Annotated in this window: 57 protein-coding genes and 1 pseudogene (2 of these 58 only partly in view); 30 read left to right on the forward strand and 28 right to left on the reverse strand. The window is 58.7% G+C overall.

Annotation, left to right across the window (positions count from 1 at the left end; translation table 11 throughout):
- Both QE432_RS12275 and tsaD read right to left on the reverse strand, forming a co-directional pair.
- Positions 1-102 carry the 5' portion of an NAD(P)H-dependent glycerol-3-phosphate dehydrogenase gene (locus QE432_RS12275; RefSeq protein ID WP_111795620.1) on the reverse strand. Its footprint begins 882 nt before the window's first position, so 102 of the gene's 984 nt are visible here — the first part of the coding sequence; its start codon is at positions 100-102; its stop codon lies off the left edge, out of view.
- Complete coding sequence (gene tsaD, locus QE432_RS12280) at positions 102-1,199, reverse strand: tRNA (adenosine(37)-N6)-threonylcarbamoyltransferase complex transferase subunit TsaD (protein WP_013636893.1); 1,098 nt, start codon at positions 1,197-1,199, stop codon at positions 102-104. Before tsaD ends, QE432_RS12275 begins: the two co-directional genes overlap by 1 nt.
- Positions 1,200-1,272: 73 nt before the next feature.
- Here tsaD and hemC point away from each other — a divergent pair, with 73 nt between their 5' ends.
- The 6 genes from hemC (at position 1,273) to QE432_RS12310 (ending at position 7,294) form a co-directional block, all read left to right on the forward strand.
- The gene (gene hemC / locus QE432_RS12285) at positions 1,273-2,202 is read left to right on the forward strand and encodes a hydroxymethylbilane synthase (RefSeq protein WP_111795618.1); all 930 of its coding nucleotides are present in this window, start codon (positions 1,273-1,275) and stop codon (positions 2,200-2,202) included.
- 4 nt (positions 2,203-2,206) lie between these two features.
- Positions 2,207-2,947, forward strand: coding sequence for a uroporphyrinogen-III synthase (locus tag QE432_RS12290; protein ID WP_306624444.1), 741 nt, complete (start codon positions 2,207-2,209; stop codon positions 2,945-2,947).
- A 73-nt stretch (positions 2,948-3,020) separates the two neighbouring features.
- Positions 3,021-4,463 carry a COG4223 family protein gene (locus QE432_RS12295; RefSeq protein WP_112153895.1) on the forward strand — a complete coding sequence of 481 codons (1,443 nt, stop codon included), beginning with the start codon at positions 3,021-3,023 and terminating at the stop codon, positions 4,461-4,463.
- Positions 4,464-4,466: 3 nt separating this feature from the next.
- Positions 4,467-6,074 carry a heme biosynthesis protein HemY gene (locus tag QE432_RS12300; protein ID WP_141193414.1) on the forward strand — a complete coding sequence of 536 codons (1,608 nt, stop codon included), beginning with the start codon at positions 4,467-4,469 and terminating at the stop codon, positions 6,072-6,074.
- Between the two features lie 10 nt (positions 6,075-6,084).
- Complete coding sequence (locus QE432_RS12305; RefSeq protein WP_003516699.1) at positions 6,085-6,573, forward strand: TerB family tellurite resistance protein; 489 nt, start codon at positions 6,085-6,087, stop codon at positions 6,571-6,573.
- Positions 6,563-7,294, forward strand: coding sequence for a glutamine amidotransferase (locus tag QE432_RS12310; RefSeq protein WP_003516697.1), 732 nt, complete (start codon positions 6,563-6,565; stop codon positions 7,292-7,294). The genes QE432_RS12305 and QE432_RS12310 overlap by 11 nt, the downstream gene beginning before the upstream one ends.
- 12 nt (positions 7,295-7,306) lie before the next feature.
- On the opposite strand, the gene QE432_RS12315 is transcribed toward QE432_RS12310, so the two are convergent.
- The gene (locus QE432_RS12315) at positions 7,307-8,539 is read right to left on the reverse strand and encodes an MFS transporter (protein ID WP_003516689.1); all 1,233 of its coding nucleotides are present in this window, start codon (positions 8,537-8,539) and stop codon (positions 7,307-7,309) included.
- A gap of 137 nt (positions 8,540-8,676) precedes the next feature.
- On the opposite strand from QE432_RS12315, the gene QE432_RS12320 reads away from it, so the two are divergent.
- Together QE432_RS12320 and QE432_RS12325 are read left to right on the forward strand one after the other, a co-directional pair.
- Complete coding sequence (locus tag QE432_RS12320; protein WP_003516688.1) at positions 8,677-8,967, forward strand: YggT family protein; 291 nt, start codon at positions 8,677-8,679, stop codon at positions 8,965-8,967.
- Positions 8,964-9,275, forward strand: coding sequence for a DUF167 domain-containing protein (locus tag QE432_RS12325; protein WP_306624449.1), 312 nt, complete (start codon positions 8,964-8,966; stop codon positions 9,273-9,275). Before QE432_RS12320 ends, QE432_RS12325 begins: the two co-directional genes overlap by 4 nt.
- 14 nt (positions 9,276-9,289) lie before the next feature.
- On the opposite strand, the gene ppa is transcribed toward QE432_RS12325, so the two are convergent.
- The 4 genes from ppa to QE432_RS12345 form a co-directional block, all read right to left on the reverse strand.
- Positions 9,290-9,823 (reverse strand): inorganic diphosphatase, encoded by a 534-nt coding sequence (gene ppa, locus QE432_RS12330; RefSeq protein WP_003516686.1) that lies wholly within the window; start codon positions 9,821-9,823, stop codon positions 9,290-9,292.
- Between the two features lie 169 nt (positions 9,824-9,992).
- The gene (locus tag QE432_RS12335) at positions 9,993-10,499 is read right to left on the reverse strand and encodes a GNAT family N-acetyltransferase (RefSeq protein WP_003516685.1); all 507 of its coding nucleotides are present in this window, start codon (positions 10,497-10,499) and stop codon (positions 9,993-9,995) included.
- A gap of 215 nt (positions 10,500-10,714) precedes the next feature.
- Entirely contained in the window at positions 10,715-12,535 is a 1,821-nt protein-coding gene (typA, locus tag QE432_RS12340) for a translational GTPase TypA (RefSeq protein ID WP_003516684.1), read from the reverse strand.
- A 149-nt stretch (positions 12,536-12,684) separates the two neighbouring features.
- The gene (locus QE432_RS12345; RefSeq protein WP_306624451.1) at positions 12,685-14,745 is read right to left on the reverse strand and encodes a M3 family metallopeptidase; all 2,061 of its coding nucleotides are present in this window, start codon (positions 14,743-14,745) and stop codon (positions 12,685-12,687) included.
- A gap of 176 nt (positions 14,746-14,921) precedes the next feature.
- On the opposite strand from QE432_RS12345, the gene QE432_RS12350 reads away from it, so the two are divergent.
- The 3 genes from QE432_RS12350 (at position 14,922) to QE432_RS12360 (ending at position 17,135) form a co-directional block, all read left to right on the forward strand.
- Complete coding sequence (locus QE432_RS12350) at positions 14,922-15,347, forward strand: hypothetical protein (RefSeq protein WP_306624453.1); 426 nt, start codon at positions 14,922-14,924, stop codon at positions 15,345-15,347.
- A gap of 133 nt (positions 15,348-15,480) precedes the next feature.
- Positions 15,481-15,936 carry a MarR family winged helix-turn-helix transcriptional regulator gene (locus tag QE432_RS12355; protein ID WP_003516681.1) on the forward strand — a complete coding sequence of 152 codons (456 nt, stop codon included), beginning with the start codon at positions 15,481-15,483 and terminating at the stop codon, positions 15,934-15,936.
- Between the two features lie 20 nt (positions 15,937-15,956).
- A complete protein-coding gene (locus tag QE432_RS12360) occupies positions 15,957-17,135 on the forward strand; it encodes a multidrug effflux MFS transporter (RefSeq protein WP_080800730.1) in 1,179 nt (392 codons plus the stop codon).
- A gap of 55 nt (positions 17,136-17,190) precedes the next feature.
- On the opposite strand, the gene QE432_RS12365 is transcribed toward QE432_RS12360, so the two are convergent.
- A complete protein-coding gene (locus tag QE432_RS12365; protein WP_003516677.1) occupies positions 17,191-18,414 on the reverse strand; it encodes an argininosuccinate synthase in 1,224 nt (407 codons plus the stop codon).
- Between the two features lie 339 nt (positions 18,415-18,753).
- On the opposite strand from QE432_RS12365, the gene QE432_RS12370 reads away from it, so the two are divergent.
- Both QE432_RS12370 and QE432_RS12375 read left to right on the forward strand, forming a co-directional pair.
- Positions 18,754-19,608, forward strand: a complete 855-nt coding sequence (locus tag QE432_RS12370) for an SDR family NAD(P)-dependent oxidoreductase (protein WP_003516675.1) — start codon at positions 18,754-18,756, stop codon at positions 19,606-19,608.
- Between the two features lie 151 nt (positions 19,609-19,759).
- Positions 19,760-20,407 carry a LysE family translocator gene (locus QE432_RS12375; protein ID WP_003516674.1) on the forward strand — a complete coding sequence of 216 codons (648 nt, stop codon included), beginning with the start codon at positions 19,760-19,762 and terminating at the stop codon, positions 20,405-20,407.
- 45 nt (positions 20,408-20,452) lie between these two features.
- On the opposite strand, the gene QE432_RS12380 is transcribed toward QE432_RS12375, so the two are convergent.
- From QE432_RS12380 to QE432_RS12410, 7 genes are all read right to left on the reverse strand, one after another.
- Complete coding sequence (locus QE432_RS12380; RefSeq protein ID WP_019566037.1) at positions 20,453-21,247, reverse strand: ABC transporter ATP-binding protein; 795 nt, start codon at positions 21,245-21,247, stop codon at positions 20,453-20,455.
- Complete coding sequence (locus QE432_RS12385; protein WP_003516669.1) at positions 21,244-22,125, reverse strand: ABC transporter permease; 882 nt, start codon at positions 22,123-22,125, stop codon at positions 21,244-21,246. The genes QE432_RS12380 and QE432_RS12385 overlap by 4 nt, the downstream gene beginning before the upstream one ends.
- 96 nt (positions 22,126-22,221) lie before the next feature.
- Positions 22,222-23,175: an ABC transporter substrate-binding protein gene (locus tag QE432_RS12390; RefSeq protein ID WP_003516666.1), complete on the reverse strand. Its 954-nt coding sequence runs from the start codon at positions 23,173-23,175 to the stop codon at positions 22,222-22,224.
- A gap of 108 nt (positions 23,176-23,283) precedes the next feature.
- A complete protein-coding gene (rlmN, locus tag QE432_RS12395) occupies positions 23,284-24,456 on the reverse strand; it encodes a 23S rRNA (adenine(2503)-C(2))-methyltransferase RlmN (RefSeq protein ID WP_075807724.1) in 1,173 nt (390 codons plus the stop codon).
- A gap of 266 nt (positions 24,457-24,722) precedes the next feature.
- The gene (locus QE432_RS12400; RefSeq protein WP_003516662.1) at positions 24,723-25,226 is read right to left on the reverse strand and encodes an invasion associated locus B family protein; all 504 of its coding nucleotides are present in this window, start codon (positions 25,224-25,226) and stop codon (positions 24,723-24,725) included.
- Positions 25,227-25,524: 298 nt separating this feature from the next.
- Positions 25,525-25,905 (reverse strand): YkvA family protein, encoded by a 381-nt coding sequence (locus QE432_RS12405; RefSeq protein ID WP_003516660.1) that lies wholly within the window; start codon positions 25,903-25,905, stop codon positions 25,525-25,527.
- 51 nt (positions 25,906-25,956) lie between these two features.
- A complete protein-coding gene (locus QE432_RS12410; RefSeq protein WP_025594571.1) occupies positions 25,957-26,262 on the reverse strand; it encodes a 4a-hydroxytetrahydrobiopterin dehydratase in 306 nt (101 codons plus the stop codon).
- Between the two features lie 80 nt (positions 26,263-26,342).
- Here QE432_RS12410 and QE432_RS12415 point away from each other — a divergent pair, with 80 nt between their 5' ends.
- Entirely contained in the window at positions 26,343-26,822 is a 480-nt protein-coding gene (locus QE432_RS12415) for a low molecular weight protein-tyrosine-phosphatase (protein ID WP_111790489.1), read from the forward strand.
- On the opposite strand, the gene thpR is transcribed toward QE432_RS12415, so the two are convergent.
- Positions 26,756-27,349, reverse strand: a complete 594-nt coding sequence (gene thpR, locus QE432_RS12420) for an RNA 2',3'-cyclic phosphodiesterase (protein WP_026330901.1) — start codon at positions 27,347-27,349, stop codon at positions 26,756-26,758. The genes QE432_RS12415 and thpR overlap by 67 nt on opposite strands.
- A 68-nt stretch (positions 27,350-27,417) precedes the next feature.
- Positions 27,418-28,068, reverse strand: a complete 651-nt coding sequence (locus QE432_RS12425; protein ID WP_003516653.1) for an arylesterase — start codon at positions 28,066-28,068, stop codon at positions 27,418-27,420.
- Positions 28,069-28,158: 90 nt separating this feature from the next.
- On the opposite strand from QE432_RS12425, the gene QE432_RS12430 reads away from it, so the two are divergent.
- From QE432_RS12430 to QE432_RS12440, 3 genes are all read left to right on the forward strand, one after another.
- Positions 28,159-28,869 carry an ABC transporter ATP-binding protein gene (locus QE432_RS12430; protein WP_038492408.1) on the forward strand — a complete coding sequence of 237 codons (711 nt, stop codon included), beginning with the start codon at positions 28,159-28,161 and terminating at the stop codon, positions 28,867-28,869.
- On the forward strand, positions 28,866-31,427 hold the full coding sequence (locus QE432_RS12435; RefSeq protein WP_306624457.1) for an ABC transporter permease: 2,562 nt from the start codon (positions 28,866-28,868) through the stop codon (positions 31,425-31,427). Before QE432_RS12430 ends, QE432_RS12435 begins: the two co-directional genes overlap by 4 nt.
- A gap of 218 nt (positions 31,428-31,645) precedes the next feature.
- On the forward strand, positions 31,646-32,383 hold the full coding sequence (locus tag QE432_RS12440; RefSeq protein WP_013636912.1) for a Bax inhibitor-1/YccA family protein: 738 nt from the start codon (positions 31,646-31,648) through the stop codon (positions 32,381-32,383).
- Between the two features lie 137 nt (positions 32,384-32,520).
- Here QE432_RS12440 and QE432_RS12445 read toward each other — a convergent pair whose 3' ends face one another.
- The 3 genes from QE432_RS12445 to acnA form a co-directional block, all read right to left on the reverse strand.
- Entirely contained in the window at positions 32,521-32,913 is a 393-nt protein-coding gene (locus QE432_RS12445; RefSeq protein WP_003516645.1) for a DUF2794 domain-containing protein, read from the reverse strand.
- 397 nt (positions 32,914-33,310) lie between these two features.
- The gene (locus tag QE432_RS12450) at positions 33,311-34,051 is read right to left on the reverse strand and encodes a DUF1223 domain-containing protein (protein WP_003516643.1); all 741 of its coding nucleotides are present in this window, start codon (positions 34,049-34,051) and stop codon (positions 33,311-33,313) included.
- Between the two features lie 195 nt (positions 34,052-34,246).
- A complete protein-coding gene (gene acnA, locus QE432_RS12455) occupies positions 34,247-36,940 on the reverse strand; it encodes an aconitate hydratase AcnA (protein ID WP_097100952.1) in 2,694 nt (897 codons plus the stop codon).
- 272 nt (positions 36,941-37,212) lie between these two features.
- Between acnA and ccmA the strand changes: the two genes are divergently transcribed.
- The 5 genes from ccmA to QE432_RS12480 all read left to right on the forward strand — a co-directional run bounded on the left by ccmA (position 37,213) and on the right by QE432_RS12480 (position 40,173).
- Complete coding sequence (gene ccmA / locus QE432_RS12460) at positions 37,213-37,854, forward strand: heme ABC exporter ATP-binding protein CcmA (RefSeq protein ID WP_112153903.1); 642 nt, start codon at positions 37,213-37,215, stop codon at positions 37,852-37,854.
- A 43-nt stretch (positions 37,855-37,897) separates the two neighbouring features.
- Positions 37,898-38,557, forward strand: coding sequence for a heme exporter protein CcmB (ccmB, locus tag QE432_RS12465; RefSeq protein WP_003516632.1), 660 nt, complete (start codon positions 37,898-37,900; stop codon positions 38,555-38,557).
- A gap of 74 nt (positions 38,558-38,631) precedes the next feature.
- Positions 38,632-39,393 (forward strand): heme ABC transporter permease, encoded by a 762-nt coding sequence (locus QE432_RS12470; protein ID WP_111803888.1) that lies wholly within the window; start codon positions 38,632-38,634, stop codon positions 39,391-39,393.
- A 4-nt stretch (positions 39,394-39,397) separates the two neighbouring features.
- Complete coding sequence (ccmD, locus tag QE432_RS12475) at positions 39,398-39,571, forward strand: heme exporter protein CcmD (protein ID WP_013636916.1); 174 nt, start codon at positions 39,398-39,400, stop codon at positions 39,569-39,571.
- Entirely contained in the window at positions 39,568-40,173 is a 606-nt protein-coding gene (locus QE432_RS12480; protein WP_013636917.1) for a DsbE family thiol:disulfide interchange protein, read from the forward strand. Before ccmD ends, QE432_RS12480 begins: the two co-directional genes overlap by 4 nt.
- An 18-nt stretch (positions 40,174-40,191) precedes the next feature.
- Here QE432_RS12480 and QE432_RS12485 read toward each other — a convergent pair whose 3' ends face one another.
- From QE432_RS12485 to QE432_RS12515, 7 genes are all read right to left on the reverse strand, one after another.
- Positions 40,192-41,379 (reverse strand): GGDEF domain-containing protein, encoded by a 1,188-nt coding sequence (locus tag QE432_RS12485; protein WP_306624459.1) that lies wholly within the window; start codon positions 41,377-41,379, stop codon positions 40,192-40,194.
- A gap of 121 nt (positions 41,380-41,500) precedes the next feature.
- Positions 41,501-42,097 carry a DUF2585 domain-containing protein gene (locus QE432_RS12490; protein ID WP_003516627.1) on the reverse strand — a complete coding sequence of 199 codons (597 nt, stop codon included), beginning with the start codon at positions 42,095-42,097 and terminating at the stop codon, positions 41,501-41,503.
- Positions 42,094-42,744 (reverse strand): septation protein A, encoded by a 651-nt coding sequence (locus QE432_RS12495; protein ID WP_003516625.1) that lies wholly within the window; start codon positions 42,742-42,744, stop codon positions 42,094-42,096. Before QE432_RS12495 ends, QE432_RS12490 begins: the two co-directional genes overlap by 4 nt.
- A 2-nt stretch (positions 42,745-42,746) precedes the next feature.
- Positions 42,747-44,177, reverse strand: coding sequence for a signal recognition particle-docking protein FtsY (ftsY, locus tag QE432_RS12500; protein WP_306624461.1), 1,431 nt, complete (start codon positions 44,175-44,177; stop codon positions 42,747-42,749).
- A gap of 30 nt (positions 44,178-44,207) precedes the next feature.
- Positions 44,208-45,482: a tRNA (N(6)-L-threonylcarbamoyladenosine(37)-C(2))-methylthiotransferase MtaB gene (gene mtaB, locus QE432_RS12505; protein WP_019566026.1), complete on the reverse strand. Its 1,275-nt coding sequence runs from the start codon at positions 45,480-45,482 to the stop codon at positions 44,208-44,210.
- Positions 45,479-46,381 (reverse strand): diaminopimelate epimerase, encoded by a 903-nt coding sequence (dapF, locus tag QE432_RS12510; RefSeq protein ID WP_025594586.1) that lies wholly within the window; start codon positions 46,379-46,381, stop codon positions 45,479-45,481. Before dapF ends, mtaB begins: the two co-directional genes overlap by 4 nt.
- A gap of 121 nt (positions 46,382-46,502) precedes the next feature.
- Positions 46,503-47,618 (reverse strand): MBL fold metallo-hydrolase, encoded by a 1,116-nt coding sequence (locus QE432_RS12515; protein ID WP_013636923.1) that lies wholly within the window; start codon positions 47,616-47,618, stop codon positions 46,503-46,505.
- Between the two features lie 282 nt (positions 47,619-47,900).
- Between QE432_RS12515 and ffh the strand changes: the two genes are divergently transcribed.
- From ffh to trmD, 5 genes and pseudogenes are all read left to right on the forward strand, one after another.
- Positions 47,901-49,472: a signal recognition particle protein gene (gene ffh / locus QE432_RS12520; RefSeq protein WP_003516616.1), complete on the forward strand. Its 1,572-nt coding sequence runs from the start codon at positions 47,901-47,903 to the stop codon at positions 49,470-49,472.
- Positions 49,473-49,483: 11 nt separating this feature from the next.
- Positions 49,484-49,801, forward strand: coding sequence for a chorismate mutase (locus QE432_RS12525; RefSeq protein WP_013636924.1), 318 nt, complete (start codon positions 49,484-49,486; stop codon positions 49,799-49,801).
- Positions 49,802-49,834: 33 nt separating this feature from the next.
- A pseudogene (rpsP, locus tag QE432_RS12530) lies at positions 49,835-50,213 on the forward strand (30S ribosomal protein S16).
- Between the two features lie 204 nt (positions 50,214-50,417).
- Positions 50,418-50,984: a ribosome maturation factor RimM gene (gene rimM / locus QE432_RS12535; protein ID WP_003516610.1), complete on the forward strand. Its 567-nt coding sequence runs from the start codon at positions 50,418-50,420 to the stop codon at positions 50,982-50,984.
- A 4-nt stretch (positions 50,985-50,988) separates the two neighbouring features.
- Positions 50,989-51,678: a tRNA (guanosine(37)-N1)-methyltransferase TrmD gene (trmD, locus tag QE432_RS12540; protein ID WP_038492438.1), complete on the forward strand. Its 690-nt coding sequence runs from the start codon at positions 50,989-50,991 to the stop codon at positions 51,676-51,678.
- Here trmD and QE432_RS12545 read toward each other — a convergent pair.
- Complete coding sequence (locus QE432_RS12545) at positions 51,675-52,421, reverse strand: sulfite exporter TauE/SafE family protein (RefSeq protein ID WP_306624465.1); 747 nt, start codon at positions 52,419-52,421, stop codon at positions 51,675-51,677. The genes trmD and QE432_RS12545 overlap by 4 nt on opposite strands.
- A gap of 267 nt (positions 52,422-52,688) precedes the next feature.
- On the opposite strand from QE432_RS12545, the gene rplS reads away from it, so the two are divergent.
- From rplS to QE432_RS12560, 3 genes are all read left to right on the forward strand, one after another.
- On the forward strand, positions 52,689-53,228 hold the full coding sequence (gene rplS / locus QE432_RS12550; protein ID WP_003492508.1) for a 50S ribosomal protein L19: 540 nt from the start codon (positions 52,689-52,691) through the stop codon (positions 53,226-53,228).
- 249 nt (positions 53,229-53,477) lie between these two features.
- Positions 53,478-55,214, forward strand: a complete 1,737-nt coding sequence (locus tag QE432_RS12555; RefSeq protein WP_306624468.1) for a type I secretion system permease/ATPase — start codon at positions 53,478-53,480, stop codon at positions 55,212-55,214.
- On the forward strand, positions 55,207-55,770 hold the start of the coding sequence (locus tag QE432_RS12560) for an HlyD family type I secretion periplasmic adaptor subunit (RefSeq protein ID WP_025594591.1). It continues 750 nt past the right edge of the window; 564 of the gene's 1,314 nt are visible here — the first part of the coding sequence; its start codon is at positions 55,207-55,209; its stop codon lies beyond the right edge, outside the window. Before QE432_RS12555 ends, QE432_RS12560 begins: the two co-directional genes overlap by 8 nt.

Genomic DNA, 55,770 nt, shown 5'->3' on the forward strand with positions numbered 1-55,770 from the left:
GCCGAGCAGGGTCACGTCATGCCGGTTCTCCAGCGCGATGACGACGGCGAGCGCGGTTCCGAAGGCGCCAGCGCCGATGACGACGATTTTCTCCCGCTGCATCAGGCCTTGGCTCCCCTTTTGCCGAAACCGATCAATGTCTCCGCGCTGCCATCAAGCGGCCAGCGCGAGCGCGGCGCGATCTCCAGCGCATCGGGTTCCCGGCCGCATGCCATCCGCTCCAGCCCGGCCCAGGCAATCATCGCGGCATTGTCGGTGCAGAGCCGGTGCGGCGGTGCGACAAAGCGGAACCCGTGGGCATCACAAAGCGCCTGGAGGGTCTGGCGGATTTCCGTATTGGCGGCAACGCCGCCGGCCACGACCAAAGCGGGCTCCGTCTCTAGATGCGGAAACTCTTCCTTAAAGCGGGCAAGCCCACGGCCGATACGGTCCTTGAGCGTGCGTGACACCGCCTTCTGGAAGGAGGCGCAGATATCGGCAATATCCTGATCCGAAAGCGGAGCGATCGCGGTTGCCGCCTGCCGCACCGCTGTCTTCAGACCGGAGAAGGAAAAATCGAGTCTCGTCTCGCCGACCATCGGGCGCGGCAGTGCAAAACGGTCAGGGTTGCCTTTCGCTGCTGCCTTTTCAACCGCAGGCCCGCCGGGATAGGGCAACCCCAGAAGCTTCGCAGTCTTGTCGAAGGCTTCCCCAAGCGCGTCATCAATGGTCGTACCCCAGCGCTCGTATTCACCCACACCGCGAACCAGCACGAGCTGGGTGTGGCCGCCGGAGACCAGCAGCATCAGATAGGGGAAGGAAAGACCGTCGGTCAGACGCGCCGTCAGCGCATGGCCTTCGAGATGGTTGATGGCGTAAAGCGGCTTGTCTGCAGCCTTCGCAATCGCCTTGCCGGTCATCAGGCCCACCAGCAGACCGCCAATGAGGCCGGGCCCGGATGTGGCCGCGATGGCATCGACGTCGGCAAGGGTGACACCCGCCTGTTCCAGCGCTTCTTCCACCAGCGTGTCCAGCGCCTCGACATGGGCGCGGGCAGCAATTTCGGGCACCACGCCGCCATAGGCGCTGTGTTCCTCAAGCTGCGACAAAACGACGTCGGACACGATCTCGCCACGTCCATCCGCATGCCGAACCACAATGGATGCAGCGGTTTCGTCACAGCTTGTCTCTATGCCGAGGATACGAAGAAAGGGGGTCATCAATTCTGTTCGTTCATTGCGATCATGCGCTGAGTTGGTCTAAGACAACTCCGGTAACAATGGATAGACGCGGATGCAAACAAAACCTTTCCGAATCGGCACGCGCGGCAGCCCTCTGGCGCTCGCACAGGCTTACGAGACCCGTAACCGGCTGATGTCGGCACACGGTCTGCCGGAAGATATGTTCGAAATCGTCGTGCTTTCCACCAAGGGTGACCGGATAACCGACCGCGCTTTGTCGGAGATCGGCGGCAAGGGTCTGTTCACGGAAGAACTGGAGAGCCAGCTTCTTTCCGGCGAGCTCGATATTGCCGTGCATTCCTCCAAGGACATGCCGACCGTTTTGCCGAAGGGCCTTTATCTTTCCGCTTTCCTACCGCGCGAGGATATGCGCGACGCCTTTATTGGTCGCACCGCACCAAAGCTTCTGGAACTACCGCAGGGCGCCGTTGTCGGCTCCGCATCCTTGCGCCGCCAAGCGCTGATCCGCCGCCTGCGTCCGGACCTGAGCGTCATCATCTTTCGCGGCCAGGTCGAAACCCGCCTGCGCAAACTGGAGGAAGGCCAGGCGGATGCCACGCTTCTCGCCTTTGCCGGCCTGAAACGGCTGGGCATGGAGAACGTCCCGACGGACATTCTCGACCCGAAGGAATTTCCACCAGCCCCCGCGCAGGGCGCGATCTGCGTCGAGAGTCGTATTGGCGACACACGCATGGACGAGTTGCTTTCACCTATCAACGACATACCCACCTACGATGCCGTTACCTGCGAGCGCGCCTTTCTGGCCGCCCTTGATGGTTCCTGTCGCACCCCGATTGCAGGCTTTGCTACCTGCCACGGCGAGGAACTTCATTTCTCCGGCCTGATCCTCACACCGGACGGACAGACGAGCCACAGCGTCGAGATTTCCGGTGCTCGCAAGGATGCCAAGGACTTGGGTCGCAAGGCCGGTGAAGACGTGCGCGCCAGGGCAGGCAGCAACTTCTTTGACGGCTGGAGCTGAGCCGATGCGGATCGTCGTCACCCGGCCGCTTCGTTCGGGCGAAAAGACGGCCGCAAAGCTTGAAGCCCTCGGTCACGAGCCGGTGCTTCTTCCGCTGTTTCATCCCGTCCACCACGGCGAGCGCGCAATATCAGCGCTATCGGAGCCGCTGTCGGCCATCGCCGTGACCAGCGCCGAGGCCTTGCGGGCGCTTAGAGATTTCCGCCACCGACTTGCGCCCCATCTTTCGAAACCGCTTTTCGCCGTCGGCGAGGCGACGGCGGAAGCGGCGAGGGAAGTTGGCTTCCAAAACGTCCTCACCGGATCTGGCGATGCGGTGGCTCTCGCGGGGCTTGTCTCGGAGCATCGCCCCCTAACGGAGAGCACAGATCCATTGCTCTATCTTGCCGGCACGCCGCGAGGCGCCGTGTTCGAGGACGGCATTGCCGCTGCGGGAATTTCCTTCCGAACCGTCGATTGTTACGAAATGCAGCCGTCAGATCTTTCAGACGATATGCTCGAGACAGCGCTTGTGAAGACAGCTGCCGATGTGGTCCTGCTCTATTCGTCGGAAGCCGCACGGGCCTTTTTCCGCCACGCATCGTCGGAAAAATATGTGGCGGCGCTGACCACCACACAATTCGTCTGCATCAGCCGCAATGTGCTTTCACTGGTTCCGGAAATCTTCCGCGCGAACGCCGCAGCCGCCGAAGGGGCAAACGAGGCAGCCATGTTTGAACTTCTCCACCGAAAGTCTGGAACCTAATTCAGGCTCGCCTCTTTCCTTTGCCGCCGTCACTGACTAGGTTTAGACTATTGCAGGCAGAAATGAGGTTGTCATGGTATCGGGAAAGCCGCCACGCCACTCCAAGTCAAACGCCGAACCGGTCACCATCGACCTGGACGCAAAAGACGTGAAAGCAATTTCCGCCGACGTGGATGCTGCGAAGACTGATGACAAGACCGGCGAGACGACACCGGCAGCAGCTCAGCCAAACGTTCCTCCCAAGCCAGAAGCAGCCGAAACGTCCAGCCCGGCTCCCGTCTGGGAACAGACGCATAAAACACCCATGGAGCCTGCACCGAACGTTCACAAGGCAGAACCGGCAACCGGCAAGCCCCAGGTGGAAAAACCTGCCGACAAACAGCCCGAGACAACTTCGCCAAAAGCCGAAGCGAAACCGGTGACCAGCGCGACTGACGCAAACGCTGCTTCCGCTTCCGCGGCGGGCGCAAAGCCTGCGACTTTTGCTTCCACATCGTCGTCCGCAGCATCCGGAAGCGCGACTACTGGTGCAAAGCCATCGACAGGCGCGTCATCCTCCGGACCGGCCAAGCCATCCACGCCACAGCACCCCGAGCGCAAACAGGCGGCAACCTCCGGTGTGATCGCAGCGGGTATCGTGGGTGGCCTTGTGGCGCTCGCAGCTGCCGGCAGCATGCAATATGCCGGCATTCTGCCCTCGTTTAATGTGAGCAAGACCGGAAGCGATGAGATTGCCGCATTGAGAACCGAGCTAGGGAGCCTGCGTCAGCAGCTCGCCAATGTTCCCGCGGCAGGAGGGGATACCTCGGCGCTGGAACAGCGCATCGCCGCTCTTGAGGGCGCAAAGGGCGAAGCCCCGCAGGTGGACGCACTTTCGGAAAAAATAACCGCGCTGGAATCCGCGCTCACGTCAGAGCGTTCCGCGCAGGCCTCAGCAACGGCGGAGCTGACACGCCGCCTGACTGACGCGGAAACCAAGATCAATGAACCGCGCGACGATATAGAAGTCGCCCGCGCCATTGCGTCGGCCGCACTGAAAGCCGCGATCGATCGCGGTGGGCCGTTCCTCACTGAACTCGACACATTGTCCAAGGTAACCCCGGACGATCCGGCAATCGCATCCTTGCAGTCTTTCGCCGCAACCGGCGTGCCGTCGCGCTCGGAGCTGATGCAGAAATTCCCCGACGTTGCGAATGCGATGCTCTCGGCGATCAATCGGCCCGACCCCAATCAGGGCATCATGGAACGTCTGACGGAAAGCGCCTTTTCGCTGGTGAAGGTCCGCCCCGTCGGAAACATCGAAGGAGAGACCCCCGACGCCATGATCGCGCGCATGGAAAACAAGTTGCGCAACGGAGATCTGCAGGGTTCGGCACTTGAATGGAATGGGCTTCCCGAGGCCGCCAAGACAGCATCCGCCGACTATAAAAAATCTCTGGATGCGCGCATCGAGGTCGAAAACCTGGTGGGAGGCACGTTAAACCGCGCCATCACCAGCACCGGCAAGCAGGGGTAAGGCATGACCAGAATTCTGACTTTCGTCCTCATCGTTCTGGCGCTCGGTTTCGGTTTCTCCTGGCTGGCGGACAGGCCCGGTGTCCTCTCAATCGTCTGGCAGGGCCAGCTGATCGAAATGAGCCTGATGGTCGCCGCCTCCATAGTTGCTGCATTGGTTGCGGCCGTCATGCTGGTCTGGTGGGTCGTCAATGCCATATGGACATCGCCGAACGCGGCACGACGCTATTTTCGCGCCCGCAAGCGCGACCGTGGTTATCAGGCGCTCTCCACCGGCCTCATCGCCGCCGGCGCCGGCAACGCCATTCTGGCCCGCAAGATGACGGCCCGCACGCAGGGGCTTCTCAGTGCTGATCAGGAGCCGCTGATCCACCTGCTCGATGCGCAGGCCGACCTCATCGAAGGCAAATATGACGAGGCGCGGCGCAAATTCGAGGCGATGGCCCGCGATCCTGAAACCCGCGAACTTGGCCTTCGCGGCCTTTACATCGAGGCGCGCCGACAGGGAGCCCATGAAGCAGCCCAGCAATATGCCGAGGACGCAGCCGAAAAAGCCCCTTACCTGCCCTGGGCAGCACAGGCGACACTGGAAACCCGCTGCCGCAACGGCGAGTGGGATGACGCGATCCGCCTGCTCGACCAGCAAAAAGCAGCAGGCGTCATCCAACGCGGCGAGGCGGAGCGGCTGAAAGCTGTGCTTCTTACCGCAAAGGCCAGTGAAAAACTGGAGAGCGACCCGGTGGGTGCGCGCGAAGACGCAAAACAAGCCCTCAAGCTTGCAAAAAGCCTTGTGCCCGCAGCATTGATCGCAGCAAAATCCTATCTGCGCGAAGACAATCTGCGCAAGGCCGCAGCGGTTCTGGAACCGGTATGGAAGAACGATCCCCACTCGCAGATCGCCGATCTCTATGTTCGGGCGCGCAGCGGCGATACGGCCATTGATCGCCTTAAACGTGCCGAACGGCTTGAGAGCCTGAAACCCAACAACATCGAATCCCTGTTTGCCGTGGCGCAGGCAGCTCTCGACGCCAAGGAATTTGCCAAGGCGCGTGCCAAAGCGGAAGCCGCCGCCCGGATCGAGCCGCGTGAAAGCATCTTCCTGCTGATGGCCGACATCGAGGAAGCCGAAACCGGCGATCAGGGACGGGTGCGTTACTGGATGGCGCAGGCGCTGCGCGCACCGCGTGATCCCGTCTGGGTGGCAGATGGTGTCACTTCGGAAAAATGGCTTCCGGTTTCGCCCGTGACGGGCCGTCTCGACGCCTTCGAGTGGAAGGCGCCTTTTGGCCAGCTTGAAGGACCTGTCGAAGACCTGACAATCGAAAATGCGATTGCAGCAGCACCGGCAAGGACCGAACAGGCTCCGACTCCGATCGTTGTTGAAGTGGCACCTCAGCCCATTGTTGTGACGAAACCCGCACCCATCGAGGTCAAGCCGGACGTATCTGCCCCGAAGGAGAAAAAGCCGGCAACAAATGAAGTTCCGGTGGAAGCCAGGCCAGCGGATGCGAAGACAGAACCGGTGCCATTTTTCGGTGGTGCACCGGATGATCCCGGCGTCAAGAAACCCGGCGTGGAAGCCGAACCCAAAACCCGGCTAAAACTCTTCTGACAGGCTATCGATGTTCAACCAGATCCAGTCGTTTATTCAAAACCTCGTTGGCCAGCATGCGGATGAATTCAGCCCCGATGATCTGAGGGTCGCGGTGGCCGCCCTCTGTTTTCAGGTGATGGAAGCGGACGGCACGGTCTCCAAAAGCGAGCGTGATCGCCTTCGTGAGATCCTCCACGACTATTATCATCTCGATGCCGGCAAGCTGGACGCGCTTCTTGCCGCCGGCCAGGAGGCCGGCAAGGAAGCCGTAGACTATTATCGCTTCACCACCGATATCCGCCGCCATCTCGATGAAGAGCAGCGCGTGGAGCTTATTGGCATCCTCTGGGATATTGTTTACGCTGACGGCGAACGAAGCGAGATGGAAGATCATGTGATCTGGCGCGTGGCCGATCTACTCGGTGTTTCCGTGCGCGACAGGGTTCTGCAACGTCAGCAGGCCGCCACCAGGTCCGGACCCGCTGAAGAAAGCGAAAACGAAGACGATGCTGTTTGACCCCTCCAGGCAACAGAGAAAACAACCTTCGCTGCTCGTCATCCTGCATCAGGAACGTTCCACGCCCGGCCGCGTCGGCCAGATGCTGGTGGAAAAAGGCTATCGGCTAGATATAAGGCGCCCCGCGCTTGGAGACGATCTGCCGCAAACGCTGGAGAAACATGCGGGCGCCATTATCTTCGGCGGCCCGATGAGCGCCAACGACCCGCATGACTATATCAAAGCCGAAATTGACTGGCTGAAAGTGCCGCTGAAGGAAAACAAACCCTTTCTCGGTATCTGCCTCGGCGCACAAATGCTGTCCAAACATCTGGGTGGTAAGGTAGAGGCCGACCGTGAAGGCAAGGTGGAAATCGGCTGGTATCCGCTTCATGCGACCGAACACGGGCGATTGCTGATGCCGCATTGGCCGAAGATGGTCTATCATTTCCACCGCGAAGGGTTCGATTTGCCGCGGGGAGCGGAGCTTCTGGCATCGGGCGAAACCTATCCCAACCAGGCTTACCGATACGGAAAAAACGCCTGGGGCCTGCAGTTTCACGCAGAACTGACCCGCGCGATGATGCACAGCTGGGTGGTGCGTGGCGCACAGCGTTTCGGCATGCCCAATGCGCAGGTCGGCAGCCAGCATCTGGAGGGGCGCATGTTGTTCGACACACCGCTCCGGTCCTGGCTTGGCAATTTCCTTGATCTGGTTTTCGAAGGCAAACCGCAGCGCTGAGGCGCGTCAGCGTCAGCGTGGTGCGTCGAGATTATCGATCCTGCGCAGCTTCGAAAAGCCGAGTGCCCAGATGACCGCAACCGCAAGCGTGCCCGCCCCGCCGATGACGACTGCTGGCACGGCCCCGACGACATGGGCCATGGTGCCGGCGCGGAACTCACCCAGCTCGTTGGACGCCCCGACAAACACCATGTTCACCGCATTCACGCGTCCGCGCACCTCATCCGGCGTCCAGAGCGCAATCAACGTTTCCCGCACATAAACCGACACCATGTCCGATGCGCCCATGACCACCAAAGCGGCAATGGACACCCATGCGGTTTGAGAAAGTCCGAACACCACGGTGGAAATGCCGAAAAACCCGACACCGACGAACATCAGCAGGCCGGCATGGTGGCGGATGGGCCTGAAGGCCAGAATGACCGCGACGGTTATGGCGCCGATACCGGGTGCCGCGCGCAGAAGCCCAAGCCCCCAAGGCCCGAGTGTCAGCACTTCCTTGGCGAAAATCGGCATCAGGGCGACAGCGCCGCCGAGCAACACGGCAAAAAGATCGAGCGAGATGGCGCCGAGAACCACTTTTTCCTGCGAGATGAATTTGAACCCGGCCAGCATGGTCTCGAGGCTGATCGCTTTTGCAGGACCCCGTTGCTCCGGTTTGCGGATCGTCACCGCCAGCATAGCGGACACGATGAACAGCACGAGCGCCACGCTATAGGCCACGGAAGCGCCGAGACCATAAAGCAGGCCACCGGCGACAGGGCCAAGAATGGACGCCATCTGCCATGAAGAGGAGTTCCAGGCGATGGCGTTCGGCAAATCCTCGACAGGCACAAGATTGGGAGCCAGCGATTGCACCGCCGGCCCCATGAAAGCCCGCTCTATGCCGAACACGACGAGAATGGCAAAGACCGGCCAGGGAGAAAAGCTGTGTGCCAGCGTCAGGCCAAGCAGAGCCGCCGCGCAACCGGCCGCGATCAGAAGGCATACGGCCATAATGCGCCGGCGATTGTGCCTGTCCGCCACCGTTCCAGTGACGAGGATCAAAAGCAGCGATGGCAGAAACTGGAAAAGACCGATCAAGCCGAGATAAAAGGCATTGCCGGTGACCTCATACATCTGCCAGCCCACGGAAACGCTGACGATCTGGATTGCGAAGGCCGAAAAAAACCGGGCGCTGAAAAAACGGCGATAGGAACTATGCCGGAATGCACCGAAGCGGTTTTCGGCAGAAGGCAGGGACATCGGCTGGGTGCTCTCGAGACAATATGAGAAGTCTGCAATAGAGCGATACGACAAGAATCGCCAGCCCTATAGGCGCAACACTTGCCGGTTCACGAGCGAATGTCTAAATGTCTTGCAATCAAGATACGGAGATATTGATGCTTGCCCTGTTTCAGACTATCGATCTGGCTTTGAACCTCTATACGTGGGTGCTGATCGCCAGCGCCATTTTTTCCTGGCTTTACGCCTTCAACGTCATCAACTCCCGCAACCAGTTCGTGAATGCCATCGGCAGCTTTCTGGTCAACGTCACCGAGCCGGTCCTGCGCCCAATCCGTAGCATTCTGCCTAATCTCGGCGGCATCGATATTTCGCCGATCATCCTGCTGCTGATCATCTTCTTCATCCGCTCCTTCATGTGGAATACGCTCTATCCCATGGTCGCTTGAGCGACCTCTGGCAAAGACACGGCGATCACATACGCCTGTCCGTTCGCCTCACCCCGAACGGGGGACGCGATGCCATTGACGGCGTGGAGCAGGACGCTGACGGAAATGCCCATCTGAAGGCCCGCGTCAGCGCAGTGCCTGAAGGCGGCAAGGCGAACAAGGCCCTGGTCATTTTGCTGGCGAAAAAATTCGGCCTGCCCAAATCGTCCATCACCTTCATTTCAGGTGAAACAGCGCGTAAAAAAATCCTCCGGATCGATACCGACCCGGAGGATTTCGAAAAGCTTTTTAGAAAGCTGGGTGTCTAAAGCAACGGCTGAAATCAGCCCTGCGTCTTGTAACGCTCGATGGCTTCGACGATAAGCTTCTTGGCAACGTCGACATCCTGCCAACCGCCCATCTTCACCCACTTGCCGGGCTCCAGATCCTTGTAATGCTCGAAGAAGTGCTCGATCTGCTTCAGCGTGATTTCCGGCAGGTCGGTGTAGTTATGGACCTTGTCGTAACGGCGCGTCAGCTTCGGAACCGGGACGGCGAGGATCTTCTCGTCCTTGCCGCCGTCGTCTTCCATGATCATGACGCCGATGGGGCGCACATTGATCACGCAGCCGGGAACCAGCGGGCGGGTATTGCAGATAAGAACGTCGATCGGGTCGCCATCGTCGGAAAGCGTATGCGGCACGAAGCCATAGTTACCCGGATAGGTCATCGGCGTGTAGAGGAAACGATCGACGATCAGCGCACCGGCGTCCTTGTCCATCTCGTACTTGATCGGCTGGCCGCCAACCGGCACCTCGACAATAACATTCACGTCTTCCGGCGGATTCTTGCCAATGGAAATTGCATCGATACGCATTCGCTTCCCTCATTCGACGGGGTTGGATTTGGTTTTCGATACTGGGAAAGTCGCCGTATTGCAACATGGCTTTAGGCGGATAAGGCAGAATGCCGAATTTGAGGGCATCGGGATTGTGAATGGCCGACCGGAAAAAATGAAACCGGCGTGAAATCACCCGGCTGCGTACTTAATTCCAGACGAAACCGATCTTGCGCAGTGACCTGCCGCCGAAATCTTCCATGCCCTCGGCGATGTCCCGGCCGCCATGCGAACGGAAAAACCGATTGGCGACCTCGCTATCTTCGAGGCACCAGACCACAACACCATTGCAGCCGAGCGAGGTCAGCAGCCGGCGAGCTTCCGTGAACAGCAGCGAGCCAAGACCGATGCCCTGATATTCCGGCCGCAGATAAAGCTCGTAGATCTCGCCGTCATGCGGCAGCCCACGCGCACGGCTTAAGCCCAGCGTGGCATATCCGGCAACCACGCCCTTCACTTCCACCACCAGCATGGTTGCGGAACCCCGAGTCGCCTTCTTCCACCAGATTTCGCCGCGGCGCTCCAGCATCTGCGTCAGCGGTCGGTGCGGGATCAGCCCGGCATAGGCCTGTTGCCATGACAGACGGTGCGCTTCGGCTATTGCGCGCGCATCTTGCGGTTCGGCTCGGCGAACATCTATGGATAACGTTTTCATAACGCGATTCTGGCCCCGACCATGAAAACTTGCCAGCCATAAAGGTTAACGACAGCAAGCTTACCCACAGCCTATTCATGTGGACGACCGAAAAAAATTAACGCATCCTTAACCTTTGACACAAGGGTCTTTCGACTCATGCACAAATAAAACATGCGCATAAAAAAACCCGGCTCGCGGCCGGGTTTTTTCAAATTCTTGACGGGAAGCCGCAATCAAACTGCGAGCTTCGCCTTTTCGAAACGCTTGCGATCGTTGGCGTCGAGGAACATCTTGCGCAGACGGATGGACTTCGGCGTCACTTCCATCAGCTCGTCGTCCTGGATCCAGGAAAGCGCGCGGTCGAGCGTCATGCGGATCGGCGGCGTCAGCTTTACGGCTTCATCCTTACCGGCGGCACGGATGTTGGTCAGCTGCTTGCCCTTCAGCACGTTCACTTCGAGATCGTTATCGCGAGAGTGAATGCCGATAATCATGCCGGCATAAACCTTCTCACCCGGCTCGATGATCATCGGGCCACGATCTTCCAGGTTGAACATGGCGTAGGCGACAGCTTCGCCCGAACCGTTCGACAAAAGAACGCCGTTAACGCGACCAGCAATCGCACCCTTGTACGGCTGATAGTCGTGGAACAGACGGTTCATGATCGCCGTGCCGCGCGTGTCGGTCAAAAGTTCCGACTGGTAGCCGATCAGGCCGCGGGTCGGAGCGTAGAACTTCAGACGAACGCGATTACCGCCGGAGGGACGGAGCTCAGCCATTTCAGCCTTGCGCTCGGACATCTTCTGAACGACGACGCCGGAATGCTCTTCATCGACGTCGATCACGACTTCTTCGATCGGCTCCATCATGGCGCCGTTCTCATCCTTGTGCATGACAACGCGCGGACGCGAAACTGCAAGCTCAAAGCCTTCGCGACGCATGGTTTCGATGAGAACTGCCAGCTGCAATTCGCCACGCCCGGAAACGAAGAACGAGTCCTTGCCTTCAGCCTCTTCAATCTTCAGCGCGACGTTGCCTTCGGCTTCCTTGAACAGACGGTCGCGGATGACGCGGCTCGTGACCTTGTCGCCTTCGGTGCCGGCAAGCGGGCTGTCGTTGACGATGAAGGACATGGTAACGGTCGGCGGATCGATCGGCTGTGCGGTCATCGCCTCGGTGACGGAAGGGTCACAGAAGGTATCGGCAACAGTGCCCTTGGAAAGACCAGCGATGGCGACGATGTCACCCGCATGGGCTTCATCGATGGATGTGCGCTCAATGCCGCGGAATGCGAGGATCTTGGAAATACGACCGGTTTCGATCGTCTTGCCGTCCTGGCCAAGTACCTTCACGGCCTGGTTTGGCTTGATCGAACCGGAAGCAATACGGCCGGTGATGATACGGCCGAGGAAGGGGTTGGCTTCGAGGATCGTACCGATCAGACGGAACGGACCTTCTTCAACCGTAGGCTCCGGAACATGCTCCAGAACCAGATCGAGCAACGGTGCAAGACCCTGATCCTTCGGACCTTCTGGGTTGACGTTCATCCAGCCGTCACGGCCGGAACCGTAAAGGATCGGGAAGTCGAGCTGCTCGTCGGTAGCATCGAGATTTGCGAAAAGGTCGAAAACTTCGTTGATGACCTCTTCATGGCGGCCATCCGGACGGTCGATCTTGTTGATCGCGACGATCGGGCGAAGACCAACCTTCAGCGCCTTGCTGACGACGAACTTCGTCTGCGGCATCGGGCCTTCGGAACTATCGACCAGAACGATCGCGCCATCCACCATCGACAGGATACGCTCAACTTCGCCGCCGAAATCGGCGTGGCCGGGGGTGTCGACGATGTTGATGCGAACACCCTTCCACTCCACCGAAGTCGCCTTGGCAAGAATGGTGATGCCGCGTTCCTTTTCGAGATCGTTGCTATCCATCACGCGTTCCGCAACGCGCTGGTTGTCGCGGAACGAGCCGGACTGCTTCAGAAGCTCGTCAACGAGCGTCGTTTTTCCATGGTCAACGTGCGCGATAATCGCGATGTTGCGAATTGCCATTGTTCAAAATCTCTGAGGTTGGGCGCTACCGTCGTGAGATGCGCCAATTTAGTTTGGCGCGCTCATAACCTTTTTTTTGCAAATGCGAAAGGGGGGCATTGTCATATGCCCCCTGCGCTCAGGTTCTAGCTCAAGAATATGACAGTCTTTTATACGAGGCCGCGCTTCAAAAGCATGGCATCGGGACTTGGCATCTTTCCGCGAAAAGCAAGATAGGCCTCCTCCGGATCGATCGAGCCACCGACTGAATAGATATTCTCTTTCAGCTTGCGCGCCATTTCACCATCGAAGGCGTTGCCGGTTTCCTCGAAGGCAGAAAACGCGTCGGCGTCCAGCACCTCCGACCACATGTAGGAATAATAACCGGCCGAATAACCATCACCGGAAAACACATGCTGGAAATGTGGCGTCGCATGCCGCATGACAATGGACTTCGGCATGTTCAGGGCGGAAAGCACCTCACCTTGCACGACCATGGGATCGCCGACGCTGTCACGGGTATGGAACGCCATATCGACGATGGCCGAAGAAGTGAATTCCACCGTGCTGAAACCGGCATTGAAGGTCTGTGCTGCCAGAACCTTGTCCAGCAGCGCCTTTGGCATCGGTGCCCCGGTTTCATAATGCAGGGCATATTTCTCCAGAATTTCCGGCACGGTCAACCAGTGTTCGTAAAGCTGCGACGGCAACTCGACGAAATCGCGCGACACACCCGTTCCGGAAACTGAAGGATAGGTGACATCAGATAACATGCCGTGCAGGGCGTGGCCGAATTCGTGAAACAGCGTGCGCGCATCATCGAGCGAAAGCAGCGCAGGCTTTCCCTCTGCCGGTTTTGCAAAATTGCAGACATTGTAGATGATCGGTATTTCACCGACAGTGCCGTTCTTCAAAGGCAGCTTGTGCTGCGACTGGAACGAACTCATCCACGCGCCGGAACGCTTGGACGGGCGGGCGAAATAATCGCCGAGGAACATTGCCTTCAGGTCGCCCTTGTCGTCGCGGATTTCAAAAACCCGCACATCGGGATGATAGGCGGCGACACCCTTGATCTCGACGGCACGAATTGCAAAGAGCCGGTTGGCCACATCGAAACACGCATCGATGATCTTTTCCAATTGCAGATACGGCTTCAATTCAGTCTCGGAGAAGCTGAATTTCTGTGCCCGCAGCTTTTCGGCGTAATGGCGCCAGTCCCAGGGCATCACCTCGTGGTTCTTGCCCTCCGCGGCGATGATGGCGGCAAGTTCAGCCTCCTCCTCACCTGCGCGCAGCACGGCCTTTTCCCAGACCTGGCCCAAAAGACCGTTCACGGCATCCGGCGTTTTTGCCATCGTGTCGTCCAGCTTGTAGGCAGCAAAATTCTTGTAGCCGAGAAGCTGTGCCTTTTCCTCACGCAGTTCCAGCGTACGGCGGACGGTTGCGCGGTTGTCGGTATCGCCACCATTTTCGCCGCGAGCCGCCCAGGCCTTGAAGGCTTGCTCGCGCAAGTCGCGGCGTTCGGAGAAGGTCAGGAATGGCTCGATGATGGAGCGGGAAAGGGTAACGGCAAATTTGCCGTCTTCGCCATGTTCGCGCGCGGCGCCTGCCATGGCATCACGCAGAAAACCGGGAATGCCGGAAAGCTCGTCATCGGTGGAGAGCAAAAGTTTCCAGCTCTTTTCATCCGCCAGAACATTCTGCCCGAATTTGGCACCGAGACCGGCAAGCTCTTCATTGATGGCCGCCAGACGCTCCTGACGGTCCTTCTGCAACTTTGCGCCGGAGCGCACGAAACCCTTCCAGTGCCGTTCGAGAACGCGTTTTTCCTCGCCGGTCAGGGAAAGCGAATCGCGCGTTTCCCATAGCGTGTCGATGCGTCTGAACAGCGCCTCGTTCATGCCGATCTTGGAATAGTGCCGTGACATTTTCGGCGCGATTTCCCGCTCCAGTGCCTGAATGACGCTGTTGGTGTGGGCACCCGCCTTGTTCCAGAACAGCGCCGAAATGCGCGAGAGTTCGTCGCCTGCGATTTCAAGCGCGGTCACGGTGTTTTCGAAGGTCGGCGCCTGCGGATTGCCGGCAATCGCATCGATTTCCTGTTCATGGGACAAAAGGGCGGCTTCAAAGGCCGGAGCAAAATCCTCATCCTTGACTGCATCGAATTTCGGCAGACCGTTCTGACCGTTCCAGGTAACGAGTGCGGGATAGGGCGCGGTCGTGGATGGCATTTCATCTTCCTTGTACAATTCCGGTTTACGCCCATATGGGCATGCCTTCACCGCCAATTCAATATGCCGGAATTTGGTGTGGAAGACATGATCGTCAACACCTCCAAGTATTGACCGGCATGGCGACGGCATGTTTTGATTTCTCGTAATAATATCCCATGATGGAGATATGTATTATGGAGATTTATTCTTTAAGGTCTGCCAATAGTTTCCTTTTCAGGGACAATTCCAAAAACATCAGACCCGTGGGAAGCCCCGATTTCGGCAAGGCAGCCCCATCCGACGCGGCCACCGGCTTTGAAGAAACGATAGACCGCATCGATTTCACCCGTGTCAGCCCCCGGCAATTGCGGGAAATCGCGCAGGAATATTACGATACCGGAAAAATCAGCCACAATACCTGGCTTGAGCTTTCGTCCGAACTTCCGGCACAGACGCTGAATGCCAATGGCGAGGTGATTGACATTGCCGACGTGACCGACGACACGGATTTCGACTTCGTGACGTATTTTTCTGACCGGATCGAGATTGCCCGTTCCATTGGCACGACGGATGAAGTGGAAAAAATGCAGGACGTATTGTCTTTTTTTGCTTCGACGTGACGATGACAGGCAATGTTGTTGGACGTCCCGCAATCAAACTGACGAATACTTTACGCAATTTTCGATAATATGATTTACGCGCCATTGCTTATCGTCCGAAACTTAGTAAGGCTGACTTACCAAAAGGCGAAGCATGGGCACACGCGAAAAAGATTCATTGGCATTTTTGCTGAACAGCGGCGCACGCCTGCTGAACAGTGCATTTGAGCGCCGTATCTCGGAAGCCGGACTGGGCCTTACCCCCGGCGAAGCAAGAGCATTGCTGACAGTTGCGGTTATCGATGGCAGCAAACAGGCTGACATCGCCGCCCGTCTCGGCATCGAACCCATGACGATCTGCGCCTATCTCGACAAGTTGCAGTCACTCAATCTGATAGAACGCCAGCAGGACCCGCAGGACAGGCGTTCCAAACGTATCGTCCTGACGAAAACCTCCGCCGACATGCTGGAAGCTGTCGGTCATGAAATCGACCAGCTCGTTCTTCAGGCCACACAGGGACTGAACGAAGAGGAAGTCGCGCTTTTCCGTAGCTTCCTGCAGACGCTTCGCAACAATCTGCAACCGGAACAGCAGGGCCAGAACGGCTGATCGCAATGTCGAAAACGATCATGTCCAGAAAACGCACGGCTTTGCTCGGAGCATTGCTGACAGCGCTGGCGCCCATTTCCATGTCGATTTACACGCCGGCCATGCCGGAGCTGACACGGGTTTTCGCAACCAGCGACTCCGCCATAAAACTCAGCCTGTCGCTCTATTTTGCCGGTTTTGCCTTAGCCCAATTGCTTGCCGGGCCGGCATCCGATGCCTTCGGGCGGCGCAAGGCGAGCCTCGTCTTCCTGTCGATCTTTCTGGGCGGTGGTGTGCTGGCCCTCTTGGCCCCAACCATCGAAGTGCTGCTGTTCGCGCGCCTCGTTCAGGGCATCGGCGCTTCCGTTGGCATGACTGTTGCGCGCGCCGTGGTGCGCGATCAGTTCACCGGCCCGGAAGCCTCCAGCATCATGAACCTCATCGGCATCATGCTGGCGATCGGCCCTGCGATGGGGCCGACGATCGGTGGTCTGTCGCTTGCGGCTTTTGGCTGGCAATCGGTATTTTTCCTCATGGCCGGTCTCGGAGCTATCGCCATCCTTTCGGTGGTGCTTTTTCTGCGTGAAACGACGGTGCCTGACAAAACCAGGATCCGACCCCGACACCTTCTGTCGGCCTATGGCACATTGCTGAAGCAGCCGCGTTTTCTTCTGGCCGCCCTTGTGCTCGGCGGCTCCATCGGCGCACTTTATGCGCAAGCCACCATGCTGACCTTCATCCTCATCAACGAAGTCGGCATGTCCCCCACGGCCTTCGGTGTCGGCATGCTGATGCAAACAGGCGCCTATTTCTTCGGTTCGATTGCGTTGCGTTACATCGCGCCTAGACTGGGCGACCGGCGTTCCGTCGTGCTTGGCCTTTGTTTTTCCGGCACGGGCGGTCTTCTCATCATGCTGTCGGTTTTCCTCGTGCCGCCGTCCTTCCTCTCCATCATGGGACCCGTCGCGGTGGCGACGGTCGGGATCGCGCTGTTGACGCCTTCAATGGTCACGGCGGCCCTCGCCCCCTTCCCGCATATCGCCGGCTCGGCATCGGCCATGATGGGTTTCATCCAGATGGGATCTGGCTTTGCGGGTGGGGCAATGGCCTCGCTCATCGGTTCCCCGCTGACCAGCTTCGGCATCATCATTCCGGTTATGGAATTCGTGGCCGTTGCCAGCTACATCGGCTTTCGCGCCGTTTCCAGAAGAGAGACATGAAAAAACCCGCAGGCGTTGCCACCTGCGGGTTTTTCCAATTCATACTTCAGCAGATTTACTTGCCGAGATTACGCTTCGCAAGGGTGCGCAGGCGCAGGGCATTGAGCTTGATGAAGCCAGCTGCGTCCTTCTGGTCATAAGCACCGTGGTCGTCCTCGAACGTCACCAGCGCGTCGGAATAGAGCGACTTCGCGCTCTCGCGGCCGGTCACCATGACATTGCCCTTGTAGAGCTTCAGCGTCACTTCACCTTCCACATGCTCCTGGCTCTTGTCGATCAGGGCCTGCAGCATCTCGCGCTCGGGCGAGAACCAGAAGCCGTAATAGATGAGTTCGGCGTAACGCGGCATCAGATCGTCCTTCAGATGCGCGGCACCCCGGTCGAGCGTGATGGATTCGATCGCGCGATGCGCAGCCAGCAGGATGGTGCCGCCGGGCGTTTCGTAGACGCCACGCGACTTCATGCCGACGAAGCGGTTCTCGACCAGATCGAGACGGCCGATGCCGTTTTCGCGACCATAATTGTTGAGCGTCGCCAGAAGCGTGGCAGGCGACATTTCCACACCGTTGATGGAGCAGGCATCACCCTTGCGGAAACCGACCTTGATAACGGTTGCCTTGTCAGGCGCCGCTTCCGGGGAAATGGTGCGCATGTGCACATATTCCGGAGCTTCCTTAGCCGGGTCTTCCAGAACCTTGCCCTCGGACGAGGAGTGCAGCAGGTTGGCATCGACGGAGAACGGCGCTTCGCCCTTCTTGTCCTTGGCCACGGGAATCTGGTTCTTTTCGGCAAATTCCAGAAGGTCGGTCCGGCTCTTGAAAGTCCAATCGCGCCATGGGGCGATGATCTTGATATCCGGGTTCAGCGCATAGGCCGAAAGCTCGAAACGGACCTGGTCGTTGCCCTTGCCGGTGGCGCCATGCGCAATGGCATCGGCACCGGTCTTCTTGGCGATCTCGATCAGGTGCTTGGAAATCAGCGGGCGGGCGATGGAGGTACCGAGCAGATAGACACCTTCATAAACGGCGTTGGCACGGAACATCGGAAAAACGAAATCACGCACGAACTCTTCGCGGACGTCCTCGACGAAGATTTCCTTGATGCCCAGCAACTCGGCCTTCTTGCGCGCCGGCTCAAGCTCTTCGCCCTGGCCGAGATCGGCGGTGAAGGTCACGACCTCAGCGCCGAGTTCCGTCTGAAGCCACTTCAGGATGATCGAGGTGTCGAGGCCGCCGGAATAGGCGAGAACGACTTTCTTAACGTCTTTCGGGAGTGCCATTATGATGTCCATCTGCATGATGACGGCATCGGGGTACCGCCATTTCCTTGGGATTTCGGCACTTTTACAGTGCAACCCGAAAACTGTGAAGCGATTTTCGGAAAAGATGCCCGACAAAACAACGAATAGGACGAAAGGGCAATAGGCATTTGCGAAAGGTCAGATCCCCGCAACAGCGCGTCATGACTGGAACGAACGAATTGTCACATGCATTATGCGATTTCGCGCTTTAACATGAAGCGGCGCGATCATCTTGAAGACCGTGAATGAAGCCACTCAGGGTTCAGGCAACGTTGCAAACGGCTGGAAACAGCACAAAACGACGCGAAAGGAAAACCTATGACGACCATCCACCCCGCATTCAAGGAAGATAATGTCGCTGTCATCACCGGCGCGGCCTCCGGTATCGGACTTGCCGCGGCCCGGAAATTTGCCGGTTTCGGCATGAGCGTCGTCCTCGTCGATCTCGACGGTGACAGGCTTGCCGCAGCGCATGCTGATATTCTGACCATCGCAAAGGACGGCGAAGCACAGATCGTCGCAATACCGACCGACGTGTCGAAACTCGATGAGCTTGAGGCGCTGGAACGCGCTGTCATCCAGCGTTTCGGGCGGGTTCATGTGTTGATGAACAATGCCGGCATCCAGCCGGGCAGCGCCATCTTCGGGGCTCAGGCCAACTGGGAAAAAGTCATCAACGTCAACCTGATGGGTGTCGTGAACGGCAGCCGGGTGTTTGGGCAGGGCATGGTCGCCCATGGCGAGGCCGCGCTCATCATCAATACCGGTTCGAAACAGGGCATCACCACCCCGCCGGGCGATCCGGCCTATAATGTCTCGAAGGCCGGCGTCAAAGCCTTCACGGAAGCGCTACAGCACGAGCTGCGCAATATTCCGAACAGCGCGGTTTCCGCCCATCTCCTGATCCCCGGTTTTGTCTTCACCGGCCTCACGGCAAATGGCAGGACGGAAAAACCAGCAGGAGCCTGGACCGGCGAGCAGACCGTTGATTTCATGATCGAGAGCATCGCCAGGGGCGATTTCTACATTCTCTGCCCGGATGGCGAAGTGGATCGCCCGACGGATGAGAAACGCATTCTGTGGGCAGCTCAAGACATCGTCCAAAATCGTCCGCCACTGTCGCGCTGGCACACCGAATATTCCGCCGCCTTCACCAGCTTCCTCAAAAACTGATCGCCCGACGCCGCCGCACTTTGAAAGTTGCGGCGGCTATCCACTTTTGATCATCCCCGGTTTTCGTATCAATGTCCCGGCGCGCAAAAACATTGGCAGAAACGCGAATTCGCGTTAAGCAACGGCAGTCTCCAGCTTTACGGGTGCCGCGATGGATTTCGTTCCGAGCCTGCCAACACTTGCCGCCTTCACCGTCGCCATCCTGCTTCTGGCGGTAACGCCCGGTCCTGACATGACGCTATGGATCAGCCGGTCAATACGCGAGGGCCGGGCAGCGGGTTTCATGACCCTTGTGGGCACCAATCTCGGTATTACCGTGCATACGATGCTGGTTGCCTTCGGCGTCGCGGCCCTCATCGTCGCATCGCCGACAGCCTTCCTCATCCTGAAGACCGGCGGGGCCGCCTATCTTGTCTGGCTCGCCATTCAGGCGATCCGCAAGGGATCGGATTTCGTGATGGTCAAGACCACGGGCGAAAAACAGCAATCTTCACTGAAATCCGCCTTGCTGAACGGTATTTGGGTCAATCTGCTCAATCCAAAGGTCATCATCTTTTTCATGACCTTCCTGCCGCAATTCGTCAGCGCATCCGATCCGCATGTCACCGGCAAGCTTATTTTCCTTGGGCTCTGGTCAATCATCGTGGCGCTGCCGATCGGCATCGGCATCGTCGTTGCCGCCGATGTGCTGTCGGCCTGGCTCCAGCGCAACAAGAAGGTTCTGCGCGGGCTGGATTATACGATCGCCGGTGTATTTTCGCTTTTCGCCGTCAAGATTTTCCTCACCCAGACGCGATGACGCACAAATAAAAAAGGCGCCCGCAGGCGCCTTTCGGATAACTCATCAGCCGATCAATAGCTCATCGTCATCAAGCGTCTGGCCGCGTATCTTGCGGAACATGTCGATAAGATCTTCGACCTGAAGACCCTTGCGGCTTTCGCCGGACACATCGAGCACGATTTCACCGGCGTGCAGCATGATCGTGCGGTCGCCATAGTCCAGCGCCTGACGCATGGAATGGGTAACCATCAGCGTCGTCAGCTTGCGCTCGGAAACCACCTTGCGGGTCAGCTCCATCACGAACTCCGCCATGCCGGGATCGAGTGCTGCCGTATGTTCGTCAAGCAGCAACACGTCCGAACCGGAAAGCGTTGCCATGACAAGCGAGACCGCCTGCCTTTGCCCGCCGGACAACAGATCCATGCGGTCCTTCAAACGATTTTCCAGACCGAGATTGAGCGAAGCGATACGCTCCCTGAAGAAATCCCGCCTGCCGCGCCCAAGCGCCGGCAACAAGCCGCGACGCTCTCCGCGAGACGCCGCAAGCGCAAGGTTCTCCTCAATTGTGAGCGCGCCACAGCTGCCAGCCAATGGGTCCTGAAACACGCGCGCCACCCGCCCAGCCCGGCTAGCGGTTGTTTTGCGTGTGACATCGGCGCCACCAACCATCACCTTTCCGGCCGTCGGCAGGACATCGCCCGCGAGAACGCCGAGAAGCGTGGATTTGCCGGCACCGTTGGAGCCGATCACGGTAACGAAGGAACCATCCTCGATGGTAAGATCGATCTTGGCCAGCGCCTGCTTTTGCAGCGGTGTGCCACGCCCGAAGATGACCTGAATGTCGGAAAGGGAAATCACGATGTTGCTCCCCCGCGGCGCAGTCGAGGCAGGATCAATGCAATGGCTACCAGTACCGCCGTAACGAAATTGAGATCGGAGGCCTTGAGACCCAGCACATCGCTCGACAAAGCGAGCTGGATGGCAAGGCGGTAGGCGATGGAGCCGAAAACACAGCCGATGAGCGCAATCAGAATGCCCCGCGAGCCGAACAGCGTTTCGCCGATGATGACGGCCGCAAGCCCGACGACGATGGTGCCGACACCGGCAGTCACATCGGCAAAGCCATTGGTCTGCGCAAAAAGCGCGCCGCCGAGCGCGACCAGTGCATTCGAAAGCGCCATGCCAAGATAGATCTGGTTGCCGGTCTTCACCCCTTGGGCGCGCGCCATCCGCGCATTCGCGCCCGTCGCCCGCATGGCAAGGCCCGCGTCGCTCTCAAGGAAACGCCAGACGAGAATGACAGCGAGCAATACCAGAACGCCGATAAAGAGTGGCCGCACGAGATATTCGGAAAGACCGAGACCGTAGAACGGCGAGATCATCGTATCCTGATTGAGCAGCGCCACATTCGGTTTTCCCATCACCCGAAGGTTCACCGAAAACAGCGCGATCATCGTCAGGATTGACGCAAGCAGGTTGAGTATCTTGAACCGAACGTTGAGCGTGGCCGTAACGATGCCAGCACCGGCGCCGGCAACCATCGCAATCGCCGTCGCGACCCAAGCATTGAGGCCGGCGATGATCATCACGGCCGCAACGGCTGCGCCGAGCGGAAAGGAACCGTCAACGGTCAGATCAGGAAAATCAAGTACCCGGAAAGCGAGATAGACGCCGATCGCCACGAAGGCGAAGACCAGTCCCAGTTCCACGGCACCCCAGAAAGCGATTTGGCTCACGGTAATGTCCTTGTTATTGCCGCCGCGTCGGCGGATACGGGCACCGTTGCGTGCCGCGCAAAGCGGGCGGCGAGTGACCGCCGCCCGAAGTCCGGTTTAGTCGATGACCTTGGTGGCGCGCTTCGTCACGCTTTCGGGGAAGGTGACGCCAGCTTTTTCAGCAGCCTTCTTGTTGATCACCAGATCGGTGCCGACGGCAACGGTTGCCGGAATGTCGCCGGGCTTCTCACCCTTGAGAATGCGAACAACGACAGCGCCGGTCTGCTTGCCAACGTCGAAATAGTTGAAGCCGAGAGCCGCAACCGCACCGCGCGCAACGGAATCCGTATCGGCGGCATAAAGCGGAATTTTCGCCTCACTCGCAACGCCAGCTGCCGCCTCGAAAGCGGAAACGATGGTATTGTCGGTCGGCACGTAGATCACGTCGGCCTTACCGACCAGTGCGCGCGTCGCGCCCTGCACTTCGGCGGATTTAGTGGCGACAGATTCAACGACCTTCAGGCCGGCCTTTTCAGCCTCAGCCTTCAGCGCTGCAAGCGTCGAGACGGAGTTGGCTTCGGCGGAGTTGTAGATAAAGCCGATGGACTTGGCGTTGGGCGAAATTTCCTTGATCAGCGCCAGATGCTCAGCAACCGGCAGCATGTCGGAAAGTCCGGTCACGTTGCGGCCGGGCTTTTGCATGTCCTTAACGAGCTGTGCGCCAACCGGATCGGAAACAGCCGTGAAGACAACCGGAATGTCGCGCGTCGCTGCAACGACAGCCTGGGCGGACGGTGTGGAGATCGGTACGATGACATTGGGGGCTTCGCCCACGAACTGACGCGCAATCTGCGCTGCGGTGCCTGGATTACCCTGCGCGGACTCGTAGAGGAACTTGAGGTTCTCGCCTTCCTTGTAACCGGCTTCGGCAAGCGCTGCCTTGACGCCGTCACGTGCGGCGTCAAGCGCCGGATGTTCGACAATGGCGGTGACGGCAACGGTGACGTTTTCAGCCTTGGCCGGCAGAACGAGGGCGCTCGCGGCCGCGAGCGCCAGAATGAATGCACGCATAGGTATCCTCCAGTTGGTTTCTTATTGCCGTCTTATTAGAAACAAGACCGCCCGAAATCAATCAAAGAACCGTAACGAACCAAGCTTTCTGCCGCGATTGGCGTCGATTCAGTCGTCCGCACCGTGGTTGGCAATCATCATCGCCTCGAAAGCCAGCCTTTCGGTTTTGCGCATGCGCTCGGATTCCGATTTCAGCTGGCCGCAGGCAGCGAGAATATCGCGGCCGCGCGGCGTACGGATCGGCGAAGCGTAACCCGCCTGATTGATGAAATCCGCGAACTTCTCGATCTGCGCCCATTCGGAGCACTGGTAATTCGTGCCTGGCCACGGATTGAACGGAATGAGATTGATCTTGGCTGGAACGCCCCTCAGAAGCTGCACCAGCATCTTGGCGTCTTCCAGACTGTCGTTCACATCCTTCAGCATCACATATTCGAAGGTAATGCGGCGGGCGTTGGAGACACCCGGATAATTGCGGCAAGCCTCGATCAGCTCCTTCAGCGGGTATTTCTTGTTGATCGGCACCAGCATGTCGCGCAGATCGTCGCGCACCGCATGCAGTGAAATCGCCAGCATGACGCCGATCTCATCGCCCGTGCGGAAGATTTCCGGCACGACGCCCGAGGTGGACAGGGTCACGCGACGCTTGGAGAGCGACAGGCCGTCACCATCGGTGGCGATCAGAAGTGCGGTCTTCACATGTTCGAAATTGTAGAGCGGTTCGCCCATGCCCATCATCACGATGTTGGAGACCTTGCGGCCTTCGCTCGGCACATAGGCGCCGACCGGCGTCGAACCGTCAGGAAAATCGCCGAGCCGGTCGCGGGCGAGCAGAAGCTGGGAGAGAATTTCCTCAGCCGTCAGGTTCCGCACCAGACGTTGCGTGCCGGTGTGACAGAAGGAACACGTCAGCGAACAGCCCACCTGGCTCGAAATGCAAAGCGTGCCGCGTCCTTCTTCGGGAATATAGACCGTCTCGATCTCGACAGGACGTCCCGCACCGCGCGGCGGAAAACGCATCAGCCATTTGCGGGTGCCGTCGTTGGAAATCTGCTCCTCGACGATTTCCGGGCGGGCAATGGTGAAGGCTGCTTTCAGCTTTTCCCTGAGTTCCTTGGCAACATTGGTCATGTTGTCGAAATCCGAGACGCCGCGCACATATAGCCAGTTCCACAACTGGCTGACACGCATCTTCACCTGCTTCTGCGGCACGCCGATCTCGGCCAGCGCCTCGCCCATTTCCTCCCGCGTCATGCCGATCAGCGACGGCTTGCCGGACATGAGATCGCTATTGGCGATCAGGGGAGTTTTGACTGCCAGACCGGCAGGGGCATGCAATACGGACATCACGCTATCCCATCATCCAATGCATCGCACGACCGGCCTTTAGGAAAGGCGGAAAATCGTCTGCATGTCGAGAAAATCAAAGGCGGAGCACTTTTCGCGCATCCGCCTGTCAATGTTGCCGCGCCTTTAGCATCAAACAAGCAAAAACGCAAATGGCCGGTCAATGACCGGCCAATCACAAAGCTGACGAAGCGTCAGAATTACTTGCAGCTTTCGATCTGCTTGAAAGCAGCCGAAATGCCCGAAAGCGAATAGGAATAGGAAGTCGCGGTGCCGCGGCCGGAGACCGCCTTCACCGTCATCGACTTGCCGCCCTTCATCGCGGCCACGAGAGCGGGTTCTTCGGCAGCATTTTCAACCCAGGCAGCCTTGTCCTTGGTAAACATCACGAAGTTCTTGTTGTCGATCGTGACATTGACCTTGGAGCCCTGCTTCAGCGGGTAACCCACCATGGCCTGCGGCTCGTAGGAAATATTCTGGCCCGGACGCTGCGACACGATGAAGAAGATATCGCCGTGATCGACGCTCGCCGGTTCCTTGGAAGTGGGGATGGAAAGAACGTAGCAGACGGTGCTGTTGCCCGATTTGTACGAATAGGCGCCCCATGCATTGAACTGCTGGATGCGCGTGGGCGACTGTGCAGATGCTACGCCGACGCTGGTCAGCAAAATGGCCACTGCGGTTGCTACACTTCTTACAAACATAGAATTTCCTGCCGGGTTATTGTCTTCCATTGGCCCGAAGCAGCGGCGGGCTCCATGTTTATGGATCGGCCACGTTCAGGTGCGGATCGTCTTTTCTCATTGTGGTCAGGAAGCGGTTACCAAACCGTCAACAACACGTATAAAATGCCGAAAACGTCTTGAAGTGTTACAGATCGGCTACGCCCGCACCCTGAGAAGAAAGGCGTGGCACGCCCTCCCCGTCATGTCTATGACACACAAATTCAGGCAACAATTTGTCACCTGCCCGGCTCCGAGGAGCCTCGTCATCACAGACGTGTTATTCGGCCTCCTGCTGCCGTTTCAGCATGGCATCCGCCGCATCGTAATGCTCCATCTTGATGTGGGCGCGGATCATCGCAAGCGCGGCCGTAATGACCGCGATGTCGTCGGTAAATCCAACGACCGCCAGCATGTCCGGTATGGCATCAAACGGCATGATGAAATAGGCGAGCGCGGCCAGAATGATGCCCTTGGCACGCAGCGGCGTATCCCGGTCGATCGCGCAATAATAGGCTGCTGCCGCATCGCGCGCGAAGGGCACTTTGGTCATCACACGCTTCAGCTTCGGCCAGAATTTGGCGCGCACGACGCGTTCGCGTTCGCCCTGGCTGCCCGTTTCCCCGGGCAAAAGAATTTCACCGATTTTCACATCATCCATGATCGACGGTCCTCCGGTCACGGTTATTATATGGGAGTTAAAGCCCGCCGTTCAATTCCCACGGCCCGTTGCCGCCTTCTGCATGGCCTCCGCGAGCAGGAAATCCCGCTCGGTCACGCCTTGCGAATCGTGGGTGGTGAGGCAGACCCTGACGCGCGAATAGACGTTGGACCATTCTGGATGATGATTGAGCTTTTCTGCCACGAGTGCGGACTCGGCCATGAAACCGAAAGCCTCCGCAAAACTCGCAAACTTGAACGACCGGACGATTGCCGCCCCGTCCTCGCGCAAGGACCAGCCTTCGAGTTTTAAAAGCGCCTGCCGGACGGCTTCCGGCTCAAGTCTGGGATATTTCATGCATCTTGCCTCCGCTTGACATGCGATCCGCTGTTTCGGAGAAACATTAACGCCTCAACGACCGGATCGACGCATATTCAATGAAACATACAGCCGTTCTTTTTGTCTGCATGGGCAATATCTGCCGCTCTCCGCTTGCCGAAGGCATTTTGACAAAACTTGCCGAAACCGAAGGCGTATCTCGCCAACTCACTGTCGATTCCGCCGGCACCGGCGGCTGGCACACCGGTACCGCCCCGGATCGCAGATCCATCGCAATCGCCCGCAAGCATGGGATCGATATTTCCCTGCAGCGTGCACGGCAGGTCAGCCAGGCCGATTTCGAGACCTTCGATCTCATCCTTGCCATGGACGGAGGAAATCTCGCGAAACTGCTCCGAAAGGCGCCCGAAAACCGGAAGCACAAAATCCACCTGTTCCTGGACTACGCTTCGGGACGCCACGAAAACGTGCCCGATCCCTACTTCGGTGGCGACGACGGATTTCTGGCCGTCTACAACATGCTTTTTGCGGGATGCAGCTCGTTGCTCGAGAAGATGGCGCTGGACCGCGCTTCGTGAAGCGGGAACACCTCTTCCACGATGTAGGGTCCGCCACCCACCGATTCCTTGGACGACATCAGCACGAAACGACCAACCGTGAAGGCCGATGTGCGGAAATTGCCGCGCCCGGAAAGATACTGCACCACATCGTCCAGCCGTGAAGAGCGCAACCGCGCCAGCGTCACATGCGGCATGAACTTGCGCGGATCCGGCGGCAGGCCGATCCTCTGACAGATTCTTTCGACCTCCGACTGAAGCGCATTCATTTCCGGCGAGGGGGAAACCCCCGCCCAGATCGAATGCGGTTTCTTGGAGCCGAAGGAACCCATCCCGTTGAGACTGAGCTGGAATTCCGGCCTGTCGATCCGGTCCAGCCTGTCAACGACCTCATCGGCGGTTCTCCCGTCGATATCGCCGATAAAACGCAGGGTTATGTGATAATTCTCCACATCGATCCACCGGGCTCCCGGCAGACCACCGCGCAACAATGACAGGCTCATAGCCGCATTGCGCGGAATTTCGAGGGCGATAAACAGTCTCGGCATGGCGAGCTCCCCGAATCTCTTGGCAGAACAAGCATAGCGAATCATGCAATGCAGGCGGGCGCAAGTGCTTATTTTTTTTGCGCACCGATTGTCTTGATGAAGCTTTCAACAGCCGGCAAAGATTTCTCCACCATCATCGCCACACCCTGCGTATTGGGATGCATCTTGTCCTCCAGCTTCAACTTATCATCCGTCACCACGCCATCCAGAAAAAACGGATAAAGCGGCAGGTTGTATTTTTCTGCAAGCTTCGGATAGATCGGGTTGAAGCGCTTGGCGTAATCGTCACCCATGTTCGGCGGAGCCATAATGCCGACTAGCAGCACCGCTATGTTGCGTTTCTGAAAGCCGGAAATGATGGCGTCGAGGTTCTTTTCCGTCTGTTCCGGCGCAATACCGCGCAACGCATCATTGGCGCCGAGTTCCAGAATGACCCCGTCCGTGCCATCGGGAACCGACCACTCCGCCCGAGCCAGACCGCCTGAGGACGTATCGCCGGACACACCGGCATTGGTGACGGTAACATTGATGCCCTTGGCCTTTAATGCAGCTTCAAGCTGTGCCGTATAGCCATCGGTGGGGGGTAACTGGTAACCCGCCATGAGACTGTCGCCCAGGCCAACCAGTTGCAATGTCCGCTCCTGCGCCATGGCCGCCGAGGCGGAAAAGGCGGCGGCGAAAATGACGATGAAGTGAAACAGGGCAGCTTTAAATCTCATCACGGCTTTCCTAACTTGGTTTGCATTGTCTGAAATACCGTGCGCATCGACACCGCCAGACTGTTTTCATCATATATAGGAACGAGAATTGTGACGAAAAGCATCATAGAGCTTAAGAAGGCCGACCTCACGCTCGGCAACGCCGCCGCCTCCGTTCACGTTCTCAAGAGCATCGATCTTGCCATTGGCGAAAGCGAGGCGGTGGGCATCGTCGGCCCTTCCGGTTCGGGAAAATCGACACTTCTCATGGTGCTTGCCGGTCTCGAAAGGCTGGATAGCGGCGAGATCGTCATAGCGGGCACGGAATTGCATAAGCTCGGCGAGGATGCTCTCGCGGATTTCCGCGGCAAGAATATCGGCATCGTTTTCCAGTCTTTCCACCTCATCGCCAATATGACGGCGCTGGAAAACGTAGCCGTTCCGCTGGAACTGGCCAACGTGCCGAACCCCTTCGAGATCGCCAAACGGGAACTCGTTGCTGTCGGTCTCGGCGAACGCCTCAACCATTATCCCGGCCAGCTCTCCGGTGGCGAACAGCAGCGTGTTGCGATCGCCCGCGCGCTTGCACCCTCCCCCGCCGTGTTGATTGCAGACGAACCGACCGGTAATCTGGATGCGGATACGGGCCAGCAGATCGCCGATCTTCTTTTCTCAAAACAGGCCGAACGCGGCATGACGATGATCCTTGTCACCCATGATCCGTCACTGGCCGCCCGTTGCTCAAGACAGATCAAAGTGCGCTCCGGCGAGATAGAGGGTGACAGCGCCGCTGCCCATATGGCCAGGGCGGTATCGGCATGATCGGCTCCATTCTCCCGTCTGTTGCCAACATCAAAAACGCATTGAGGCTCGCGCGGCGCGAAATTCGCGGCGGCCTTCGTGGCTTCTATATTTTCCTCGCCTGCATCGCGCTCGGAACCGGCGCCATTGCCGCCGTAAACTCCGTGTCACGCGCCGTCACCAGCGCGATTGCGACGGAAGGCCAATCGATACTGGCTGGCGATGTGCGCTTCGAGCTGCGCAACAGGGAGGCAACCGCAGAGGAACGGGCCTACCTCGATGGCCTCGGCAAAATTGCGGTTTCCACCGGGCTGCGCTCCATGGCGCGCCTTGCCGATGGTTCCGAACAGACGCTGACGGAAGTGAAGGCCGTAGACGGCGCCTATCCGCTCTACGGTGCCTTCGTAGCAGACCCAAACCGGCCTCTGAGCGAGCTTCTGGCTGCGAACGGCGATACCTATGGCGCCGTGGCCGCGCCGCTTCTCCTGGAGCGGCTGGGCATCAAGGTCGGCGACGACATCCTTCTCGGTAATGTGAAGCTGAAACTGACCGGCACGGTTGTCGACGAGCCGGATGCCCTGTCCGACGGCTTCGGTTTTGCCCCAAGGCTGATGGTCAGCCGCGATGCGCTTTTCGCCTCAGGCCTCGTTCAGAACGGAAGTCTGGTCGAACACGCCTACAAGATCATGCTGAACGATCCTGCAGCGCGGGCAACGATGACCGATGCGGCCAACAAGACGTTTCCCGATGCCGGCTGGTCCATCCGCACGAGTGACCGGGCAGCGCCATCGCTTACCGAAAACGTCAACCGCTTCTCGCAATTCCTGACGCTGGTGGGCCTGACCGCCCTCATCGTTGGCGGCGTCGGCGTTGCGAACGCCGTTCGCGCGTTCCTCGATTCCAAGCGCACCACGATCGCCTCGCTGAAATGCCTCGGCGCGCCGGCTTCCGTGGTCACCATGACCTATCTCTTCCAGATCGTGTTCATTGCCGCCGTTGGCATCGTCATAGGCCTCGCTGTGGGCGCCATCGCCCCGCTGATCGCCATGCGGTTTCTGGAGGGTGTGCTTCCGGTGCCGAAAGAGCTTGCCTTTTATCCGGCAGCACTTGGTCTTGCCGCCCTGTTCGGCATCTTGACGACACTTGCCTTCGCCATCGTGCCACTCGGCCAGGCGCGCGAAGTTCCCGCGACCGCCCTTTTTCGAGAGCAGGGGTTCGAGGAGGGCAGCTGGCCGTCCTGGCCTTATCTCGCAGTGACGGGCTTGTTGTTGGCTGCGCTGGCCATACTTGCCATCTTTTCGGCAGAAGAACGTTTCATCGCCTCGGTTTTCCTTGCCGCCATCGCCTTCGCGTTTGTGGTGCTGCGACTGGTGGCGTCAGGCGTCAAGGCCATTGCCAAACGCAGCCCGCGCGTTCATTCCGCCGCCCTTCGCCTGGCGATCGGTAATATTCACCGGCCGGGTGCGCTCACCCCCTCGGTCGTTCTCTCCCTCGGCCTTGGGCTGACGTTGCTGGTGACCCTGACGCTTATCGACGGCAATCTGCGCCGCGAACTGACCGACAGCCTGCCGGAACGAGCGCCGAATTTCTTCTTCGTGGATATTCAGGGCACCGAGTTGCAGGGTTTCCGCGATCTTCTCAGGCAAGAAGCGCCTCAGGGCACGCTGACCGAGGTGCCGATGCTGCGCGGCCGCATTCTGGCTCTTAATGGCGAGGACGTGACGAAGATAGACGTGCCGCCATCCGGGCGCTGGCTGCTGCGCGGTGATCGGGGCATAACCTATTCGCAGGATGCTCCCGAAAACGCCAAGCTGACCGAAGGAACATGGTGGGGACCGGATTATAGCGGCGAGCCGCTGGTCTCTTTTGCGGCGAAAGAGGCGCAGGAACTGGGCCTCAAGATCGGCGACACCGTTACCGTCAACGTGCTCGGCCGCAGCATCACGGCAAAGATCGCCAATCTGCGCAATGTCAAATGGGAATCGCTGTCGATCAATTTCGTCATGGTGTTTTCACCCAATACCTTCCGTGGCGCACCACATGCCTGGCTTGCCACACTCGCCGACCCCTCCGCATCCGCAAGCGAGGAGGGCCAGATATTGCGCGCCGTTACCAACGCCTACCCGACGATAACAAGCGTACGCGTGAAGGACGCCCTCGATGTGGTCAACCGGCTGGTCGGCCAGCTTGCCACCGCAATTCGCGCAGCAGCGGCCGTTGCGCTCATAGCCTCCGTCCTCGTCCTCGCCGGCGCTCTTGCCGCCGGAAACCGTGCCCGCACCCATGATGCGGTCATCCTGAAAACACTGGGCGGTACACGCAGCCTGCTGATCCGCGCCTTCTCCTATGAATATATGATGCTCGGTCTCGCCACCGCCGTTTTTGCGCTTTTTGCCGGCGGCGTCTCCGCCTGGTTCGTCATTTCCCGCATCATGAAGCTGCCCTCCAGCTTCCTGCCGGATGTGGCGATCGGCACGGTCGTCGTCGCCCTCGTCATGACGGTAGGCATCGGCCTCATGGGCACATGGCGAATTCTCGGGCAGAAGGCCGCTCCGGTTTTGCGGCAGGCGGGTGAATAATCTTCGGTTGTGCGCTGCTTAACTTTAACGATTAATTCTTTGTAATGATCGCTGAAACGTGAGCGCTTTTCGCGCATATGGTGTCTTTTCGACTGCGAAAGGCCTTGTATCGGACACGTTCTGCCATCATATTCTTGGGCAGGCTTGCTGAAGCTCCGCAGCGGCGCCCGGGAGGTATCCCGACACCGTAGCAATTACGGAGCTCAAAAGAGGAAACAATGGCTGACTTCAATAACTACCAGAACCGCATGGCCCAGACCCGTGCACAGACTGGTGCGATGATCGATGAAGGTCTTCGCGCCTACATGCTCAAGGTTTACAACCTTATGGCACTGGCTCTGGTCATCACCGGTGTTGCGGCGTTCGCTACCTTCACGCTCGCGACCACCAATCCGGCTTTCGCCCAGTTGCTCTATGCATCGCCGTTGCGCTGGGTTGTGATGCTCGCACCGCTCGGACTGGTGTTTTTTCTTAGCTTCCGTATCCAGAACATGAGCGTTTCTGCCGCCCAGATGACCTTCTGGGTCTATGCGGCGCTGATGGGCGTGTCCCTGTCTTCGATCTTCCTGGTCTATACCGGCCAGAGCGTCGTACAGACGTTCTTCGTGACCGCTGCCTCGTTCGGCGCGCTCTCGCTTTACGGTTACACCACGAAGAAAGACCTTTCGGGCATGGGTTCGTTCCTGATCATGGGTCTGTTCGGCCTGATCATCGCGTCCATCGTCAACATCTTCCTCGCCTCTTCCGCGCTTCAGTTCGCGATCTCCGCGATTGGCGTGCTGATCTTCGCTGGCCTCACCGCCTATGACACGCAGAAGATCAAGGAAATGTATTTCGATGGCGACGAAGTTGCCGTGGCTGGCCGCAAGGCGATCATGGGTGCGCTGACGCTCTATCTCGACTTCATCAATCTGTTCATGTTCCTCCTGCAGTTCATGGGCAACCGTGACAAGTAAGGGCAGCAACCCAACTGGCAAACATGCAAAAGGCGGCCATTCGGCCGCCTTTTTATTTACCGAAATTCGAGACTTGATCGCCTCTCCACCCGCGTGTCCGCACGAAGCTGCGGCAGGGTAGCTCGTCCCGTCTCATCTCACTCGATGAGCTTCAGGACCTTGTCGAAAACCTTGAGAACCTGCGGCAGCTCGTGGCCACGTTTGAGAATGCGGCCATCCGTATTCACCACGCAATAGGCCCCCTGTTTCGCCGCCAGCTTGGGGTTCTTCTCGATCCTGTAGAGCGGCATTTCACCCGAGCGTTTAAAGACTGAAAATACCGCCTTTTCCCTCAAGTGGTCGATGGCATAGTCGCGCCACTCGCCCTCTCCCACCATGCGGCCATAGATGCGCAGGATCGCATCCAGCTCACGCCGGTGGAATGTAATTGGCAGAGGGTCTTTATCTTTTTTGTACTCGCGGAGATCGACAACGGTGGAACTGTCGCGTGAAGCGGTCTGAACCTGCTGCACATCCGGTTGATCGGTCATCCAATACCTCCGATTCCACCCAAGTCGTCCGATTAATGTGAGCCGGAGAAGACAAAATTGCAAGTCTCGAACAGCCATTGAACATGAGATCGCAACTTTGGAGGCGGGTTTTACGGTCTTAGGACGGCAGCGAAACCCGGCGTCTGCGACGCAGAAAGACGCCCTCCGATGCCCATAAGGACGCTGCCTTAGAAAAAAGCAGGGGTAAAAAAGGTAACCATTTAGGCAGCCATTTTAGCACGGCCTGCCGTATTTCGGTCAAACCATGGCCCGAATTGAATGGAATAGTCCTATTGTCAATTGATGCCTAGGCACCAAGATGACCCGATCCGGTGCATTGACCCTTTACCCCCAGCCCCCAATGCCCGGATCGGATCTTCCATCGCCAGACAGGCGATCAGGGTGTTTCATTCCCCAGTAAAATACTTGCGCCGACGATTGCCGCCGGATCGCCGCTGGCATTTGCCGTTTGCAACAGCACGGCGCAGCCGCCCTTTTTCACCTTTGCCACCACGCTCGCCGGGAGCTTCACCGTCATCGGTGAACCATCCCACATTCCAACCGTTTGCACGTCATAGACGCTGTGCCAGTAGGACATTTTCTTCCCCTGGTTTTCGCCTTTCTGCACATCCACCGTCTGTTCGCGCGTGAAATAGGCGACCACGACATCGGCCTTGCCGCTACCGGCGCCAATATCGATCTCCACCTCGTCACCGGCAAATTTGGACGCGACCGGCACGTTCAGCCCCTGGCCCTCCCGCTTGAAAGCATCCAGCCTGTCGTAAATCCCGCGGACATCCGCACCCTTGACGTGGTCGCGACCGTTCAGGATGGCCTGCGGCGTATAGACACCGTTGCGGCCGAGGGCGCGCATGTAGCCATATTGCCGCTCTGTATTTTCCTTCGATGCCAGGGAATCTGTCCAGCCAAGATAATTCCAGTAGTCGACATGGTAGGAGAGGCCGACCACATCACCCTTCTGGATCATCTTGCGCAACGCTTCGTCCGCCGGCGGGCAGGACGCGCATCCCTGCGATGTAAACAACTCGACAACGCCCTTCACAGCTTCCTGCGCATGCGCGGATGTGACGAGGAACGTGCCGAGAAGACATATCGACAGGGGCAATTTCAGCGGCATTACAAGAACCTTTGTCCGGAGCAGATATCCAGACGAATTGATGCGATCAACCCAACCGGATTCAAACCGGAAAATAACGTCTATTCCACTTCAATAGAAAGTCACGAAGGGGTGAGTGGCAATCACAAAAAAAGAGATGATGAAACGCAAAGACGCCGGGAAAAATCCCGGCGTCCTTTGCTGGTCTGAGCTTTGTCAGGCAACCAGATCGCGAAGAACCGTCTGCAGAATGCCGCCATTGTTCATGTAGATCACTTCATCCAGCGTATCGATGCGGCAAAGAAGCGGAACTTCCTTCACCGAACCGTCGCTGTAGGTGATCTTGGCGATCTTCTTTTCACGCGGCTTGATTTCACCTTCGAGACCATCGATCTCGACGACTTCATCACCCTTGAGATCAAGGCTTGCCCAGGTCGTGCCTTCCTCGAAGACGAAGGGAACGACGCCCATGCCGACGAGGTTGGAGCGGTGGATACGCTCGAAGGACTGTGCGATGACTGCCTTGACGCCGAGCAGGTTGGTGCCTTTCGCCGCCCAGTCGCGGGAAGAACCGTTGCCATATTCGACACCGGCGAAGATGACGAGCGGAACGCCCTCCGCCTTGTACTTCATGGCAGCGTCGTAGATCGACATCTCTTCCTTCGACGGATAGTGGATGGTGTAGCCACCTTCCTTGCCGTTCGGGCCGAGCATGTGGTTGCGGATGCGGATATTGGCGAAGGTGCCGCGCATCATGACTTCATGGTTGCCGCGACGCGTACCGTACTGGTTGAAGTCGGCAACGCCCACGCCGTGCTCCGTCAGATAGGCGCCGGCGGGCGAAGCAGCCTTGATCGAACCGGCCGGGGAAATGTGGTCGGTTGTGATCTTGTCGCCGAAGAGACCGAGAACGCGGGCGCCCTTGATGTTCGTAAGGCCCGTACCAGTCTTGCCCATGCCCACGAAGTAAGGCGGGTTCTGAACATAGGTCGACTTGTCGTCCCAGGCATAGGTCTGGCCCGGGGGAACCTGAACGGCCTGCCAGTTCGCGTCACCCTTGAAGACATCAGCGTACTTCGATTCGTAAAGTTCGCGTGTGACGTATTTCAGGATGAATTCCTGGATTTCCTGCGAAGTCGGCCAGATATCCTTGAGATAGACCGGATTGCCGTTCTGGTCGTCGCCGATCGGCTCCTTCGTCAGGTCCTTCTGGACCGTGCCGGCAAGCGCGTAGGCCACGACGAGCGGCGGCGAGGCCAGATAGTTCGCCTGAACATCGGGCGAGATACGGCCTTCGAAGTTGCGGTTGCCGGAAAGAACGCCGGCCGTGATCAGGCCCTTGTCGTTGATCGTCTTGGAAATCGGTGCGGGCAGCGGGCCGGAGTTGCCGATGCAGGTGGTGCAGCCGAAACCGACGAGGTTGAAGCCAATCGCATCGAGATCCTTCTGCAGACCCGACTTGTCGAGATATTCGGCAACGACCTGCGACCCCGGCGCCAGCGAGGTCTTCACCCACGGCTGGGACTTCAGACCCTTGGCAACCGCATTGCGGGCGAGAAGGCCGGCAGCGATGAGAACGGAAGGGTTGGACGTGTTGGTGCAGGAGGTGATGGCGGCAATCGCCACATCGCCATGGCCGAGATCGAAGTCCTCGCCCTCAACCGCATAGCGGCTGTGGAGCTGACCGGGCTTCTTGTAGTCGTTCTCGAGAGCCGTTGCGAAATTCGGCGCAATGGTTTCGAGCGGCAGGCGGCCTTCCGGACGCTTCGGACCGGCCATGGATGGCACGACGTCGCCGAGGTCGAGTTCAAGGGTGTCGGTGAAGACGAGGTCGGAACCGTCGCCGGTCCGCCACATGTCCTGTGCCTTCGAATAGGCTTCGACAAGCGCGATACGGTCCTTGGTGCGACCGGACATGGTCAGATAGTTGATGGTCTCGCCATCAACCGGGAAGAAGCCGCAGGTAGCGCCATATTCCGGACCCATATTGCCGATGGTGGCACGGTCGGCCAGCGTCATCGAATCGAGGCCGGGGCCGAAGAATTCGACGAATTTGGAAACCACGCCCTTCTTGCGCAGCATCTGCACGACGGTCAGCACGAGGTCGGTCGCAGTCACGCCTTCCTTCACCTTGCCGGTCAGCTTGAAGCCGATGACCTCAGGCAGGAGCATGGAGACAGGCTGGCCGAGCATCGCTGCTTCAGCCTCGATACCGCCAACGCCCCAGCCGAGAACGCCGAGACCGTTGATCATGGTGGTGTGGCTGTCGGTGCCGACGCAGGTATCCGGGTAAGCGATCGTTTCGCCGTCCTCTTCCTTGGTCCAGACGGTCTGGCCGAGATATTCGAGGTTGACCTGGTGACAGATGCCGGTACCGGGCGGAACCACGCGGAAGTTCTTGAATGCCTGCTGGCCCCACTTCAGGAAGCGGTAACGCTCGCCATTGCGCTCATATTCAAGCTCGACGTTTCGGGCAAACGCCGTCGGCGTGCCGAATTCGTCAACGATAACAGAGTGGTCGATCACGAGGTCGACGGGAACGAGCGGATTGATCTTTTCCGGGTCGCCACCGAGCGACACCATGGCATCGCGCATAGCGGCGAGATCGACCACAGCCGGAACGCCGGTGAAGTCCTGCATGAGAACGCGGGCGGGACGATAAGCGATTTCGTTTTCGGTCAGGCCCTTATTGTTCAGCCACTCTGCAACGGCCAGAATATGCTCCTTGGTGACGGACTGGCCGTCCTCGAAACGAAGCAGGTTTTCCAGAAGAACTTTCATGGAATAGGGGAGCTTGGAAACGCCCTTCAGGCCGTTTGCCTCAGCCTTGGGAAGGCTGAAATAGACGTAGTCCTTACCATCAACGGTAAGGACGGAACGACAATGAAAACTGTCGAGTGATTTGGGCATGGATAAAAAACCCCGCTTACTCTGATAGCCAACACGTGCGTGCGGACACCTATGCACTCATGCACATCAGGATGCGGGTACGACCATTTCCGCTGTCCGCACGTGAAAATTGCTCCTCGCAATCGTCAAGTCCGGCGCAAGATGATGTTCACGCCGGCCGCTGGCGTGGTTGACACCCATATAGATAATTTCTCAGAAACGTGCCAGACCATTCAGGAAATCAAATCGATTTTTTTATGCGAGACGATGAAAATCTTATACGGAAACGCAGCATGGATTTGACGGCGGAAAATCTTGGCGTGCGACGCGGCGAAGATTTCATATTCATGAACATTTCCTTCAAGTTAAGTGACGGCGAAGCGCTGGTGCTGACCGGCCGCAACGGCTCGGGAAAATCCACTCTTCTGCGCACTGTAGCCGGCCTGCTGCGCCCCGAGCAGGGCTGGGTAAAGATAGCCGGCAAAGAAATAGAAACGGACATGCGTCCATCGGAGGCCTGCCATTATCTCGGCCATCGCAACGCAATGAAAACGGAACTGACGGTTTCGGAGAATCTGCGGTTCTGGAAAGACTTTCTCGGTGACTTCGCCGGCGGCGCCGGTGTCGATATCGATGAGGCGGCAGACATCGTCGGCCTTGCGGGCATCACCCACCTGCCCTTCGGTTACCTGTCCGCAGGCCAGCAGCGACGTTTTGCCATGGCAAAGCTTCTGATCGCGTGGCGGCCAGTGTGGATTCTCGACGAGCCGACAGCGGCGCTCGACAAAGCAGCGGACGGCATGTTTACGGATCTGGTCAAGAGCCACCTGAGGAGAGGCGGCATCGTCATGGCTGCCACCCATCAGCCGCTTGGGCTCGATAATGCGCGGGAATTGCAGATGACGGGCTTTGCAGGTGTGGAGGCTTGGGCGTGATGGGTGCGTGTGCGGGGTATGCCCGCCTACCGAGGCGCCTCCAATGACCGCCCTCTTCCTCCGCGACCTGAAACTCTCCATCCGCGCCGGCGGTGGCGCGCTGATCGGCGTCTTGTTCTTCATGACCGTTGTCGCCGTCATCCCCTTCGGTGTCGGGCCTGATCTCAATCTGCTTGCACGCATTGGCCCGGCCATCGTCTGGATCGGCGCGCTGCTCTCCACCCTCCTCGGCCTCGACAGGCTGTTTCAGGCAGAGCGGGATGACGGCTCGCTAGACCTCATACTCATGCAGGAAAACCCGCTTGTGCTGACCGTGCTCGTCAAATGCCTGGCACATTGGGTGGGAACGGGTCTGCCACTGGTCATCGCCTCGCCGCTCATCGGCCTGTTCATGAACATGGACGAAGTGGCGATCGGCGCGGTGATGCTCACACTCCTTGTCGGATCGCCCGCCATTACCTTCATCGGCGCGGTGGGTGCCGCTGTCGCCGTTGCCTTGCCGCGCGGCGGCCTTCTGGTCTCCATCCTTGTGCTGCCATTGGCCATTCCGGTCCTGATCTTCGGCGTCAGCGCGTCCTATGCGGCGGTGCAGGATCCGGCACCCTTTCTGCCGCCCTTCCTCATTCTCTGCGCGATCACGTTATTTTCAGCCGTGACCGGTCCTTTCTTTGCCGCTTTGGCATTGCGCAATGTTATGGATTGATGAAACCGCAATTGCCGATCTACGATTGACGGCGATCAATTGCGGGGCAGCCATTCTCGGGTTACACAAACGGCATGAACCAGCAGACTTTCACCATCACCAAATTCAGTGATCTCGCCAATCCCTCGCGGTTTCTGGCGCTCTCGGCACGCATTCTTCCCTGGCTTGCGGTCCTGACGGCACTGGTGCTGGCCGCCGGTCTCTATCTGTCTTTCACGACAGATGGCGACTACCAGCAGGGTTATACCGTGCGCATCATGTATGTGCATGTCCCGTCCGCCTGGCTTTCGATGATGTGTTATACCGTCATGGCGGTCTCAGCGATCGGCACGCTCGTCTGGCGTCATCCGGTTGCGGATGTCAGCCACAAGGCGGCCGCACCCATAGGCGCTGCCTTCACGCTGATTGCGCTTGTTACCGGCTCGCTCTGGGGTAAACCCATGTGGGGAACCTGGTGGGTATGGGACGCGCGGCTGACGTCCGTCTTCGTGCTTTTTCTGATGTATCTTGGCCTGATAGCGCTCAACCGCGCCATGGACGACCCTTCCAGAGCCGCCCGTGTCAGCGCCGTGCTCATCCTCGTTGGTTTTGTAAATATTCCCATCATCAAGTTTTCAGTTGAATGGTGGAACACGCTTCACCAGCCGGCAAGCGTCATCCGCATGGGCGGCTCGGCAATCGATGCGGAGTTTCTCTGGCCGCTTCTGACCATGGCGATCGGCTTTACGCTACTGTTCTTCACGTTGCACATCGCCGCAATGCGTAACGAAATCTGGCGCCGGCGCGTGGCAGCCCAACGGCGGCTTGCCGCCCGCATGGCAAACCGGGAGGCATGAGAACATGACACACGCCTTTTATATCGGCATGTCCTATGCGGCGACAGGCCTTGTTGTCCTCTGTCTCATCGCCTGGGTCATCCTCGATGGTCAGGCGCGCAAACGGGAACTGAAGGAATTGGAAGCATCCGGCGTGCGCCGCAGGGCAAAAGCCGGTTCCGCGGGTGAAACCCGATGACGCAGGCCAGCCAGGACCAGAACACCAAAGCCAAAAGCACGGGGCGCACGCGATATGCCCTGGCGCTTCTGCCGCTTCTGCTTTTCGGCGGTTTTGCCATTATCGCCGGCAAGATGCTCTACGATCAGGACGTCAACGGGCTGGATATCAGCGCCATTCCATCGGCGCTTATCGGAACCAAGGCGCCCGCACTGTCGCTGCCGCCGCTGGAAGGCTCAAACCTGCCGGCCCTCAACGATGCCGCCGTCAAGGGTAAGCTGACGCTGGTCAACGTCTTCGCCTCCTGGTGCATTCCCTGCCGTCAGGAGCATCCCATCCTTCAGGAATTGGCGAAAGACAAACGCATCACCGTCGTCGGCATCAACTATAAGGACAAACCGGACAACGCGCTTCGTTTTCTCGGCGAACTCGGCAATCCCTTTGCCGCGATAGGCGTCGACCCGAACGGCAAGGCCGCGATCGACTGGGGTGTCTATGGTATCCCTGAAAGCTATCTGGTCGGCGCCGACGGCACGATCCTCTACAAAAAGGTCGGCCCCTTCGATGCCCGCAGCGTCGAGCGGGATTTATTGCCGGCGATCACCGCTGCGGCCGGAAAGTAGCCCGCGCGCCGAACGGTATTATACCTTGGAAATCACCCTTAGCGACGGCCCTTCGGCTGTCGCCTGCAAACCCATCCCTTCAAGCACGACCTGATTGCGGCCACCACGCTTTGCCGCATACAGGCTGTCGTCAGCGCGTTTGATCGCATCGTGAATTGAATGATCTCCCCTCGCGACAGCTGAAACGCCGAAGCTCGCCGTGACCTTGGTGGCCACGCCACGGCTACGCCAATCCAGCGACAGAAGGTTCAAACGCATGGCATTGGCAAGGTGACCGGCCGCGGCGGCGGTGTGGCCGGGCAGGAAAACCACGAATTCCTCGCCACCGAAACGCGCCACCAGAGCGTCGCCACGCGCGCTTTTCCTGAGAAGGTCTGAAAGGCCGATGAGAACGATATCGCCGGCGGCGTGTCCATAGTCATCGTTGATACGCTTAAAATGGTCTATGTCGCACGCAATTACTGCGCCTATTGGTGTCCCGCTGCGAAAATCGGGAACGCGCCGGTCGAACCCACGGCGGTTCAGCACATCCGTCAGCGGATCGTGCTCAGCCGCTTGCAGGTGCCGGTCGACAGTCACGGAAATCTGGCTCGCGAGTACGGATAGCGCAAGCAGAAAGCCGAATATGCTCGCGGCAAGCTGCATGTAAAATGCATAATCCGACTCGAAGAACTCGCTGAGTTCGATCATCGAACCGTTCGGCGTCATCACCGCCAACATGCCGATGCGCACCAGCGTTTCGAGCACCACGAGTGACGCAATCGCCACCATCAGCCTGTCTGCAAGCGCCAGGGGCCGCTTCCGCACGATCCAGACCGGGATGGCGAGCAGCAGGGCGCAGACAAGATCACCGATGACCAGCTCACGTTTCAGATCCGGTGTGATGAAGACATGGAACGAGACCAGCAAAACCGCCGCAGCCACGATCGACAGTCGCGCCGTCGTATAAAGCGGCCGTCCGAAATGGGTAAGCAGCGCATGGCCGTAGAGAAAAAAGGCAGAGAAAAACAACAGGTTCGAGACGATCGCCTGTACTTCGAAGGGCAAGCCGCCAAGCACCAGAGGTGCGGCAAAACCAAACGCCGCCGAAAGATATCCGAAACCCCAGTATCGCGCCGAAGCGTGGCCGGTCCTCTGCAGGAACAGGAATACCACACCGAATGTCAGCATGATGAAGGGGAGAAGATAGGCGAAATTATCTTGCACAGTGTTCTGCCGGACGGAAAGACGAGCCTTTGAGCCCGGACACTACCGCAATGCCCTTAAGAAAACTTGCATATAACGCAGGGTTTTCGTGCCTTTCCGACGCACGTACGGGCAGATATCTTCACATTGGCGGGAGCGCGTTCTGCCATTGCTTGATCGCTTCGACGGGCCAGACAAGCATCACTACGTTCAGCGTCAGATTATCGCGGATCAGCCAGCCGGTGAAGATTTCAAAGAAGATGGCGATCACAACCGTCAGCCACACCGGCACGCGGGCGGCGAAGAGGAAACCCAGCGCCATGAAAACGGTGTCCATCGCGGAGTTCAGGATGCTGTCGCCGGTGTAACCCAGCGCCATGGTCGCCGTGCGGTAACGATCGATGATGAGCGGCGAGTTTTCGAGAATTTCCCACGCTGCCTCTATCAAAACCGCAAAAGAAAGCCGCATGGAAAGGGGTTTCTTGCGAAACAGCAGCCAGGCGAGCCCGTAAAACAGGAAGCCGTGGATAATGTGTGAGGGCGTGTACCAGTCGGCAAGATGCTGGGAATTGCCCGGCGTGTTCACACCGGGTTCGAACAGCTTCACATAACCGCATTCGCAAATGGGAATGCGGCCCATGGCATAGAGGATGACGATCTGCAGGAGAAGAAGTCCGGCAGCGACACCGAACCATTTGAACGAGCGCGGACGGGAAGCCGGCATCTCTGCAACTGTCATTTTTCGTCCTTGTTCAACGGTTCGAGCGAATGACGCATGACGAGCGGCATTTGCGCCATGGTGAAGATGATCGTGATCGGCATCGTGCCCCAAACCTTGAACGCAACCCATGCGTCGGTTGAGAACATGCGCCAGACCACCTCGTTCAGCACGGCGAGAAACAGGAAGAACACGCCCCAGCGCAGCGTCAGCTTGCGCCAGCCCTCATCGTTCAGCCTGAAGGCCGAATTGAAGACATAGCCAAGCAGCGACTGGCCAAAAAACAGGCCGCCCAGCAGAATGACGCCGAACAGCGCATTGACGATGGTTGGCTTCATCTTGATGAAGGTATCGTTCTGCAGCCACAGCGTCAGCGCACCGAACACGAGAACCACGATTCCTGATATCAGCGGCATGATCGGCAGCTTGCGCGTCAGCATCCATGAGACGGAAAGCGCAATTGCGGTTGCGATCATAAACAGGCCGGTGGCGATGAAGATCGGCCCGCCGAACTCCGTCAGTACCGGAAAAGTGGAGGCCAGCCATTCGCCGCGGGAATTGGCGAAAAAGAACACCATAAGCGGGCCAAGCTCGAGCACGAATTTCAGGAGCGGGCTGATTTCCGCCACCATCTTTTCGCTTTCCTTGGAATTGCTTTCAATATCCATACTCAAACTCCCGCAATGGCCTTGGCGAAATCTTCCGCCTCGAAGGGCTCCAGATCGTCCACGCCTTCACCAACACCGATAAAATACACCGGCAGCTTGTGTTTGGCGGCAATGGCCACGAGGATACCGCCCCGCGCCGTGCCATCCAATTTTGTCATAATCAGGCCCGAAACACCCGCAACATTGCGGAATATCTCCACCTGGTTCAAGGCGTTCTGCCCGGTCGTGGCGTCCAGTGTCTGAAGCACGGTATGCGGCGCATCGGGATCGAGCTTGCCGAGCACGCGCACGATCTTTTCCAGCTCCGCCATCAGCTCCGTCTTGTTCTGCAAACGGCCGGCAGTATCAATGATGAGCACATCGCTTTTTTGCGCACGCGCCTGCTCATAGGCGTCGTAAGCCAGACCCGAGGCATCCGCACCGAGCTTGGTGCCAATGAATTGCGAGCCGGTACGATCCGCCCAGATCTTGAGCTGCTCGATTGCCGCCGCACGGAACGTATCGCCGGCCGCGAGCATAACCTTGAGGCCAGAGCCTGAAAGCTTGGAGGCGAGCTTGCCGATGGTCGTGGTTTTGCCCGTACCGTTCACGCCGACGACGAGAATGACATGTGGCTTGTGTGAAAGATCGAGTTCCAACGGCTTGGCGACTGGTTTCAGGACCTTGGTGATCTCACCTGCCATGATGCGCGCCACGTCCTCGCCGCTGACATCCTTGCCGTAACGTTCCGAAGACAGGGCGCCGGTGATGCGCATGGCGGTCTCGACACCGAGATCCGACTGGATGAGAAGGTCTTCCAGTTCGTCGAGCGTATCCTCATCCAGCTTGCGCTTGGTGAACAGCGCCGAAATCTGGGTGGTAAGTTGCGAGGAGGTGCGCGCAAGCCCGGCCCGCAGGCGCTGGAACCAGCTGAGCTTCGGCTGCGGCGCTTCGGCGACAGGCTCTTCCCGCTCGCTTGCCGCCGCAAAACCTTTCGGCAAGATCGGCGAAACGGCAGAGGGCTCGACGGCACCGGCAGCCTCCGCCTCATCGAGCAGCGCATCCATCGCATCCGCATCGAGCACGGCATCGGCAGCTTCGGGCAAAACCTCGGCCTGTTCTTCGGCGGCGGCTTCGGCCTGCAACAGCGACAGCGGAACAACGCCGATGTCTCCGGCCTGCTGGGCACCGGGCAGAAGTGGCGCGTCCTCTTCCTCCTGGTCATCGGAAAGGGCCGCATCAGCATCCGGAGCAGGCCCACCGGCCGTCTCGATCTCCAGTTCGGAAACCGGGTCTTTCTCGACAATTGGATGTGCTTCGGCTTCGCTCAGTGCCTCATCGAAAGAGACATTTTCTCTGGCGCGTTCAAGCGCGGAATCCTCTTGCGGCTTGCCGTCAGTCCCGGCCTTGTCCTTGCCGAAAGAAAAGACTTTTTTGATGAAGCCGAGGGCCATGGTCGTTCCCGTGTCTTTTCCTGTGCCGCTTCAGGCCGCGTCCGCTGCGAGAAGCTTCATGTTCAGATGTTTGCCGTTGTGGCCGGTAATCTCAACCTGCGCAAGAGTGCGCGGGAGAAGATCGGGCGCCGCCACCAGCGTGAAATTGTCGGTATGCGCAAAACCGGTGTTTTCAACGAGGATCGTTTGCGTCGAACCAACCATATTTTGCAGATGCACGAGCCTGAGTGCCTCGCCACGTTCGCGAAGCCTCGCCGCCCGCTCCTTCACCAGCGCACGGTCGAGCTGCGGCATACGCGCCGCCGGCGTGCCGGCACGCGGGCTGTAGGGAAATACGTGCAGGCTGGAAATGCCGCATTCTTCCGCAAGCGTCGCGGCGTTTTCGAACATCTCTTCGTTCTCGGTCGGAAAACCTGCGATCATATCAGCACCGAATGCGATATCCGGCCGGAGCGACCGCACCTCGTGACAGAAACGGATGGCATCGGCCCGCAAATGACGGCGTTTCATGCGTTTCAGGATCATGTCGTCGCCATGCTGGAGGGACAGGTGAAGATGCGGCATGAAACGCGCCTCACCGGCAATCAGATCCATCAGATGGTGGTCGGCCTCGATGCTGTCGATCGAGGATAGCCGAAGTCTCAAGATTTCCGGCACCTGCTTCAGCAATGTTTTGGCAAGAAGCCCTAGCGAAGGTTCGCCCGGCAGGTCGGCACCGTAGCTGGTAGCATCCACCCCGGTCAGGACGATTTCGCAATAGCCGCTTTCCACCAGCCTGCGCGCCTGCTCGACCACAGCGCCCATCGGCACGGAGCGGGAATTGCCCCGCCCATAGGGAATGATGCAGAAGGTACAGCGATGATCGCAGCCGTTCTGCACCTGAATGAAGGCACGGACATGCCCGTCAATGTGCTTGACCATCTGCGGCGCCGTCGCCTTGATGCTCATGATGTCGTTGACGCGCAGCTTTTCTTCCGCCGAAACGCCGAAATCCGGCAGTGCGCGATAGGAGGCGCTTTTCAGCTTTTCCTCATTGCCCAGCACCGCATCCACTTCGGGCATCTCGGCAAAGGTCTGTTTTTCAGTCTGGGCAGCACAGCCGGTCACGATGATGCGCGCATGCGGATTGTCGCGCCTTGCCCGACGGATGGCCTGGCGCGCCTGGCGCACCGCCTCGCCCGTCACCGCGCAGGTATTGACCAAGACGGCATTGTTGAGCCCGGCCTTTTCGGCCTCCGCCCGCATCACTTCCGATTCATAGGTATTGAGACGGCAGCCGAAGGTTATGACCTCGACGCCGCTCATATGGCCCCCTGCTCAGCCACGGCATCGCGCGAAAAGGCGCCGCTGATGGGATCGACCATGCCGGACCATTCCCATTCGGCCGGCCCCGTCATGATGACGTGGTTGTCCTCGCGCCACTCAATTGTCAGCGGCACACGCACGGGGCTGGAGGCGACATCGATGGTGACTTTCCTGCCCGTGCGGCCGGTGCGCGCAGCGGAAACGGCAGCGGCACATGCGGCAGAACCGCAGGCGAGCGTCAGCCCGGCGCCGCGCTCCCAGGTGCGGGTGCGAAGCGCACTGTCGGAAATAACCTGCGCCAGCGTGATATTGGCCTTTTCAGGGAACATCGGGTGGTTTTCCAGAAGCGGGCCGAAGCGCTCCAGATCGAACTCCATCGGATCGCGATCCACCCAGAAAATGGCGTGCGGGTTTCCCATGGACATGACGGCGGGCGAATGCAGGATTGGCGCGTCGATCGGCCCGATCTGCAACTCGATGCGGCTCGTATCGTGGAACTCTTCAGAAAGCGGAATGTCGCTCCAGCGAAAACGCGGCAGGCCCATATCAACGGAAATCATGCCGTCTTCATGCTCAACGGCGTTCAGGATGCCCGCCACCGTCTGGAAGGTGAAGGTGGTCTTGCCGGTTTCAGAGGACAGCGCCTGCACCACGCAGCGCGTGCCGTTGCCGCAGGCCTGCGCCTTCGTGCCGTCGCAATTGAGGATATCGATGAATGCATCGGTGCCGCCGACACGCGGATCGTGGATTGCCATGATCTGATCGAACTGCGTGGCGGGATCGGCATTGAGCGCAATGGCTGCCGCAGGCGTCACCATATCCCTGCGGCCGCGCATGTCGACAACGAGGATCTTGTTGCCAAGCCCGTTCATCTTCGCAAATTCGACCGTATCCGCCATCGTACTGAACCTGAAAACTACCTGAAACCGGAATAAAGACGGGCTTTGCCCGCACTTTCGCTCTATATGGCGGAAAGGACGGCAAATTACCAGACTGTTGCGGCGCAAACCGCTGAGCCGCTCAGGCGGAAGGTACGTCGAAGACTTCGCCGGGCCGCATGGGCTGGAAGCGGCTCTCGTCTATCCCCTGCTCAGCAAGCGCTGCCTTCAGCGCGACAAGAGGAGCTTCGACCGCTTCATCGGTCAGTTGCACAGTGCCCCAATGGTGGCCGCAGACATGTGCCGCACCGCAGATCTTCATGCCTTCCACGGCTTCCGCAGGGTTCTGGTGCTGGCCCTTCATGAACCAGCGCGGCTCATAGGCGCCGAAAGGCAGGTTGGCGAGACGGAACTCACCGTGTTTCTTGCGCGCGGCGTGATAATTGAGGCCGTCGTGGAAGCCGGTATCGCCGATATGATAAATCTTGCCATAAGGCGTTTCGATGACGAAGGCCGCCCACAGCGCCATGCGCCGGTCGTTCAGCCCACGCGCCGACCAATGGTGGCACGGCTCGAAATGAATTTTGACCGAACCAATCTCAAGGACATCGCCCCAGTCCCCCACCTTGATGCGCGCTGCCTCGACGCCGGTGCGGATGATAGCGTCATTGCCAAGCGGCGTGATGAAAAGCGGCTTGTGCGCGACATGCAGGCGCTTCAGCGTTTCCATATCCAGATGGTCGTAGTGATTATGCGTCACCAGCACCAGATCGATCGGCGGCAAATCCTCAAAACGGATGCCCGGCGGGTTGACGCGTTTGGGACCGGCGAAGCTGAACGGGCTGGTACGCTGCGACCACACCGGATCGATGAGAATATTCAGCCCTGCCGTCTGGATGAGAAAGGAGGCGTGACCGACGAAGGTGACGCGAATGTCCTTGCCGTCGATGCGGGGCTCCGGCTTTGCGAACGGAAACGGGCTGGGATAGTTTTCCGGCCACGTGGCGCGCTCACCGTTGAAGCGCCATTTCAGGAGGCCCATGAAATTGCCGGGCGGCGAACCGCCGGGATTGAAGAAACGCACCCCGTCGAAATGATCGGAGACCGGCCCACTATAATAGGCGCTGGCGTTAGAGCGGCGCGCAAACAGGCCGCCGCCCGCAAGAGCAAGCAGACCAAGTGCGGAAAAACGAAAGAAGTTTCGACGTTTCATGGGAAAGGTATAAGAAGCCAGGCGACGCCGTTCAAGCACCGCCATCGCAGCTTTCGTCTGATCACGTAAAGATGACAAGGCATGCTTTGCCGCATGAAAACCGGCACTGTCTTGACTTTCACGGCACTTTCCTGTTTATCGCGGCCAATCAGCTGGCAGTTTCACGACTCCAAGCCGCCGACCGGGACCCGCAAAGGTATAAAGAGATCCCGGAGGTCAACACCCGACAGCGCGATGCGCCCTCGGGTGCTTTTTGGCTTTGCGTCTTGTTTTTGGCAGCGAAAGCACCGACGTTTCGGAGATCCCGGAACGAAGAAGGAAGAAACGATGTTTGAAAACCTCCAGGACCGCCTTGGTTCCATTCTGAATGGACTGACCGGCCGTGGCGCGCTGACGGAAGCCGATGTTGCCGCCGCCCTGCGCGAGGTTCGCCGTGCGCTTCTGGAAGCGGACGTTGCGCTGGAAGTCGTGCGTTCCTTCACCGACAAGGTGCGTGAAAAGGCTGTCGGCGCAGCCGTTCTGAAATCCATCAAGCCCGGCCAGATGGTCGTCAAGATCGTGCATGACGAACTTGTCGAGATGCTCGGCACCGAAGGCGTCTCGATCGACCTGCATGCGGCCGCCCCCGTCGTCATAATGATGGTGGGTCTGCAGGGTTCGGGCAAGACCACGACCACAGGCAAGATCGCCAAGCGCCTGACCGACCGCGACAAGAAGAAGGTGCTGATGGCATCTCTCGACACGCGCCGTCCGGCCGCACAGGAACAGCTTCGCCAACTGGGCGTGCAGACCGGTGTCGATACGCTGCCGGTCATCGCCGGCCAGTCCCCGACAGATATCGCCGCACGCGCCGTGCAGGCCGCCAAGCTCGGCGGCCATGACGTCGTCATTCTCGACACCGCCGGCCGCACCCATATCGACGAACCCTTGATGCTGGAAATGGCCGACATCAAGAAGAAGTCCAACCCGCATGAAATCCTGCTGGTCGCGGATTCGCTGACCGGTCAGGACGCCGTCAATCTGGCGCGCAATTTCGATGAGCGCGTCGGCATCACCGGTCTCGTGCTCACCCGTATGGATGGCGACGGGCGCGGTGGTGCGGCCCTCTCCATGCGCGCCGTCACCGGCAAGCCGATCAAGCTGATCGGTATCGGCGAGCGCATGAATGAACTCGACGAGTTCCATCCGCGCCGTATCGCCGACCGTATTCTCGGCATGGGCGACATCGTCTCGCTGGTCGAGAAGGCTGCCGAAAACATCGATGCGGAAAAAGCCCGTGCCATGGCCGAGAAGATGGCCAAGGGCAAGTTCGACCTCAACGATCTCTCCGACCAGCTTGCGCAGATGAAGAAGATGGGTGGCATGGGCGGTATCATGGGGCTGATGCCCGGCATGGCCGGCATGAAGGACAAGATGGCTTCCGCAGGCCTCAACGACAAGATGTTCGACCGCCAGATCGCCATCATCTCGTCGATGACCAAGGCCGAACGCGCCAATCCCGATATCCTCAAACACAGCCGCAAAAAGCGCATCGCCGCCGGTTCCGGCACCGATGCCGCCGAAATCAACAAGCTCTTGAAGATGCACCGTGGAATGGCCGACATGATGAAAGCCATGGGCGGCAAGGGCAAGGGCGGCATCATGAAGCAGATGATGGGCGGCCTTGCGGGCAAGATGGGGCTTGGTGGCATGATGGGCGGCGGCATGCCTGATCTGTCGAACATCGACCCGAAGCAGCTCGAAGCGCTTCAAAAACAGGCTGAAGCTGCCGGTCTTGGCAAGCCGGGCGCAATGCCCGGTCTCGGTGGTCTGCCCGGCGGGCTACCCGGTCTGGGCGGGACAAAGCTGCCGGGTCTTGGCGGCATGCCGGGCCTGCCCGGCTTCCCGAAAAAGAAGTGAGGGCGACGCCAGTGAACAACGCAGAAGTGAAAGCCCAGCTTTCCGAATACCGCCAGTCGATCGACAATATCGATGCCGCACTGGTTCACATTCTTGCCGAACGTTTCCGCTGTACCAAGGCGGTGGGCGTGCTGAAGGCAAAATACAATTTGCCGCCGGCGGACCCGGCGCGCGAGGAATACCAGATCGAACGCCTTCGCCGTCTGGCAAAGGATGCCAATCTGGATCCGGATTTCGCCGAGAAGTTTCTAAACTTCGTCATCAAGGAAGTCATCCGGCATCATGAAGCAATAGCCGCCGAACATGGCGGTAATGAAAAGACCGCCTAACCGGCGGACAAGCTATCTCAAGGAGTAAATAACATGGCACTTAAAATTCGTCTCGCACGCGGTGGTTCCAAGAAGCGCCCGTACTACCAGATCGTCGTTGCTGACGCCCGTTCGCCCCGCGACGGCCGTTTCCTCGAGAAGGTCGGTTCCTGGAACCCGATGCTCGCCAAGGACAACCCGCAGCGCATCGAGCTGAAGGCTGACCTCATCAAGGAATGGATCGCCAAGGGCGCACAGCCGACCGACCGCGTTCTGCGCTTCCTCGCAGAGGCAGGCCTTGCCGATCGCGCCGCTCGCAGCAACCCGGAAAAGGCACTGCCGGGCAAGCGCGCTCTGGAACGCGTTGCAGAAAGAGAAGCAGAAGGCTGAAGACGCAGCTGCTGCCGCAGCAGAAGCTTCTGCTGCAGAATAATCTGCAATAGAATTTTAGAGAACGGGTGGCGTGGTTTTCCATGCCGCCCGTTTTTTGTTTATTTTGGTATCAACAAACTTTAGAGCGTCAGGAACTATGCTCTAACGCGTTGGATCTGCGCATCGTGCCCTGTGAAAATCGATTCCGATTTTCACGCTGATGCTGTAAACCAGACGCAACCAACACCAGAAGACGGACGGCCCGATGGCAAAGCTGGAAAACCCGATACTCATGGCAAAGATCGGCGGCGCACAGGGATTGCGCGGCGAAGTCCGCGTCAGCACCTATACGGACGAACCGATGGCGCTCGGCGATTACGGCAATCTGGTGAGCGCCGATGGCCGCGTCTTCGAAATTCTGGAAGTCCGCGAGGGCAAGAATGTGGTTGTCGTCCGCTTCAGGGGTATCAACGACCGCAATGCGGCGGAAAGCCTGAACGGGCTCGAACTTTTCATCGAACGCGACAATCTGCCGGATGACGAGCTGGACGACGACGAATTTTATTATGCCGACCTCGAAGGGCTGGAAGCCGTCGATGCCGAAGGCAAAAGCTATGGCGCCGTCAGCGCCGTTTACGATTTCGGCGCAGGCGACCTCCTGGAGCTGAAAGGTGCGGGCCGCCGTCCCGCCCTCATCCCTTTTTCGGAAGCAGCCGTGCTTGAAATCGATCTGGAGGCGAGACGCATTCTCATCGATCCCATGGCTGCCGGCCTGATCGACAATCCGGACGACAAAGACGAAACCGGCGCATCGCCTTTCGGCAAGAAATAAGGCCATGACGTTCAAGGCTACAGTTCTGACGCTCTACCCGGAAATGTTTCCCGGGCATCTCGGATATTCGCTGGCGGGCAAGGCGCTGGAGCGCGAGCAATGGTCACTTGAGGCCGTGCAGATCCGTGAATTCGCCACCGACAGGCACAGAAGCGTGGACGACACCCCGGCAGGCGGCGGCGCCGGCATGGTGCTGAAACCCGACATTCTGGCCGCAGCCATCGACCATGTTTCAGATGGAGATACGCGACCGCGTCTGCTGATGAGCCCGCGCGGCAAGCCACTGTCGCAGGACCGAGTGCGCGAACTGGCGGCAGGCGACGGCGCGATTATCGTGTGTGGCCGCTTCGAAGGCGTCGACCAGCGGGTCATAGAGGCGCGCGGGTTGGAGGAAGTGTCGATCGGCGATTACATTCTCTCCGGCGGCGAGCCGGCCGCCCTGACGCTTCTGGACGCCATTGTCCGCATTCTGCCGGGCGTCATGGGCAACGATCTCTCAGGCGTGCATGAGAGCTTCGAGGGTGGGCTTCTGGAGCATCCGCACTACACCCGTCCGCAGGTCTGGGAAGGCCGCGACATCCCAGCCGTTCTCACCTCTGGCAATCACGCCGTCATCGACAAATGGCGGCACGAGCAGGCGCTGGCGTTGACGAAGGAAAGACGGCCCGACCTGCTGGAAAAGGCCAAGGTTTAAACCGAGACGAAATAATAGGCCGTCAGCACCAGCCCGACGGCAATGACCAGCCAGCGGATGATCCACTGCGGCACCCGCCTTGCCGTGTGCACCCCCACATATCCGCCAAGCGCGGCCGCCGGGAACATGATGAGGGCGGCCCACCAGGAAACCACGCCGCCGCTGACGAAGATCGTAATGGCGATGATCGCGATCACCACCGAGAGCAGGTTCTTCAGGGCATTCAGATGATGATAGCTGCCACCCGAGGTCATTCCGAGGATGGCCAGCATCATGATGCCCATGCCCGCCCCGAAAAAACCACCATAGATGGAGGCGAGCCCCTGAAAGAAGAGGCTCGGCACATTACCGGGTGAACGCTCGGCACTGGCCTTCGGTCGCAGCCACGGGCCAGCGGCGAAAACAACGGTTGCGGCCAGAAGCAACCACGGCACAAGCTGGCGGAAGGAGGGGTTGTCGAGCGACAGGAGCAAAAGCGACCCCGCCAGCCCGCCGACGATGGAGACGGCCGACAGGAGGATCGCCTCGCGCCAGTGGGCGCGGATTTCAGGCCCGTAGGCGATCACGGAGGTGATGTAACCGGGAAACTGCACGATCGCCGACGTGGCATTGGCGACAATCGGCGGCAGGCCTGCAAGCGTCATCGCCCCGAAGGACAAAAAGGTGCCGCCACCGGCGATCGCATTGACCACGCCAGATAGAAAGCCGGTCGCAAACAGCATCATGATAATAAGTACGGACATGGCCCCTCCCAAGGTTTTCATGCCATAACCGGGGAAACGCACCTTCGCAACAGCCCGTACGTCGCCCACAATTGATAAAATATTGTCATGAAGGGATGACAAATGGCGCTGCCTCGTGTATGTGCCCGCGTGGAATTGGGGTTTTCCCCTTTAACCGCAAGCAAAGAATGGCGAACCCGCTCCTGCCGCACGGCATGGTCTGAAGGCATTGACCGACAGACGAAACGTTGAGCGCTCTGGCTGTTTCAGAAGAAATCAGAGGTTAACATGACCAATATCATTCAGCAGCTGGAAGCCGAACAGGCTGCCAAGATCGAAGCAAAGCGCACCCTGCCTGAGTTTTCTCCGGGCGACACGCTGCGCGTCAACGTGCGCGTTACCGAAGGTAACCGTACCCGCGTTCAGGCTTACGAAGGCGTTTGCATCGCCCGTTCCGGCGGCGGCCTTTCCGAGAGCTTCACCGTTCGCAAGATCTCCTACGGCGAAGGCGTCGAGCGCGTATTCCCGATCTACTCCCCGCTGGTCGAAGGCGTTGAAATCGTTCGCCGCGGTAAGGTTCGCCGCGCGAAGCTCTACTACCTGCGCGATCGTCGCGGCAAGGCTGCCCGTATCGTTGAAAACACCGGTACGCGCGCCCGCAAGCTGAACGAATCCGAGCGCCAGGCAGTCGCCGAAGAAAAGGCACGTCTGGAAGCTGAAAAGGTAGCAGCAGCACAGGCTCTCGCCGCCGAAAAGGCGGCAGCCGAAGCAGCAGAAGCCAAGGCAGCAGAAGAAGCAGCAAAGGCTGCGGAAACTGCAGCGGAATAAGATTTCCATTTTGATGGATTTACGGAGAAGGCGGTCTTTGGACCGCCTTTTTTGTTGCATCGATGCGCCATAACACTCTGGTGGGCGACATAGCGTCACGTCCAGCCTTCGACCCCATCTCCGTATCGACAGATCAAGATCAAAGTCGTATTGCTACTTATCTCTTTGCCTAATTTATTTAGAACATTCTCTAATAGCATTGCCTAGTTTCACTTATTGTGCAATTTTCGCGCAGTTTTAGGTGTTGATATGTTTTTTTTTAATTCTTTTTTAACAAAAAATAAGCGCGCTTTCTTCGCTGTCGGCCTTGCCAGCGCACTCATGAATATTCTCAACCTTTCCGGCTCCCTTTTCATGCTGGAGGTTTATGACCGGATTCTGCCGAGCAAGAGTATTCCTTCTCTGGTCGCTCTCGTTGTTCTGCTGGTTATTCTCTATGCCTTTCTTGTGGGGTTCGATGCTCTGCGCGGCCGGATATTGGCTCGCATCTCGGACAATATGGACGACGATCTCAATCAAAAGCTCTTCAGGGCATCAATCAGCGCACCACTTGCCGCCTACGGCAAGGTAGACGGGCTGCAGATCGTCGGCGATCTCGATCAGATACGTCAATTCTTGTCCGGGCCGGGACCAGCAGCTTTCTTTGATATTCCCTGGCTGCCCATCTATCTGCTGATCTGTTTTGCCTTGCATCCCTGGATCGGTTTTGCCGTGCTTGGCGGCGCCCTGGTCCTTGTCGTGTTGACGCTAATAACCAACTGGCTGACCGAAAGGGCGACCAAACAGGCCTACACCGTGCGCGGACAGAGAAATGCACTCGTCGGCAGCAGCCAGCGCAACATCGAGTCCATAAGAACCATGGGCATGATGAATGCGGTGACGTCGATGTGGGACGATCTGCACTCCAATTACCGCGCCGTCACACTCTCGACGTCGGACACGGCGGGCATGCTCGCCGCGATTTCCCGAACATTCCGCCTTTTGTTACAGTCGGGTGTGATGGCAATCGGCGCCCTGCTGGTTATCGAGGGGCATGCGTCAGCGGGTAGCATCATCGCAGGCTCCATCCTCTCGGCCAAAGCGCTGGGCCCTGTCGAACACGCAATTGCAAACTGGCGCAGCTTCATGACTGCGAGACAGGGCTGGAAACGCATCAACGAGTTTCTTGAACTCGTACCGGAACCCGCACAGCCGCTTTCCCTGCCGCCACCGAAATACACCGTTGCCATCGATCGCGTGACCGGCGGTCCGCCCAATGGTGCGCGAGATACCGTGGCCGATATTTCCTTCACGTTGAACGCGGGCGATGGCCTTGGCATCATTGGGCCGAGCGCTTCCGGTAAATCCACGCTGGCGCGTTTGATAACTGGTATCTGGCCCTATGAGCGCGGCTCCGTGCGCTTCGATGGGGCCGCACTGAACCAGTGGGATTTCGAGGTTCTCGGTAAATCCATCGGATACATGCCCCAGCAGGTGGAGCTGATGCCAGGCACGGTCGCGCAAAATATCGCGCGCTTCGACCGTGACGCAACGGCTGAAGCCATCGTTGCGGCAGCCAAGGCCGCTCAGGTTCATGATCTCATCCTGAACCTGCCCAACGGTTACGACACCTATATCGGCGACCGTGGCGAGGCATTGTCAGGCGGGCAAAAACAGCGCATCGGCCTGGCGCGGGCGCTTTTCGGGGAGCCATTCTTTGTCATCCTCGATGAGCCGAACTCCAATCTGGACAGCGAAGGCGAGGCAGCCTTGCGCAACGCCATTGGCGACATAAGGGCGCGGGGCGGCATCGTGGTCGTCATTGCCCATCGTCCGAGCGCCATCGAAAGCGTCAATCTTGTGATGGTGATGAGCAACGGCCGCATGCTTCGCTTCGGCACCGAGGAAGAGGTGCTTGCGCAAATCCTTCGTCAAAATATTCGCCAGGTGCCGGAAACAGAAGAAGAAGTACGTAAGCTGGAAAGCCGGGTGGGTGAAAATGGTTGAGGGAGAAAAAACCGGCGTGACGAAAACATCTATCGTCAAACACTCAACCGCCGTAGTCGTTCTTGCTGCCGGCCTTCTTTTCGGCCTGGGTGGCTGGGCGGCTCTCGCGAAGCTTTCGGGGGCAGTCGTCGCCACGGGCCGGGTCGTTGTCGAAGGCAACTCCAAGAAAATTCAGCACCTTTCCGGCGGTATCGTCAGCCAGATCAATGTTGCGGAAGGTGACACGGTGGAGGCCGGTCAGGTTTTGCTGCGGCTGAGTGGCACGATCGTTCAGGCAAACCTGTCCATTGTCGAAAATACGCTCGCGCAGCTTTATGCACGCCGTGCGCGTCTGCGTGCCGAAATCTCCGACGCCACCTCTTTCACAACGCCGGAAGATCTGGCCGTCTTGACCAATTCGAAAGCTGCCAAAACATTCATCGACAGTGAGCAGAACCTTTTCAACAGCCGTCGCAGTGCACTGATCGGCATGAAGAAGCAATTGGTAACGCGCAAGGATCAGCTAGCCGATGAAGCGCGGGGCATGGATGTGCAGATTGAGGCGACCAACAATGAA

This window comes from Agrobacterium sp. SORGH_AS_0745, assembly GCF_030818995.1.
GTDB classification, from domain to species: domain Bacteria; phylum Pseudomonadota; class Alphaproteobacteria; order Rhizobiales; family Rhizobiaceae; genus Agrobacterium; species Agrobacterium tumefaciens.

What these genes read in the sequence shown, in the direction of transcription:
- QE432_RS12450 (WP_003516643.1), bottom strand. Translation starts at nt 34,051, where the DNA reads ATGCCGCTGAAATTGCCCCTGTCGATATGTCTTCTCGGCACGTTCCTC.
- QE432_RS12365 (WP_003516677.1), bottom strand. Translation starts at nt 18,414, where the DNA reads ATGGCACTCCCGAAAGACGTTAAGAAAGTCGTTCTCGCCTATTCCGGC.
- ccmD (WP_013636916.1), top strand. Translation starts at nt 39,398, where the DNA reads ATGACACACGCCTTTTATATCGGCATGTCCTATGCGGCGACAGGCCTT.
- QE432_RS12295 (WP_112153895.1), top strand. Translation starts at nt 3,021, where the DNA reads ATGGTATCGGGAAAGCCGCCACGCCACTCCAAGTCAAACGCCGAACCG.
- QE432_RS12305 (WP_003516699.1), top strand. Translation starts at nt 6,085, where the DNA reads ATGTTCAACCAGATCCAGTCGTTTATTCAAAACCTCGTTGGCCAGCAT.
- acnA (WP_097100952.1), bottom strand. Translation starts at nt 36,940, where the DNA reads ATGCCCAAATCACTCGACAGTTTTCATTGTCGTTCCGTCCTTACCGTT.
- ffh (WP_003516616.1), top strand. Translation starts at nt 47,901, where the DNA reads ATGTTTGAAAACCTCCAGGACCGCCTTGGTTCCATTCTGAATGGACTG.
- QE432_RS12300 (WP_141193414.1), top strand. Translation starts at nt 4,467, where the DNA reads ATGACCAGAATTCTGACTTTCGTCCTCATCGTTCTGGCGCTCGGTTTC.
- QE432_RS12355 (WP_003516681.1), top strand. Translation starts at nt 15,481, where the DNA reads ATGGGCACACGCGAAAAAGATTCATTGGCATTTTTGCTGAACAGCGGC.
- QE432_RS12470 (WP_111803888.1), top strand. Translation starts at nt 38,632, where the DNA reads ATGAACCAGCAGACTTTCACCATCACCAAATTCAGTGATCTCGCCAAT.
- QE432_RS12310 (WP_003516697.1), top strand. Translation starts at nt 6,563, where the DNA reads ATGCTGTTTGACCCCTCCAGGCAACAGAGAAAACAACCTTCGCTGCTC.
- QE432_RS12390 (WP_003516666.1), bottom strand. Translation starts at nt 23,175, where the DNA reads ATGCGTGCATTCATTCTGGCGCTCGCGGCCGCGAGCGCCCTCGTTCTG.
- QE432_RS12445 (WP_003516645.1), bottom strand. Translation starts at nt 32,913, where the DNA reads ATGACCGATCAACCGGATGTGCAGCAGGTTCAGACCGCTTCACGCGAC.
- rimM (WP_003516610.1), top strand. Translation starts at nt 50,418, where the DNA reads ATGGCAAAGCTGGAAAACCCGATACTCATGGCAAAGATCGGCGGCGCA.
- QE432_RS12350 (WP_306624453.1), top strand. Translation starts at nt 14,922, where the DNA reads ATGGAGATTTATTCTTTAAGGTCTGCCAATAGTTTCCTTTTCAGGGAC.
- QE432_RS12370 (WP_003516675.1), top strand. Translation starts at nt 18,754, where the DNA reads ATGACGACCATCCACCCCGCATTCAAGGAAGATAATGTCGCTGTCATC.
- QE432_RS12290 (WP_306624444.1), top strand. Translation starts at nt 2,207, where the DNA reads ATGCGGATCGTCGTCACCCGGCCGCTTCGTTCGGGCGAAAAGACGGCC.
- QE432_RS12405 (WP_003516660.1), bottom strand. Translation starts at nt 25,905, where the DNA reads ATGGATGATGTGAAAATCGGTGAAATTCTTTTGCCCGGGGAAACGGGC.
- QE432_RS12320 (WP_003516688.1), top strand. Translation starts at nt 8,677, where the DNA reads ATGCTTGCCCTGTTTCAGACTATCGATCTGGCTTTGAACCTCTATACG.
- QE432_RS12555 (WP_306624468.1), top strand. Translation starts at nt 53,478, where the DNA reads ATGTTTTTTTTTAATTCTTTTTTAACAAAAAATAAGCGCGCTTTCTTC.
- QE432_RS12480 (WP_013636917.1), top strand. Translation starts at nt 39,568, where the DNA reads ATGACGCAGGCCAGCCAGGACCAGAACACCAAAGCCAAAAGCACGGGG.
- ccmA (WP_112153903.1), top strand. Translation starts at nt 37,213, where the DNA reads ATGGATTTGACGGCGGAAAATCTTGGCGTGCGACGCGGCGAAGATTTC.
- QE432_RS12360 (WP_080800730.1), top strand. Translation starts at nt 15,957, where the DNA reads ATGTCCAGAAAACGCACGGCTTTGCTCGGAGCATTGCTGACAGCGCTG.
- QE432_RS12490 (WP_003516627.1), bottom strand. Translation starts at nt 42,097, where the DNA reads ATGACAGTTGCAGAGATGCCGGCTTCCCGTCCGCGCTCGTTCAAATGG.
- rlmN (WP_075807724.1), bottom strand. Translation starts at nt 24,456, where the DNA reads ATGTCCGGCAAGCCGTCGCTGATCGGCATGACGCGGGAGGAAATGGGC.
- QE432_RS12425 (WP_003516653.1), bottom strand. Translation starts at nt 28,068, where the DNA reads ATGAGATTTAAAGCTGCCCTGTTTCACTTCATCGTCATTTTCGCCGCC.
- QE432_RS12440 (WP_013636912.1), top strand. Translation starts at nt 31,646, where the DNA reads ATGGCTGACTTCAATAACTACCAGAACCGCATGGCCCAGACCCGTGCA.
- mtaB (WP_019566026.1), bottom strand. Translation starts at nt 45,482, where the DNA reads ATGAGCGGCGTCGAGGTCATAACCTTCGGCTGCCGTCTCAATACCTAT.
- tsaD (WP_013636893.1), bottom strand. Translation starts at nt 1,199, where the DNA reads ATGACCCCCTTTCTTCGTATCCTCGGCATAGAGACAAGCTGTGACGAA.
- QE432_RS12345 (WP_306624451.1), bottom strand. Translation starts at nt 14,745, where the DNA reads ATGCCATCCACGACCGCGCCCTATCCCGCACTCGTTACCTGGAACGGT.
- QE432_RS12545 (WP_306624465.1), bottom strand. Translation starts at nt 52,421, where the DNA reads ATGTCCGTACTTATTATCATGATGCTGTTTGCGACCGGCTTTCTATCT.
- QE432_RS12315 (WP_003516689.1), bottom strand. Translation starts at nt 8,539, where the DNA reads ATGTCCCTGCCTTCTGCCGAAAACCGCTTCGGTGCATTCCGGCATAGT.
- QE432_RS12410 (WP_025594571.1), bottom strand. Translation starts at nt 26,262, where the DNA reads ATGAAATATCCCAGACTTGAGCCGGAAGCCGTCCGGCAGGCGCTTTTA.
- QE432_RS12335 (WP_003516685.1), bottom strand. Translation starts at nt 10,499, where the DNA reads ATGAAAACGTTATCCATAGATGTTCGCCGAGCCGAACCGCAAGATGCG.
- ftsY (WP_306624461.1), bottom strand. Translation starts at nt 44,177, where the DNA reads ATGGCCCTCGGCTTCATCAAAAAAGTCTTTTCTTTCGGCAAGGACAAG.
- ppa (WP_003516686.1), bottom strand. Translation starts at nt 9,823, where the DNA reads ATGCGTATCGATGCAATTTCCATTGGCAAGAATCCGCCGGAAGACGTG.
- QE432_RS12375 (WP_003516674.1), top strand. Translation starts at nt 19,760, where the DNA reads ATGGATTTCGTTCCGAGCCTGCCAACACTTGCCGCCTTCACCGTCGCC.
- QE432_RS12515 (WP_013636923.1), bottom strand. Translation starts at nt 47,618, where the DNA reads ATGGCGGTGCTTGAACGGCGTCGCCTGGCTTCTTATACCTTTCCCATG.
- ccmB (WP_003516632.1), top strand. Translation starts at nt 37,898, where the DNA reads ATGACCGCCCTCTTCCTCCGCGACCTGAAACTCTCCATCCGCGCCGGC.
- trmD (WP_038492438.1), top strand. Translation starts at nt 50,989, where the DNA reads ATGACGTTCAAGGCTACAGTTCTGACGCTCTACCCGGAAATGTTTCCC.
- dapF (WP_025594586.1), bottom strand. Translation starts at nt 46,381, where the DNA reads ATGGCGGATACGGTCGAATTTGCGAAGATGAACGGGCTTGGCAACAAG.
- QE432_RS12435 (WP_306624457.1), top strand. Translation starts at nt 28,866, where the DNA reads ATGATCGGCTCCATTCTCCCGTCTGTTGCCAACATCAAAAACGCATTG.
- QE432_RS12495 (WP_003516625.1), bottom strand. Translation starts at nt 42,744, where the DNA reads ATGGATATTGAAAGCAATTCCAAGGAAAGCGAAAAGATGGTGGCGGAA.
- QE432_RS12400 (WP_003516662.1), bottom strand. Translation starts at nt 25,226, where the DNA reads ATGTTTGTAAGAAGTGTAGCAACCGCAGTGGCCATTTTGCTGACCAGC.
- rplS (WP_003492508.1), top strand. Translation starts at nt 52,689, where the DNA reads ATGACCAATATCATTCAGCAGCTGGAAGCCGAACAGGCTGCCAAGATC.
- hemC (WP_111795618.1), top strand. Translation starts at nt 1,273, where the DNA reads ATGCAAACAAAACCTTTCCGAATCGGCACGCGCGGCAGCCCTCTGGCG.
- typA (WP_003516684.1), bottom strand. Translation starts at nt 12,535, where the DNA reads ATGGCAATTCGCAACATCGCGATTATCGCGCACGTTGACCATGGAAAA.
- QE432_RS12415 (WP_111790489.1), top strand. Translation starts at nt 26,343, where the DNA reads ATGAAACATACAGCCGTTCTTTTTGTCTGCATGGGCAATATCTGCCGC.
- thpR (WP_026330901.1), bottom strand. Translation starts at nt 27,349, where the DNA reads ATGCCGAGACTGTTTATCGCCCTCGAAATTCCGCGCAATGCGGCTATG.